Below are 53176 nucleotides of genomic sequence, written 5' to 3' on the forward strand. Positions count from 1 at the left end.
GTCGTTAGTTGGTACACGAGCGAACACCTCAGAATTACTTTGAGCGAAGTACGGTACAAATTGAATGCCATTACTTAAAGTGTTACCGACACGAACATAAAGGTTCATAGGTCTCATTTGGTCGATATTAAATTTGATGCCACTGTTATCAATAATGAACTGCTTATTGATAGTCACTGTATCCGCTTTTTTCCATCGAATGACGTTGTTTATGTTGTTTTCGACCTCTGCGATAGCAAGCATTTCAGGTGTCGTTGTTGAGTTAAAGTTTTCGTAGTAAATATCGAAGTTTTCAACGCTAAACGTTTTTCCTGCAGAGTTTGTTGCCGTTACTGAAAAGGTAATATCAGCATCGTTTTGGGTTTTGTAATTGCGCTCAGGAATACCGTGAACTTGCGCGAAATTACCACTCGCTTTTTGTGTATTACCATACTGAGTAATATCAATGTTCACGTTTTTGTCTGTACCCGCAGCAATCGATTTTACGCTGAATTGCAGTGAGTAATTACTTCCTAAGTTAACCACTGAGCTAGCGCTTGATGCGTCGATGACATTCTTTGATGCGTTGGTGTTATTACCGTCGTTGCTTCCGCCACAAGCGGTAAGCATCGCTGTAAAAACAAGAGTTGGAATAGTGAGTTTGTGTACCATAGGAGACCACGTTATCTGCAAGCTATAAAGCCTGCATGTTACAAGAAATGGCGTTTGCTCTTGGTAAGCTATTGTAAGTTGTGTATTGATTGTACTTACAAATGGTTGGGATGTTATTTCTTAGGGTTATCATTCGGCAGCTGCTCGATACTCGAATCACAGACAATAAAAAAGCCCGAGCATGGACTCGGGCTTTGAATGGTTTTTTTATAACTTATGAAGGAGCTAGATTGCCTGGCGAAGTTGGAAGTAACGTCCTTCTTCGTTTAACAGCTTCTCATGGGAGCCATGTTCAACAATCTCGCCTTGTTCAATCAGAACAATCGAATCCATAGATTCCAGACCAATCAAACGGTGCGTAATGAAGATAACCGTCTTGCCTTCAAAATGCTTCTCAAACAGTGCCATGATGCTCTGTTCAGTTTGCTTATCTAAGCCTTCTGTTGGCTCATCGAGAAGCAGAATAGGGGCATCATGAAGAATCGCACGTGCGATACCAATACGGCGCTTCTCACCACCAGACAGTTGACGACCACCGTCACCTAACCAACTATCAAGCGCGTTATTCTCAAGCAGCTTTTCTAGGCCAACGTCTTTAAGGATGTTAGCTAGGTGATCATCATTAGCGTCTGGTTTTGCAATCAACAAGTTGTCGCGTAACGTGCCGTTTAAGATGTCTACACGCTGGCTTACCACACTGATTGATTCACGCAGTTGTGACTCGTTCCATTGTGTCAGCTCAATGCCTGCGATAGAGATGTAACCCTTTTTAGGATCCCAGTAGCGAGTTAGCAGCTGAATCAGTGTCGACTTACCTGAACCCGTTTGACCGACAATCGCTACTTTGTTGGTTGCCGGAATCGTTAGGTCAACAGCGTTCAGAACGCTGCGCTCAGAGTCAGGATAGTTGAACGTCACGTTTGAGAACGTAATATCAAGCGGCTTGTTGATGTCCAGTTTCTCTTCCGCGAACTGAACTTCAGGCTCTGACAGAATGACTTCATTCAAGCGACGCGCTGAAGACAGAGTTTGACCTAAATGCTGGAATGCGCCTGCGATTGGCATTAACAATTCAAAACTTGCCATAGTTGCGAACGCCATTAGCGCGATGAACGGGTCTGGTGCATTGCCACCCACGCCATCAGCCGCAAGCCAAAGCATTAGAACCAGCGTTAAACCGTTGAACAGCATTAGCGCAGCTGAAGCCATACCGGTTAGGTTAGCGTTTACAAACTGGTTCGCCATCAGCTTGTGTTGGGTTTCTAGAATCGCATTACGGTAACGCTCTTCCGCACCAAACAGAGTCAGTTCGCTGTAGCCTTCAATCCAATCTAGTGTCGTTACACGAAGGTCTGCTTTGTTTTGTGTAAGCTCGCCACCGTTACGTTTACCCAGCTTGTAGAACAAGATAGGCCAAACCAACAGCATGATCAGAAGGATAGAACCTAAGATCAGGCCTAGCGAGGTATCAAACCACATCAAGAACAGCGTCAGGAAGAAGATACCCAATACACCAACCGTCACAGGGCTTACTAAGCGCAAGTAAACGTGGTCCATTGCGTCGACATCAGCAACCAAGCGGTTAAGTAGGTCAGCGTCACGAAGGTTTGAAATACGACCTGGGATCAGCGGAGCCAGCTTCTTGAAGAAGAAGATACGCAGATCAGTTAACAGTTTGAATGTTGCATTGTGGCTGACAACACGTTCACCCCAGCGACCCGCAGTACGGCTCATCGCCAAACCACGCACACCACCACCCGGTAGCATGTAGTTGAAGGTTTCACGCGCAATCGTAAGGCCAGCAACCGCAGAAGCTGAAATAAACCAGCCTGATAGCGTTAACAAGCCGATAGAAGCCGATAGAGTAGCAAAAGCCAATAGCATGCCTAGCGATAGGCCAAACCAATGCTTTTTATAGAGTTTCAGGTAAGGCAGTAAATCACGCATCTAAATTACCCTTATTATCTTGTTGAGCTAAGTTCGCGTTTAGCATCTCTTCGAATAAACCACCCGCAGTTGAAAGCTGAGAGTAATGACCTTGTTCCACAAGACCACCATCGCGCATAACCAGAATGTTATCGACCGATTGAAGAGGAGCAAGTTGGTGCGTCACAAGCAGGGCTGTGCGGCTTTCGATATTGCTATTAATGCCTTTCATCACTAACTGCTCACTGCGAGTATCTAGGCTGGCAGTGGGTTCATCGAGCAACCAGAATTGGCCGTCTTGAATCATTGCGCGAGCGAGTGCCAAACGTTGAGATTGACCAACAGACAGGCCACCTGAGCGATCAGAAATCATGTAATCTAAACCATGCTCGTTTACGAATTCGTTAGCAAATGATTGCTCAAGCGCGTTTTGGACAACTTGGTCAGTGATATCATGTTTACCTAGAGTGACGTTGTCACGAATGCTGCCGTGCAACAACAATGGGTTTTGACCAACCCAACTAATCGTTTTACGCCAAGAGGCTAAGTCGAGGTCACGTAATTCAACACCATTGATTTTCAAGCTTCCTTCATAAGGCATGAAACCAAGAATCGCATTGATCAAACTTGTTTTACCCGCACCACTTGGGCCAACTAACGCAGTTGACTGGCGAGTGTTCAGTGCAAACGAGATAGGGCCAACCAATTGAACACCTTCAGGGCTTAACACTTTGAGATCTTGAGCTTCAATATTGATGCCTTGAGCTGGATCGAGTTGAGTGTCGCCTGATTTAACCTTAGTGATGTCGGTTTCTAGAAACTCGACAATACTCTCAGCCGCGCCTACAGCTTGTTGCTTCGCGTGGTAGAACGTACCTAAGTCACGCAGAGGCTGGTAAAACTCTGGCGCTAAGATAAGGATAAACAAACCAGCGAATAGCGTAATGCCTGCACCGTAATGACCGAAGTTAAGCTCACCAATGTAGGTGAAACCAAAGTAAACTGCCGTCATCGCAATAGAGATAGACGTGAAGAATTCAAGCACAGCAGAAGACAAGAAAGCGATCTTCAATACATCCATAGTACGCGTTCTGAACACTTCAGATGCACCTTTAAGTACTTCTGTTTCAGCGCTAGTACGGTCGAAAAGACGGATGGTTGTCATTGATTGCAAACGGTCGTAAAAGTGACCTGAAAGACGCTGCAGCGCTTTGAAGTTTTTACGGTTTGCATCAGCCGCTTTCATACCAACAAGTGCCATGAACATCGGCACCAGTGGAGCAGTAATCAAGAAGATCAGTCCTGCTGCCCAGTTTACTGGGAACACCACAACCAAAATAATGAATGGAATCATTACCGACAGAGACATCTGAGGCAGGTAACGAGAGAAGAAATCTTGCATGTCTTCTACTTGTTCTAACAACAGCGTTGCCCACGTACCGGCAGGTTTGCCTTTAATGTAAGCAGGGCCTAACTCGCGTAACTTATCAAGGATGAGTTGCCTGATGTAGACACGGATCTGTTCACCACAGCGATAACCTGCGATTTCACGTCCCCATGTACAGCCCGCACGGCCAACGACCGATAATGCCAAGCCTGCGAAATGACCAACCAGTTCAGATTTATCGACATTCTCGATGATCAGTTGGTGAAGAATAGAGGCGAGAAGAGCTGCTTGAGCAATTAAAAACACGCTTGAAAGTACGCCAAGGCTAATCGCAATCATAAGCCAGCGTTTCGCTAACTTACTCTGTTGCTTAAGCCACTTGTTCAAGCTGCGTTGTTTTTTCTTATCCATTATGAAGGCTTAATGATAATTATTATTTGTTGAGGGCGGCTAGTATACAAAAGAAAGCCCAGTGGATATACCACTGGGCTCTAGGGATTTACAACAAAATGTGATGACGCCCTGCATCTACTAAGGCGAGAGCACCGATAATCAAATCCGCAATCTCAGATTTACTTATCGTTAAGGCCATCTAGGAAGCGTTCAGCATCCAGAGCAGCCATACAACCCGTGCCAGCAGAAGTGATTGCTTGGCGGTAGTTGTGGTCCATTACATCACCTGCAGCGAATACGCCTGGGATGCTGGTTTGTGTCGCGTTACCTTCAAGACCAGACTGAACGATGATGTAATCGTCTTTCATATCCACTTGGCCTTTGAAGATTTCAGTGTTCGGTTGGTGACCGATAGCGATGAACGCGCCCATTACGTCGATATCTTCTGTCTTGTCAGACTGAGTATCTTTAATACGAACGCCCGTTACGCCCATATCGTCACCTAGAACTTCGTCTAGCGTGCGATCAGTGTGAAGAACAATGTTGCCGTTCTCTACTTTGTCCATTAAACGTTTCACAAGAATCTTTTCAGCGCGGAACGTATCACGACGGTGAATTAGGTGAACTTCAGACGCGATGTTCGATAGGTAAAGTGCTTCTTCAACCGCTGTGTTACCACCACCCACAACCGCTACTTTCTGGTTGCGGTAGAAGAAACCATCACATGTAGCACAAGCAGAAACGCCGCGGCCTTTGAATGCTTCTTCAGACTCTAAACCTAGGTATTTAGCTGATGCACCTGTTGAGATGATCAACGCATCACACGTGTACTCGCCAGAATCGCCTTTAAGACGGAAAGGGCGGTTTGATAGGTCGACTTCGTTAATGTGGTCGAACAGGATCTCTGTTTCAAAGCGCTCTGCGTGCTCTTTCATGCGATCCATTAGAGCTGGGCCCGTTAAACCTTCAGCATCACCCGGCCAGTTTTCCACTTCTGTAGTGGTTGTAAGCTGACCACCTTGCTGCATACCCGTAACAAGTACTGGGTTTAGGTTTGCACGAGCAGCGTAAACTGCAGCTGTATAGCCAGCAGGGCCAGAACCAAGAATCAATAAATTACAGTGCTTTACGTCGCTCATGAGGACTCCGAAATTGAAATTGTTTTTATTTATAATCGCTTAGGATTGTATGGAAAATATGGAGGCAATAAAAGTGTAAACAAGGGCTGAAGTGTAATTAATCGTTATAGGTTAGAACTTAATCGAGACAAACGTTTTCGTGGCTTAAAGATCGGCGAAACCATCATCTTCTTCAAGGATTGTTGCTGCCGACTTTTTGGTTTCTAACGACCATATCAAAATACGCTAAAATAACTGTATATAAAAACAGTATTTAATTATAAGATTACACGCAACGTTTGGTAGGCAAAGTTAGAAAGATGAGGAACGAGCAATGAACTTACTCCCAACAGGCACACAGCTAGGTAAATTGGAACTACTGGAAGTATATCAAGACGTCTTAGGGCCGAAGTGTTTCTCGGTTAAGAATGAAAATACCCAAAGGTTTATGGTGTATTGGAGTGGGGACTCCGACAACGGCCAGTGCATTAAGTGGGCTTACATTCCGGTAACCAAACCATTGCTGGCCAGTTTGCTGAACAAAGAAGTGAGCTTTCACGATGCGTTCCACCGTTCAGACAAGCTTTACCTAGCGACTATCTATACAAACGAAGTAGGGAAGCCCGCGAAAGTCGAACTGCTAAACACAACAAACAAGCACTTAGTCAACCTACCGCCCGTTGATTTTGAAATCGACCTTGAAGAAGCTTGTGTGTTTTAGTGGGTGCAAGAGGGGGGTAAGTTCTGATGAGCTAAATGGACATAAATGTGTTTGTGGCTTTGCTAAATTAGCTAAAAGAAGCTTAGGGAAAGTCAGGGAAACCTTATCAAGAAGCGACCTCATTCTTCAAAGTTGTCCATCGAGCTTAATGAAACATGCTCTTGTAGGCTATAGGTATACCTTTTTAAAAGGTATACCATCTAAAGTTACTAGCTAGTTAACTATATATCGATATATTTACTGACCTCAAATTGAATGAGATCATCTTGTTTTACAAGATAATCTCTAAATTTTTGGTTGTGTTCTATAATACCAAACTCGTTTATTGTTAGATTGACAATTTGATTGTCCCTATCCAATTTATTAATCAATGAACCACTCAATCCAATTTTTATAAATTCAGAATTGGACTTTTTTGTAGTCCCATAAATGTGCAACTCGTATTCTTTCTCATTTATTAGATCTAATTCAAATAGAATATTTACATACTCATTTAGAGTGTATGAAACAAAGTCACTCTCAATTTTTATTTTAACTAACGCAATATTTACCAACTCTTTATGACTTTTCTGTGAAAGGTCTATATAGACATTATTGCCATAAGAATCATATTCACTACTTTTAGGTATTTCTCCATAAGAGCTGCCTATAAAAAACTCTTTCCCTGTTTTAGAACGTCGAATTGAATAAAAATATTTAACAGTATCCGATATATGCTCTTTTAATGTTAGTCTATGGAGATTTTCGGTAAACATCTTATAGAATGATCTAGCTTTTGGGTGTTTTAATCGAGAAAATTCCGCGTTGGAAATGTAAGATTCAAAGCCATCAATGAAAAATAAATATATTTTATCTATCACCGAAGTTTCAAGCCAGTTTTTGTTTTTGACTATTTCATTGATTCTATTTTCTAGTTTTTCAAATATTGAGTCAGAGTCATAATATGCAGATGAAAGTGCAGATTCCATTAATACTCTTCTAACTTTTGAACTTTCATCATCTTCATTGAAAACTAGGAAATCTTCTCTTTCTATTATTTCTTCCATAGTTTTTATTTTTGACTCAATCTTGTTAACATTATGAATGTCTGATTTGTTTTGAGCCCTATGCAATTCGTTTTTTATATTGTCAAAACTAAAATTAAGTAATAGCGGGTTCTTTACTACATCTTTAAAAAATCCACTTTTGAGAAGCTGTATCTTATTTACCATATTGCCTTTCTTTCCGTTAAATTCAATTGAGTTAACAAAATGAACAGAAGGCAATAACTTCCTTAAAGACTTGTTTTCTTTGTCAAATACTTCATTAAGTCTGTTAACTCTACCAATTAAATTGGTTAATGACTTAGCATCCAAGTTATATGTGTTTAATATGAATAAGTTATCTACTGGGAGGTTAACTCCTTCCAGTATAACCGAGTTAGCAACAATGTAATTTATCTCTTTTGTATGAGTGAATTTATATTCCAAATATTCTTTTATCAGATCAGGTAATTTACCATGTAAATAAACTAATCCTTTTTTCACATAATCAACACAATAGAAATCATTATGCACATTTTTGGAAATAACATCTGAAAGATCTAGGAGTTCTTCAGAGTTGATAGTTTCCAGTTTACTGTCAAGGTATACTGCTAACTGCTCTACCTTTTTTGGGGCTCTAAGATAAATAAAGTTCTTTTCTTTTTTATTTTCAATAATATAATCAATAAAGCTATTACTACTTCCAGAGCGGTAGAATTGGTTCAAGAAACGATTATACTTATGTATCTCTCCATTGTTTTTATACTCACTAATATCAGCTTCTTTAATGTTGTTTATAATTCTTCTTTCAAAAATATCTTGTTTATTTGAAACTTTTAAATTTCCAATTTCAGAGATTAAGGGAGACAAATAATAGTTTCTAGATTTAGGGTTTCTTTGTCTGTTTCGTCTAATTAGCCTCGTTAATAGTAAGCTTCTTCCATCCATCTCAAATAAGTTATGGGCTTCATCAACGATTAAAATATCGAATGACATATTTTTGTCTTTTAATAGACGAAGAGCTCTCTCTTGAGTGAAAATAGAAATAAAACTATCAGATCCATCATACATTTCATCATGAAATATTATATTCTCGAAAGGAAAGTTTGACTTCATTAACTTATAAGTTTGTATAAGTAAAGACTTAGTAGGAACTATTATAGCAACCTTACTAATTTTCTCTTTATTTATAATCTCAACAATAAGTGAGCTTTTACCAAAAGATGTAGGTGCCACATAGCAATTTTCTTGTTCATAGCTACTAACAATTTCTTCTCTAGATTGTCTTTGTTCATACGTTTCAAAAACATTACCATGTTTAAATTTGTCTAACTGATAGTCTAGAGAGAACTTATTAAAATTTTGTTCTTCAGATAAAATATTATTCAATATATACTTTGAAATGGGATATAAGCCAAAGTTTGCACTAGCATCTAATAACGGTTCATAATTGTTATTATTTATTGCACATTTTAGCGTGATGTAGTATGCCAATTGAAAGTAAGGAGATTTTCTGTTGTCTCCTGCATACTCATTAAAAAACAAAATGGCACACGACAAGACAAATTCAAGCTCCTCACTACTTAGATCTATATTTAAGGACATTTTCCTCATTGATTCTGAAAATATTCCAACATCCTTCAACCAACTAAAACTTGATGCCATTCTATTTACCTAAATAATCAAAAAATATTTCTATACTTTCTTTAGTAACACAGACCGCTTTTACTGTATTACCGGAAAATTTTGATATGAATTCATAATCAACTAATATTTCACTTGTCATTCCATTGTCCCACGCCCCATCTAAAAATATTGTAGAACATGGGATGATATTAAAATCTTTAATATTAGAATAATCACCTAAGTCAAAGTTATCCTGCAATTTTTTAATCTTTTTTCTTATTGATTTTTCTGTGCCCACATCTACATGAGATGCATGGTTATATGCGTTCTTCCAAGGATTATTTTTACCTTTTTCACTTTTACCTGATACATAGTTTTCTAGGTCTGAATAAGCCGATTTTAATTTATCTTTATGTGATATTTTTTTACTTTTAATTGAACCTGATTTACTTTCTAACAAAAATGTATTTGAATCCTTGGAGAAAAAACCATCAAACCCTTTTTTTATGGACCCTTCCTCTAAATTAAAAAATAAAAACTCCTGCTTATACCCATTCTCTTGCAGATACAAGTGAACAAAGAATTCCGCAATAGCTCCCATTTTCGTATTTTTTCTTTTATCTTCAAAAAAATTTCTAAGTCTAAGTTTAACTAAACTCAGTTCACTATCCGAATCACCTTCACATATGGCTACCAAAAACTTATCGAGAAGTTTTTCAAGGTTCCCATCTATTGTAGGTATGTCAATAACATGAAGTTCACATTGAGGAGATAGTGTTTTTATTTCTGACGGAAGCATTTTCAATCCTACAGTAGGGGTTAATTTACTTTTCTATCAATAAGTTATGGTTAAAGTATGACAACTAAAAATACATTAAAGAGGATTGGTAAACAATGATATCGCTGCTTAAATGAGAAACATATTTCGGAATGACGAGGGCGGGTTTTATGTTTGTCTTGACTAGTTAAAGTATCGTAAATATTGATATTGAAAAATTAAATTTAGGTTACATTAACTCGCTTTATTGCATTGTCGTATTATCTAAGAACATTAAACATTTGTGAACACCTACTGATGCTCTGGGCTGTCAAAAATACTAAGTAAATTCTCTTTGCAATATTCCACTTCAAGCAATCCACATCAACAGCAACATCAATTCGAATTAGGTGTACACCTTTTAAAGCTGAGTGTTTTCGTGACCAAAAGATCAGTAGAACCGCTGTGTGAAAGAAAATTGAATTGAGGGCGGCCGAGTTCCCCCCGAACTCGACCTGTTCCAGACGCGCAAGCAAAGGCGTGTGGATTCTGGCGTACTCATAAATTAACCAATTTCAGTTTGTTGTGTAAATAATCAATAGCTTGGCAACTGATAGGTAGGTCGTATTTCGTTGTGCAAAAGCATAGAAATGAATGATGACGAGTGTGATGCCTGAACTCATGCAAGGAGGCTGGCGTATTGAAGCGAAAGGGCTGACACAATATGAAATATCACTTGCCAGTTAATAATATCGTTAAATTTAAATTTTTAGGGATTTATAACTAGCTAGTGGAGTGTGCTAGTTTTAAGAGTTGGTCATCTTTTATTCTGGTGTTATACACTGCTTTTGATTTTAAAGTTTGTTTTACTATCTGAATTTTTATTTCTGACGGGATAAATGATTGTTTATTGTTGATTTGGCAAGATCTTCAAGTATCCTTTATGTAAACAAAACGTTAAATATCGAAAGTTAATTAACAATCATTAAGGAGTCGATGATGTTACATGCTCACGAAAATACCCTACATATTACCCACCTCAGTAACCACGCAATTGAGGAGTTGTCACCGTCATTCTCTAAGCTTCCAAGTACAGAGCACGCGGATGGTCAGTTTCGATTGAGAAGGTACTCGGTGGTTCAATTCAGTAATGGACAAGTCGTAGAGCTAGACAAACATAACTTTGTTCAGTCTGAAGACATTAATCACTTTCAAGGTGACGTTGTTCGCCAATTCGAGCCAATTGAAGCACCAATTCTAAGCAGCGAAGGCATGCAAGAGATGTGTGAACTGTTTATTGAAACCAATGGGCTTGAAGACGGACAAGAAATCGAAATCCACCAAATTCGTATCGCTGCCATTTTTGAAGAGACGCAGGTTGCACCAGAAGGTGTTCACCAAGATGGCTTCGACCACATCGCTTTAATTGGCGTTAACCGTCATAACATTGTGGGTGGCGAAATCATGCTGTACCAAGACTCACATGAAGCACCGTTCTTTAGAAAAGTGCTGGAAGACGGTGAAGTCGCAATGCTGGCCGACAGCAAGCTTTGGCACAACGCACAACCGATTCGTACCATAGACCACGATGAAATGGGCTACATGGATGTGTTTGTTCTAACGGCTAAGGATGCGCGCAATGTCCTTCACTCTTAATGATGTGCGCCAGCAGTTTAGCGCGCTAGGCCAGTACCATAACGGTAAGCCGGTGACCTTTTTTGATGGGCCGGGTGGCTCTCAGGTTCCTGAAAATGTTTTAGCATCCATGACGGAATACCTTGGGCACTTTAATTCAAACCTCGGCGGTCACTACTTTTCTAGCCAAAAGACGACAAGCTTAATGCAGCAAGCGCGAGAAGCGGCGCAAGCACTGCTTAATGCGGAGTCTTCTGGCAACGTTGTGTTCGGCGCGAACATGACATCGCTGACCTTCCAATTGAGCCGAGCGATTAGCCGCGATTGGCAAGTTGGCGACGAAGTGATTGTTACTGCACTAGACCACTACTCGAATGTATCGAGCTGGCAACAAGCAGCAGACGACAAAGGCGCGATTGTCCGCCAAGTTCGTGTAGACGAGTCGGATTGCAGCCTAGACATGGCACACTTTGAGTCTCTGTTAAATGAGAAGACCAAGCTGGTTGCTGTGACCTTTGCTTCGAATACCACAGGCTCGATTGTCGACATGGCGAAAGTTATTGAGCTTGCACATCAGCACGGTGCGCAGGTTTATGTCGATGCGGTTCACTACGCTCCTCATCACTTGATCGATGTTCAACAACTCAATTGTGATTTCTTAGCGTGCTCGGCTTATAAGTTCTTCGGCCCGCATGTTGGCATTGTATACATTGCACCTCAATGGCTGCATACGTTAAAGCCATACAAGGTTGAGCCTGCAACTAACATTGGCCCAGGCCGATTTGAAACTGGAACACAAAGTTTTGAAGGCCTTGCTGGTGTGATTGCGGCGGTGGATTATTTAGCGCAGTTTGGTGAGCCAACAGATTCATTGCGTTCTCGTTTAGAGCAAAGCTACGCGCTGTATAATAAGCATGAAAGCCAGTTGAGCGAGTACTTCCTAAAACGCTTGGCCGATCTGGAAGGGGCAAAACTCTATGGTAAGACGGAGTTTGATTCGAACCTAAGAACACCAACGTTTGCCATCACCTTTGATAACCACTCTCCAGAGTTCATCGCTAAGAAGTTGGGTGAGCATAATATCTGTGTGTGGAACGGACACTTCTACGCGCTAGGTTTGGTGAAGCAGTTGGGTATTGAAGAGCAGGGCGTGGTGCGTATTGGTTGTATGCATTACAACTCGATTGAAGAGATCGACTTGCTGTTCAATGTGCTTGAAGGGATCATACGAAGCCACTAGCAGAAGTAATTAGCAAGAAGTCGCTAGCACTTAATCGCGACAGAATTAGAAAAGAGCATACTTCTCTCAAAAATATTGAGTAGGAAGTATGCTCTTTTTCGTTTCACCGTACTTATTTGGTTAGCGCCAGTGCTCTAATCAAGACAGCTACTCGACTAAGAAAGCTGCTCAACAATCGCTACACCCACTGCGTGTGCGCTAGTTGGGTTCTGGCCTGTAATTACTCGCTCATCAACAATCACAAGCTCTTGCCAAGGTTGAACCTTGTTGAAACGTGCTGCGCCACGAGCAAGCGATTCTTCTAGTAGAAACGGAATGTCATTGATGGTACCAAAGTCGATCTCTTCTTCACGTGTAAAGCCAGTCACCGATTTAGAGCTTAGTAGCTTCTCGCCGTTGCTCAGTACGATAGGAAGTAGGGCAGCAGGGCCGTGACATACTGCAGCGACAATGCCACCCTCTTCATAATGCTTTGCTGCGATGCTAGCGAACTGTTCATTGGTTGCTAAGTCTGAAAGTAGACCAAAACCACCTGGGTAGAAGATAGCGTCGTAGCTTTCTGCATTAATTTGGCTTACTGGAATCGTGTTGTTGATGCGGTTTTGGAAATCATCATCCGCCAAGATATCAGCATTAACCGTATCTCCCTCAATATCCGTTCCGTAGAGTGGGGCTTTGCCACCATTGATAGAAGCGATATCGTATTCGAATCCAGCAGCCATGATCTCTTTAAGAGCGTGGGTAAGTTCTGGAGCGTAAGTACCGTTAGCTTGGTCTGTATCGCCAAGTGTTGCGTGGTTAGTTACTGGAATTAGTATTTTTTTCATGATTCATCCCTTTGAGCTGCTGTTTTTATTTAGGTGCTGACGCTTTTCGTTAAGCGCTGACGCTTAGTGCTAGGTATCGTGTTGTTACTTAGCTATCGCCGTCTTGTTGTATCTAATACTAGTTCCAAACCAATTAAGTGATAATATGCAAAATAGGCAAAACATTGTTGCTATATAGCAAAGATAAAATACGAGTAGATTAAGTATGGATAGCTTTGAAGGGATTAATGAATTTGTTGCGGTTGCTGAGTGTCACGGCTTTTCAGCAGCCGCCAAGCAGTTAGGTTGCAGTACCAGCCATGTGAGTCGGCAGGTTTCAAGGTTGGAAGAGAGAGTGGGAGTGGCTCTGCTTGCGCGTTCAACAAGGTTGGTTAGCCTGACTGAGTCTGGCCACACTTATTATCAACAGTGCAAAGACTTAGTGATTGGGTTGCAACAAGCGAATGAACAAGTTACGTCTCAGCAAGCTCAGCTTAGCGGTACTTTGCGTGTCAGTGCTGCAGGTGCATTTGCAGAAAACCATGTCGCGGCAGCACTGATGGAATTTGCGAAAGATCACCCCGATCTGACCATTGAAATGAACTTCAACACCAAGATGGTTAACTTCATCGAAGATGGTATCGACTTCGCCATTCGTTACGGACGGTTGGATGATTCCGGTTTGGTGGCAAGAAAGCTTGTCGATCGCCCAATGGCGGCTGCAGCCAGTAAAGACTATATAGAGCAATTTGGTACGCCAACTCATCCAGAACAGCTAAAAATGCACAGCTGTATTATCGCCAACAGTGACCAATGGTTATTCGAGAAAGAGGGAAAACCGTTAAATGCAGTACGAGTTCATGGGCGCTGGCGCAGCAACAATTCGAGCGCAGTACTGAAAGCATGTGAAGAGGGGCTTGGTGTTGTCTACCTTCCCAAAAGCAGTTTCAATGGCGGTCTGACTAATGGAAAGCTTGTCCCAGTACTTGAAGAATATTGGGGAGCAGGAACCAGCAGTTGGGTCGTATATCAAAACCGCCGTTTTTTACCCCAGAGAGCACGACTGGCGATCGACTTCTTAATCTCCTATTTTTCGGATTGGAATGAATAGCGAACAAGTTTTAGTCGGTGAATACTAGCTCAGTAACTTAGATTTAAGCCGAAAGCAGAAAAGGTAATGCTTACATAGATATACATTATCTTTTTTTGTTTTTTGACGCGCGTAATCAGATTGAGATGCTTGTCTACTTTTGGTGACTCGTGTAAGCGATTGAATTGTAGAGAAGCCACCAACAGTACGATATACTAGATATTATATTAATGTCCCTAGCGCGTAATAGATTATGTGGAAGCGTTGGCAGGATGTGTTCTTATGCTCCAGTGATGAAGTGTAGCTAGAGTACGGAGTTGGCAATGTCTTCAATAAATTTCGAATCCACGTACGGTGTAATAACTATTCAAGATATGAATGTAGTTAGTGTTGATGCTAATTATGCTCGTATTTATGGATATCAATCACCAGAAGAACTACTTTCCAATATAGATAGCTTTCTCGATCTCATACCTGAAGAGTTTCACGTTCTCGCTTACCAAAATTACCTTGAAACCGTCAGTGGTCAACGCGACCCTCAGGTCCACACTTATACCAATGTTGATCGCAATGGTAGAGAGTTCACCGTGTTTTCTATCGACCATGTAACGGAGTGGCAGGGAAGACCGGCACTTCAAGTCACGGTTATCGATCTTTCCCCAGCTATTCAGCTACAAAATGCAGTGCGTGAACAAGACAAGATGTATCAAGATATGATTATGCAATCAGGACAGGGCATTTTGGTTCATCGAGATTTCAAACCTCTGATGGTCAATCAATCGTGGGTCAAATTACAAGGTGGCACTTCCATAGAGCAAGTATTAGCGCTGGATTCGATCCTCGGATTGGTGCCACAGCAGAATACAGACGGTATCAGTAAACATTATCACGCGATTGTGTCGGGGGAGTTGTCGGGGACCAGCACGGTGGTCGAAAACATTGGCTTCGACGGTGTTCATCGATTCTTCAATATTTACGACAATGCCATTATATGGAAAGGTCAGCCCGCGGTTCAGGTTGTGCTTGAAGATGTGACGCAAAAGGTGATGTTGGAAAAGCAGTTGGTTCACCAAGCGAACTACGATGAAATGACGGATCTGCTCAATCGTAGGGCGATTTACGAATGGCTAAGAGAGCATATTATCTCTGAAAATTACCTCGTTTGTATGCTGTTGGATATCGATGATTTTAAGTCGATTAATGATACTTTCGGTCACATGGTGGGCGATGAGGTGATTTGTGCTTTGGCTAACATCACCAAGCGCAATGCCGAGAAAGTCGGAGGAGTGGCGGGCCGTTGGGGTGGTGAAGAATTCATTATATTTATCCCACATGCCTCTCTTGAAACTGCGCGCGAGGTTTCAGAACAAATTCGTCAAGAGTTCAATCAAGCCGAGTTCAAAATCGATGAGAAGGTTCGATTTAATGTGAGTGTCAGTATAGGAATAAGTGATAGCCGAGCCTGTGAAGACGGTGTCACTATTGACGCACTCGTGAACTTAACCGATCAATCTCTCTATCGCGCGAAAGCAAACGGCAAGAACTGTGTCGATGGAGATGTGGTCGCGCTCTAGTCTTTGTACGTTACTTTATTAAAGCTGATCGTCTCATCTGAAATGAAAAATGCCCTGAAGCAGAAGCCTCAGGGCATTTTTGTATCTCACTTGTGATGGCGCTCTGCTGATTAAGCAGAAACCTCAACTTCGTAAGAACCGAATTTACGGATGTTAATCACACCAGTATCCAAGATAAGGTATTGACCTTTAATGCCTTGAAGTACACCAGTCACTTCAGGGTTCTTATCAAAGTTGTGCGATACAATCTTCACTGGGTGCTGTTCAACGGGGTAGCTCAGTGAAGTGATGTTTTCGCTCAGAATCTCGATAGCATCGTCGCCAAACTTTGCTCTGATCTCTTGGATTTTATCCTCAGCCAATGGCAATAGTTCTTTGGCTTTTTCTACCAATTCCATATCGTCACCGTCGCCTTTTAGTAGCGTGCGCCAGTTGGTTTTGTCAGCAATGTGCTTTGCTAATTCAACTTCGATCAGGCCAGAAATCTGACGTGTTTTTACCTTCAAGATAGGTAAACCTTGAGTCGCGCCCTGGTCAATCCAACGGGTAGGGATTTGAGTATGGCGAGTGATACCTACCTTTAGGCTTGATGTGTTCGATAAGTAAACGAAGTGATCAACCATGCAGTTCTCTTCGCCCCATTGAGGCTCACGACAAGTGCCTTCATCGTAGTGGCAAGTCTCTGGTTTCATGATGCACATGTCGCAGCTTGCTAGCTTTTTCATGCACACAAAGCAGTGGCCTTGAGAGTAGCTTTTCTTGGTTTTCTTACCACACGAGCAGCAAAAAATATTGCCAGTGTGAGTGAGGTTGATGGTTTTACCAATCAGAGGGTTTAGCTCTACAAACTCTTCGCCTACAGGCAAACGGTAGGTAACCGCGCCATCAAGGGAAGCACTCATCTTTTTGAGTGTTCCTTTTGCTAATAAAGACATGACATTACTCGTTGTATTTTGATTATTATTTCGTCGACTCGATTGCGCTGTGAGCAGGCAGTACGGTTAACGATGATTATGCGATGAGTATAACAAATGGTACCTGTTTTTATACGCAATATTACTTGATTCTCGATGTAAATAATCTGAATGAAATATAGGCATAAAAATATAGTATGACATTTTGTTCAGCCGTGATATAACGTTTTTTAGTGATTTATTGGCATCAAGATCACTAATTTATCTGACTTGTTTTTTATCGTGAAATCCCAACTATAGGGATCTTAAGCCGGAAGCTTAGACGTGAAGTGGATCCATAAGATTGTTATCTTTCTCGTTATCGCAACGCTTGCCATTGTGCAGTATTACCGTGTGAGCGGAAATCGTGTGATAACAGCAATAACCCCTGATAAATATGAATTTATCGCGACTAGCGATCGAGTTGATAAGGGCGTTAGTACATCCCAATTATCCTACGAAAATGGGCAGTATATTCTCGACTGTGAACTTAAAGAGTCGGAATATCCTTGGCCTTATTGCGGCCTGTCGATTCGTATCAATCCAGACATTACCGAAGGCCTTGATCTCTCTCAGTATCACACCTTTAGAGTCAATATTGATTACCATGCGGAGGCTGACTCAAGCGGCCGTTTGAGAACCTACCTACGTAACTACAACCCTGCTTATTCAGTTCCGGATAACGAGTACACACATAAGTACAACGGAATGGAGTTTTCTCCAGGAATCGATGGTGGTGTGATTGAGATTCCGATTAAAAACCTGCAAGTGATGACATGGTGGTTGGCGGATAACGACATTGCGTTAGAGCACTCAGCACCTGAGTTTTCGAATGTGAATATGGTTGAATTTGCTACTGCATCTGGTGCAAAGCTTGGCCACCATCGAATTGTTATCCGTAGTATTGAGTTCGAGGGATCTTATATTTCAGGCGAAAGCTTGTTCCTTATTTTACTGTTTGTTTGGGTTGGAACAGGCAGCGTATTTTTGGTATCAGAATTACATACTTCCAGAAAGCGCATGGTGATCGCAGAGAAAAGACATCATCACTTAAAGAACGTCAATCGAGCATTGAGAGAACAGAATTTCGAATTCTCGGAAATGGCTCATCGAGACGAATTAACTGGAGTTTTAAATCGTCACGCTATTCGTGATTGGCTAAAAATGCAGTCTCAGCAGGTTAAGCAGGGGCATGGAAAGCTAAGTATGTTATATCTTGATATCGACTATTTCAAGAGCGTGAATGACAAGTACGGACACCAAATGGGCGACGATATTTTACGAGAGTTCAGTATGGTGGTCGGCAGTTCGATCAGCGCTTCCGATAAGTTGGTGAGGTGGGGTGGTGAAGAGTTTATTGTTTTTTGTCCGGAGACTGATCTTGGCGAAGCACAACGAAAGGCTGAGAAAATCCGACTCTTAGTCAGCCAGCACCTTTGGATTCATGGCGATCCCCTGACATGCAGTATTGGTGTTGCTGAGATGAAACAAGAGCGAGTGACAGAGACCATTGCTCGCGCTGATGAAGCTTTATATCAAGCGAAGCATTCAGGTCGAAATCAGGTGATCTTGAGTCACTAATCTGAAAATTGTTTTGATTAGTTTATAAGCCACGCGTGCATATGTGACGTGTGGCGTTTTTATGGCTGATAGATGAGTTTACCCTCTAGAGCCTTTGTTTGTTTGGAAAATGTACAAAAATGATTTCTCTGTTCTTTAAATGCTTGCTGGGTGCAGCTGCGGTTTTGTTGATTGCGCTATTGTCGAAGAGTAAGAGCTTCTACATCTCTGGTTTAGTGCCGCTGTTTCCGACCTTTGCTCTGATTGCTCACTACATTGTCGGCACGGAACAAACCATGGTGGAGTTACGTACCACAGCGCTGTTTGGTCTGTTTTCGCTTGTGCCGTACGCCGCTTATCTTGGCGCAGTGTATGTGTTCAGTTATCGTTATAACTTGGTGTCGACTCTCTCGTTAGCGACCGTAGTGTGGGTATTGTGTGCTTCGATGTTGCTGCTAGGTTGGACGCGTTTAGTGCCAAGTGCGATTTAATGCTGTTGTTCTGAAGAGCGGTGAGCGGTTTGATTTAGCCAATAAATAGCCAAAACAAAAAAGTGGCGCGGAGCCACCAAAAGGGAAAAGCGTTTCTTTTTTTATGTGCTCGTTCAGTGGTGACTTCATACTAAGTGATAGTTTCAAACTGAGCGGGCATTTTTGTACTGGTTGAGCTGGGGGAAACTCAACCAGTTTAGGGGAGCATTCCCTAAAAGTACTTGTCTATAAACATAAGTCTATTGGACGTTAGTGCTTACCAGAAAATCCAAGCGAACAGAGTCAGAACTAGGATACAAACTAGGTTCAACACCATACCGATTCGCATCATCTCTTTCTGCTTGATGTGACCCGAGCCAAACACGATTGCGTTAGGTGGTGTGGCTACTGGTAGCATGAAGGCACAAGATGCAGCAACCGCAATCAGTGCAGACAAGATAACTGGAGACATCCCCAGCGCTTCAGCAATAGTCGCAAATACAGGGACAAGCAATGCCGCACTCGCCGTGTTACTCGCAAATTCCGTTAGGAATACCACGAACGCTACCACGGCTAGAATCGTAAGCAGTACGCCAGCTGTTTCTAAAAATCCGCTTAGTGAGTGTGCTAGGAATACACTGGTTCCTGTCGCTTTCAGAATATTACTTAAACAGATACCGCCACCGAACAGGATAAGCACACCCCAGTCTGTTGTTTTCTCTACATCTTTCCATTCCACCGCTCTAGAAGCGCCAAGCAGTACAATTGCGCCAATCGCTACCAAGCTATCAAATTTAGAGAATCCGCCAATCATTGCGTTGATTGGTTTACCGAATATCCAAAGCGTTACCGTTAAAAGGAAGATAGACAGTGTGATTTTCTTGCTGTTTGTCCACTCAACTGGGGCATGGTCTAGCTCGAATTTGTGGTCAAGCTTTGGCTTAGTCATCACGTAAAGAATAATCATCGCGATTGGCAGTAAGATCATTGAGATAGGTAAGCCAAGCGCCATCCACTCTGTGAAGCTCAAGCCAACTTCTGCCGCTGCAATTGCGTTTGGTGGGCTACCAACCAAGGTTGCGATGCCACCGATTGATGCACAGTAAGCGATACCCAATAGCACGAACACGTAGGTGTTGCGGTCTTCACTTTGGTCGACTTTGTTCATGATGCCAAGAACAAGAGGAAGCATCATTGCAGTGGTGGCTGTGTTTGAGATCCACATTGATAGACCGGCACTAACACCGAACAACATGAACACAGCGACCGACATTCTGCCTTTTGCAATCAGCAGTACTTTGTCAGCAATCGCTTTATCTAGCTCTTGTTTGTTCAGTGCGGCTGCTAATGCGAAGCCACCCATGAACAAGAAGATGATTGGGTTTGAAAAGTTAGCCAGCGCTGCGGGCGTGTTGAATACACCAAACAAGACAGCCAATAGGGGAACGAGCAAAGCGGTGATGCTGACGTGAATAGCTTCTGTTAACCATAGAATGGCAACGAATACGAGAATACTCAAACCTGTATTCACTTGCGCTTCGAATGGCAGGGTATTAAGCAAAACTGCAAATAGCGTGAAATTACCAATTAATATCATGCTGTTGCGGGTAAACAACCAGTGTTTCAGTGTAGTAACAAGTGCCGTCATAAGACGCTCCTTTTGTTTATCCTCGTTTTATTGGTACACGACTTCATTGAGTCGTGCTTATTATTTTCGAGGTATATAGCTTGATGTAGGGTCAGACTTTGTTGGAAGAATGTTACTCAAGTTAATAAAGGAGTGTTGGTGTGTTTTTGCTTAACAATGGGGAAGTGTGAGGCAACAAATTCAAAATGTGTAGTTTTCTACACATCGGTCTCTTCAGGGGCTGCAATCGGGCTTGTTGTAGGGTCGACAACAGGGTTTACAGTGGGGTCAGTAATAGGGTTTGGAATCGGAAATGATTCCGGTTTTGGACTCGGTTGAATAGGCTCTTTAGGTCCAAGAAACTTTGGCGTTGTCCCCATAATATACAGATCAAGGAATGCTTTGGTACGCGCAAACACTTCACGTAAACGTATCGTGGTTCCGGAATGGTGGGTTGGTCCTGAAACGGCTAAACACTGCGCGTGAATATCGTAAGAATTGGCGATGAATAGCGCTCTTTCACAGTGGAATTTTTGAGTGATGATCAGGAAGTTATCGGTATCGAATATCTTTTTGGCGCGAACAATCGAGTCTAAGGTTCTGAACCCCGCGTAGTCGAGATTGATACGTTCATCGGGGACGCCTGCTTTCAACAAGTCGCGCTTCATCGTCCACGGCTCATTGTAAGAGCGATGAGCGTTATCGCCACTCAGTAGAAATTGGTCCACTTTTTCACGATCGAACAGCTCAATCGCCGCTTCAATTCGGTGCTTATAATAGTCGTTGAGTGTTCTACCCAAATATTTGCTTGTGCCAAGCACAACTGCAACCTCAAGCTCGGGCACTTCATCAATATCGTAGATGATGCGATCTTCCGCTTGCCATGAAACCCAATAATCGATCGCAATAACCGCAGCGCTGCCTACCAAGAACACAATAAATGAGCCATACAGAAAACCTTGCAGTTTTTTGTATGTTTTTAGTAAGTAGTTTCGGCAAATGTGAGAATTGAATTTCACTCTCGGCATAGTCCTTTGACTGAGCATTATTTTTTGAGTGCTCGATAATACCAAATAAAAATGAGAAAAATCAGTTAAAAAGACAAGACAGTGTAAAGAAAAAAGCCCCTGCAATAGCAGAGGCTCTTAGAAGAGGAATTAACGCTCTTTATTCCAAGCGCAGTACGCTTTATTCAAAGTACAGCACGCTTTATTAGAATGCCGTGCGCTTGTAGCGACGGTAAACTGGTTGCCAGAAGTGCTGGTCAATCGCTTGTTGTAATGCTTCTTCAGTGATCTCTAGAGCAACACCTTGCTCAATCGCTTTCTTACCAACAGCAAAAGCAATCTTCTTAGATACGGTGTGGATCTCTTCTAGTGGTGGAAGTAGAGCGCCCGAACCATTGATAGCGAGTGGAGAACACGTAGCAAGTGCACGGCTTGATTCCATTAGCATTTCGTCAGTGATACGTGAAGCATTCACAGCCAATACACCAAGGCCAATACCTGGGAAGATGTAGCTGTTGTTACACTGAGCAATTGGGTAAGTCGTGCCGTTGTGAACTACTGGCTCAAATGGGCTACCTGTCGCAACAAGTGCTTGGCCATCAGTCCAACGAATAATGTCGTTTGGTGTTGCTTCAACACGGCTTGTTGGGTTCGACAGTGGGAACACGATAGGGCGTTCACAGTGCAGGTTCATCTCTTTGATGACTTCTTTGCTGAATAGACCTGGAGCACCAGATACACCAACCAATACTGTTGGTTTCGCGTGGCGAACAACGTCTAGTAGAGAGAAACCAGTGCCGTCGCTTTCCCAGTCTTTGGTGTTTTCGTTGGTTTGAACCAGACGCTGTTGGAAATCAAGCAGGTTTTGCATGCCTTCCTGTAGCAGACCCCAACGGTCAACCATGTAAACTTGAGAGCGAGCTTGTGCATCGCTGATACCTTCAGACACCATTTGAGCAATGATAGCTTCAGCAATACCACAACCTGCAGAACCGGCACCTAAGAAGGTAATACGCTGATCTGACAGTTTGCTGTTTGCTGCTTTACATGCTGCAAGTAGAGAGCCAACCGTTACGGCAGCTGTGCCTTGGATGTCATCGTTGAAACAACAGATGCGATCTTTGTAACGCTCAAGCAGTGGCATTGCGTTCTTTTGTGCGAAATCTTCGAACTGAACTAATGCATCAGGCCAACGGCGTTGAACCGCTTGGATGAACTCTTCAACGAATGCATCGTAGTCAGCACCTGTGATACGAGGGTGACGCCAGCCCATGTACATTGGATCAGCAAGACGTTGCGGGTTGTTAGTACCCACATCGAGCACGATTGGTAGCATGTAAGCTGGGCTGATGCCGCCACACGCTGTGTAAAGTGCTAGCTTACCAATTGGAATACCCATGCCACCGATGCCTTGGTCTCCCAAACCAAGAATGCGCTCACCATCCGTAACCACGATAACTTTAACGTTGTGGTTTGTCGCATTATTCAGTAGATCATCGATACGATCGCGGTTCGGGTATGAAATAAACAGACCACGACCACGACGGTAAATATTTGAGAAGTTCTCACATGCTGCGCCAACCGTTGGCGTGTAAATGATAGGCATCATTTCAGAGATGTGGTTTTGAACTAAACGATAAAAAAGCGTTTCATTAGTGTCTTGGATGTTGCGAAGGTAGATATGCTTATCCATATCACTTTCGAAGTTACAATATTGTTTGTATGCACGTCCTACTTGCTCTTGGATTGTTTCGGTTGTTTCCGGTAACAAGCCTTCAAGGTTGAAAGAACTGCGTTCTTCAGCAGAGAATGCGCTGCCTTTGTTTAGAAGAGGTGTACTTAGTAGAGCAGGACCAGCATAAGGGATATATAGAGGGCGTTTATCGTTGTTCATTGGATGCCTAATATGGGAGAAAGGGTAACTGAAAAATGATAACGGTTTAGTTATTCAATTGTAAATAGTTTCTCCGCGATCTGAGCAAACAAAATGATATTCTTACCTCTGTCCCACACTTATCGAATTTCAACACGATAATTCGTTATACTTTGCTCACACTTTTTCGCGACGCTCCTTTTTTATGTCATTACTTCCCATCGATGCTTATCAAAATGTATTCCACGAACAAATCGTTAATTCTCACCTTGTCGTAGAGGCTGAAACCGGATCGGGTAAATCTACGCGATTGCCAATTTGGGCTTCCCAACATGGGCGAGTGTTGGTGGTGGAACCAAGACGCATCGCGTGTACATCACTGGCTAAATATCTCGCACAACAATCGGGCGAGAAGCTTGGGAGCAAAGTGGGCTATGCGATTAAGCTTGAGTCTGAGTACAACGAGCAAACTGACGTTGTTTTTGTGACGCCTGGTATCGCGCTGCGTTGGCTGTCAGAAGATGGGCTCGCTAGCTTTGACGTGATCGTGGTGGATGAGTTTCATGAGAGACGCTGGGACATCGACTTGCTGGTGGCGATTCTGAAACAAAAAGCGAGTCACCATTTGGTGATCACATCAGCAACCATTGAGGGTGAACGCCTTGCTTATTATTTGGATGCGAATCGAATCAGTTGTGAAGGCCGAACTTATCAAGTTGAGATTGAACACAGAGCGAATGAATCCAGAACTCTGCCTGATATCCGACATCTAGAGCAGCGCATCGCGGAAGAAGTGAATCATCAATTAATTGCGTCTTTCGGCGATATGTTGGTTTTTCTGCCGGGTAAAAAAGAGATTGTGCAATGCGAACAAGCCTTAGCGAAAAATCCAGATATCCAAGTCATTAAATTGCATGCGTCGGTCAGTGATAAAGAGCGAGATTTAGCGTTATCGGGTCGGAATATCGATACTGCAGGTAATGGTTTGAGAAAGGTCATTCTTGCGACCAACGTTGCAGAAACCTCATTAACCATTCCTGACATCGGTGTGGTGATAGATTCAGGATTAGAAAGGCGCACTGTTCAGCGTAATGGCAGAACAACTCTGATGCTTAAATCCATATCACGAGCCAGTGCCAAACAACGAGCTGGCCGCGCGGGTAGGGTCATGGACGGCGTTTGTGTGCGTCTATATGGTGAGCATGCGGCGTTAGAGTTAGTCACACCGCCTGAATTGCAGCGTGAAGAGCTGACCGAGCCTATGTTGGCCGCGGCATGTTGTGGATCTCCGCTTGAGAGTTTGTCTTTCCTCGATCCTATTCCTGAGAAGTCGCTAAATAGCGCAACTCAAACCTTGCTGACGATGGAAGCAATTAACGGCAACCATCAAATTACCGAGCATGGCAAAAAGCTGTATCCGTTGCCGATTGACGCTTTGTATGCCGATATCGTTACTCGAATCAAAACCAAAGCATTAAAAGAAGCGATGGTCGATCTTACAGCGGCGTTATCCGTTCCGGCTCGTTTGTATCAATTACCGAGCAATGCAGAACATCTGGAAGCGCTCGCGCAACAGGAGAAAGAAGGGTGTGATTTATGCCTGTTGATTCAGATTGTGCGTGGTCGCGAATATCCGCATCTAGAAATAGATCAACAAGCACTGAATGAAGCACAAGGATTGGCGAAGCAAATGCGTGAGGTGTTTGAACTTCCTCAGTTAGAAGTCGCGTCACGTTTCCAGCGCATTGAACTGCTTAAGACTATTGTAAATCTGCATCCTGAATTGGTGTTTGTGCGCCGACTGAAAAGGAAAGAAGCCTTTGCCAATGGAGCGTTAGAGGTAGTACTTGGTCGTCAGAACCGTTTCCCAGACAATGCACAAGCGATGTTGGTGCTTGATACCCACAGCTTGCCGGGAAGAGGTGTTAAGCAGACACTGACCTTAGCGACGGTCACGGCCCCCATTCCTCTTGAGCTTATAGTTGATGCTCAGCTAGGAGAGTGGGAGCAAGGCGAAACAATAGTAAATGACGATGGCGTTTTTACCGAGATGGCGTTGATGTATGCAGGCCGTACAATTACAACCAAGCTCGTCGTGGCTGAAGGGCAACTATCATTGAAGCCTATCGTCGACCTTGTGTTAAGTGGGGTTCAGCTTCCCGGTTTTGCAAAGGTTCGCACTCAAGAAATCAAACACTGGCAACTGTATGTGAAACTCGGTCTCGATGAGCAAACACAATACACACCAGAAATTGAGAACATTAACTTTGAGCTATGGTTTATAGAGCAGCTTGAAGTGTTAGGTGTTACTGATGTCAGCGAATTGGAAATGTTTGACCACGCAGACATACCGTTCGATGGCATTCCAACTTGGTTCTATTCAGAATTTTCGGAGAAATATCCGTTTGCATTGAGCCTTGCCGACTTGCAACTCGATGTAGAATACTTGCCTGCGAGAAAGCTGATTTACGTTCACTATCAATCGGGTAGTCGAAAGTTATCGCCAAAACGTTGGGAGCTGCCGACATGGTCAGGCTGGCGTATTCAGTACAAAAAAGCGAGCCGAATAATTGATATCAAATAGATGGATAAGTTTTATCTCTAAAATATTAATCAAATAGGTGCATATATGATTTTTCAGTGCTTATTTTGTTACAAGTTTGATTTTTATATGCCTTTTTAACCAATCAAAAGGTCATAAAAGACTATTCTTCTATATCCTATTGCTATAAAGAAAGAGTTGATAGATATTGAGTATATTGTGTTGCCAAAGTGTCGGGGGACATCATGGATAAACAGGAAGAGACGCGTGTAGAGTTCGATTACACAACATTTCTTGGCGCCTCATGCAGTAAAAAATGGACTTTTCTGGAAGCACTCACCACAATTGCGCCAGTGTTCAGTACCGTCTGGCGAGATAGCATTAAAGAGCTAGCAAGCCCTGAAGATCGTTTATGGCAGATGGCATTGAAATCGATGTCGACGCGTAAAAGTGATGAGTCAAACATTGTGACCTTACTCAAGCTCGCGAAGCTGGAAGGAATCAATGAGCTCAAAGTGGTGATGCCATATTCTCTTGAAGAAGAGCAGATCGAGTATATTGAATCGCGCAGTCATTTAGTGATTGCGGGTAATTCAGGAGAAGAGTTCACGATTAGGCTGTAACTTCAGTTCGCCGATAACCTCTCTCAGGAATAGTAAAACGTACACGTAAAAAGGGCCTCAATGTTGAGGCCCTTTTAGTATCTAAAATCTGTGTTTACGAGCTTATTAGCTTTCTAGCTTTTTATTTTGAGATTAAGCAATTAAGCAATTAAGCGACTAGTCGATTAGACCATAGTCAGCGCGCAGTACATCAATGATCTCTTGCTTAGGATTTTCGCTCAGTACGATCTCCGCACCTGTGATTTTCGCTGCGATATCAAGGTAAGTGCGAGACAGAGACATTAGCGAATCAAGAGGCAGTTCATTGTCACGAGCCAATGCTTCACGTTCTGGCATGCGTTCTTTGTTCAAAAGAATGTCGGCATCAGGGAAGTAGTTAAGCAAGAACTGACGGAAGCCTTCTTTTGAATTCTCAACGATGTTGCCGTTGTTGTATTCCTGAGTATCCCAAATGCGAGATGAATCTGGAGTGCCCACTTCATCCATGTAGATAAGTTTTTCTTTGCCTTGAGCATCGTTGACGTAACCGAACTCAAATTTGGTATCAACGAAGGTTTGGTCTACTTTTGCTAGCGCTTGGCTGATTACGTTGAAGCCTTCTTTAAGAAGTTTCTCGTAATGCGCGATGTCACTTGCTTGAGTAAAGTTGAAGGCTGCGAAGTTGTCTTCGATGTTGCTACGTGTGATGTTCACATCATCAGCTTCTGGAACGCCAGGAATGCCTTTCAAAATCCCTTTTGTTGAAGGCGTGATCAGTAGCTCAGGCAACTTTTTGTCTTTCTCAAGGCCTTCAGGCATCTCGATACCACAGAATTCACGCTCGCCATTTGCGTAAGCACGCCACATAGAACCTGTGATGTATTGACGACAAATCGCTTCAATCATCACTGGGCGAGCTTTTTGTACAATCCATACGAACGGGTGAGGGATATCAAGAATATGACTGTCAGCAAGTCCGTTGTCTTTAAACAATTTGAACCAGTGGTTAGAGATAGCGTTCAGAGCCGCTCCCTTACCTGGAACACCTTTCAGATTCCCTTCACCACGCCAGATACAATCAAATGCAGAGATACGGTCACTGATCACCATGATTGCTAAAGGTGCATCTGGTGCTACATCGTAGCCTTTCTCTTTAATTAGTCGTTGGCTATCTTCTTCAGTTAACCAGTAAACCGAACGAACCTTGCCACTGTGGACAGGTTTATCAGTGCGGATTGGGAGGTCATCATTTACGGCAAGAACTTGATCAGCGAGGCTCATTTAGACATTCCTATCTTTTATCAAACGTCATACAGAGAAGTGCAATGTGCACATGATTAGACGGGCATTATACTCAATCTACTATTTGCTTCCAGAGAAAAAGCAAACGATTGCTAAATCTATTGTTTAAATAAAAACCCCCGCCTAACAATCCGCTAAAAAATTGGCGAATTATAGGGCAGGGGAAGGCAGTATATTTGGACTGTGTTTTGGAGCTATGTTTTGTGAGCTCAAAGGTTAAGCTATGTTTGTTAGCTAAAAGGCTAAGCAAGGTAGCTTAGTGAATACGCTCTGAATTTGCATCCATAAAGAAGACTTCACATTGAAAACGTAACCCTAATGTTCTTAGGTACTGTTGGCTGAACTGATCAATCGATGCACTTGCAACAATCGCACTCGCATTCTTAGAGCGGATGGCTTTCTCGACCGTTTCAACTTCCGTCATCTGGTGAGAGGCTTTCATATGAATAACGCGGTCACAGCAAACATTATGTTGCTTAAGCTGCTTTGCCGATGGTCTTGGTGTTTGAGCTGTAAACAGTAACCACTGATGTTGATTGGACAGCAACGCCATTCTTGCAAACAACGCTTCCTCGTTTGAATTTTTGCTTTTACGAGAAACTGATGTAAATGCGCAGTGAACTAGCGGGCTAGAGTGTTGTGCTTTAACGTGTGCTTGAATCATTTTGCTGTCCTTATATACATGCTGTATGTGTATACAGTAGTTTTAGTTACTTATAAGATCAAGCGTTTTTTGCGGGATTATTGGACGATTTCGTCTGGGGTTATGAATGAAATGCAATTAAGTCATTGAAATAATTTGATAAATTAAATTTGAATGAATTTGCTATTTTGTCTCATAAGTTGAAAAAAATGTGAGCTTTATACAGGTGTATACAGTGGTTTTGACAGAAAAGTACAGTATACACCTGTATAGAGATAGAGATAGAGATAGAGATAGAGATAGAGATAGAGATAGAGATAGAAGATCTAAAACCACAGGCACAAAAAAAGCGCCTTAGGCGCTTTCTTATATTTCACGGTGTTGCTTATCTCAATGTCGCTTGGGAGAGTTTTGCTCTCATTTCCATTTCACCAATATTGAACTGGCGAACATCAATGGTTGCAATATCATTGCACTCTTTACATGCATGATGACACTTACCATCTAGGTAGTCGTGCTTTTTAACTAGGCTTGGCTTTTTGCACCAATCACAAACGCCTTCTATTGTGAACATATTCTCTCCTCACCTGTTTAAGTCAGGTGTATTTTCGGCGCAAATTATGACACAAGTAAGACCCATTAGTTAATAGTTTGTTACCCGTTTTTGAGAGGGGGATCGATTGCAACACCAATAAAATCGATATCTTTGAGATCTAGAAAAATGAAGATGTGTATTTGTTTACGGTTTTGTAACATTTTGTAAAATGGTTTTTAGCGCATTGTTCAAACGTTTCATTTCTTCGTCACATCCGTGACCATCTGGATGGTAGATCTTTGATAGCTGTTTGTATCGGATCTTGATGCTTTTTTGGTCAGGGATTGAGCTAGGTGTGTAGCCAAATAGCGCGCAGGCCACCTGCAAATTACTCAGACCTTTACTGTTTTTCTGCTTCTTCAATTCGTGGAACATAGTGTGCAGCTGGCGTTTCTGCTGCTTAATCGTATGGTCCTTCGAGCTAAGCTGCGCTTCAAGTGATTGTTGTTGCTGTCGCGAATCACCTGACTTTAGAGCGTGTCTTTTTCTTAAGATAACGAGAGTAGCAATGATGCTGATAATTGAAATCAACACGGTCAAGGCTGTGCCAATCAGATAGTCTGAATACGTTAGGTTGGAACGTGTCGCCTGCTCTTCGTATGGCAGAGGCGAAGGGAGAGTGCTTGCTCCCTTTTGATTAGATAGCCCTTGATTCGCGCTGGTTTCATTTTTGACGTTGTCGTTGAGCTTCTCAATCGAAGAGATCTGCTTTGCACGTTGCTGATTGAATTGCGCTTCCAAAATACGGTTGTACCCCACTTCTGCTTGTGGATTATTTTTTAAGGCTGCTTCATACCATAGCTGCGCTTCATCTAGCGGTTGAAGGAGGTCTTGTTCTAGCGAGGATTCGTAGATCTTTGCGACTTCGATAGGCGCGCGCTGGTTACCTTGCAATGCTGCTTTAATAAACCATTCCAAAGCAAGCTTATTACTTTGTTCAACACCAGTTCCTGCCAAGTACCATTCGCCCAGTCTAAATTGCGCGTTTGGGTTACCGCTTTCTGCTGATTGCGTGTACCAATATAATGCATCACTGGTGCTAAGAGGGACGTCAACACCCGATTCATAAGCTTGAGCTAATTGGTATTGAGAAATGGGATCTTGAGGTTGTGATTCTAGCGAAAGCTCGTCACTACTTGCAGCGTGCACTAAATGTGGTGTGGCCAACGGTATCGTGGAAAAGGTGATGGCTAGAAATAGAGTTCTAAGCAGTGACGATGACAAAAAGTTGGATAGGATAAGCAAAAGATAAGTCTCGTAAAAAAGCCCAGAGTCGATATGTCAGTATGAATACGCTTTATGGTTGTTGGTTATTAGTATTACATTAATTGAGTAACATAACTGATAAACAACTATATAGAGGTTAATTCAATAGATAAAGACGGACTGGGCTTTAATCGTGCTACTTAAGCGGCAAGATTTGAATTTCTACGCGACGGTTACAAGCACGACCTTGAGAGGTATTGTTGTCACATAGAGGGTAACGTTCACCGTTACCACGAGCAATAGCACGACCTGCTGCAACGTCTTGAGAGATCAAGAATGCGCGAACAGATTCAGCACGACGCTCAGAAAGGATTTGGTTCGTCGATTCGCTACCAGTGCTGTCAGTGTGACCTTCAATCACTAGGCTAGTGTCTGGGTATTCAACGAGGATGCGAGCAACGCCGCGAAGGGTGTTGTGAATGCTTGATTCCAAAGCGTAAGAGCCAGAATCAAAACCGATGCCGTTTTCTAGGCGAAGTAGAAGTTGGTTCTCACCGACGCGTTCAACTTGAACGCCTGAATTCATTAGCTCTTCACGAAGGGCTGCTTCTTGTCGGTCAAAGTAGTAACCAATACCACCACCAACAGCCGCACCACCTGCTGCGCCGATAAGTGCACGTTTACCACGGTCTTTAGAGTCACCAGTTGCAGCACCAGCAACGGCACCAGCGAGTGCACCAATTAGAGCGCCTTGAGTTGCAGAGTTAGTCTCAGATTCGCCAGTTGTCGCGTTTTGGCGTTGAGTTGCCTGACAACCCGTTAGAGCGACAGTAAGTGCTAGGGCTAGTGTGATTTTCTTCAACGTATTTTCTCCATCATGTACTTCTGTCAAACGAATGAATGTGAATGACAAACATAGTCCTGTAAATCTTATTGATGGTTTTTATCAATACGCTGAAGCAATGTAAAGTGGCTCTATGATTTAGTTATCTTTTTAGCTGCCTGGGTGCCGCCAACCGGTCGATTAACAGACAATTTACGACCTTTCTTCAAACCAACTTCATAATCAGCAGTAAGGTTTTTCATCGCTTCTTTGAGTTGTTGCTTGAACGTTTCGCGGTCTATATTTTTGAATTCTTTATCAATGTAGTTATTGATCTTGTTGTTTGATTCGTCGTCTGGAGTGATGGTTGGCAGCTTTTCAAGCGCACCTTCTACCCAACCTGAAACAAACGAGTTAACGCGACGTGTCACTTCTAAGGATCCTGTGCCTGAGCCAGCAAAGCTATTTCTGAATTGGCCAGTGTGCTCATTCAGTTCGCGATAAATAATATCGAACGCAAAGGCTGCGAAGATAGCGCGATCGGCTTCACCAATGAACTCAACACGCTTAAGGCCTTTGTGATTCAGTAACACGGCTTCTACGCCAAACTTGGTGTTGATACCGCGAATAACACGCAGCAGTGTAGAACTGATATTTGCAGGTAACAGGTGACTGGACTGAGTTTTCCCCATCTTGATAAATTCAATATCGTCTTTTTCGAGACCATATTTCAGCATCAAGTTATGCGCCATTTTTATCGCATTGGCAGCTTCATTGACGTTCGCAGAATTTCCAAGCTCAAGACACTTGGCAATTTTCTTTAGGGCTTTTTTCTTATCCATCGACAATTTAATCAGTACCGCAAATTTTTAAAAGTCCAACATTTTACATGTTTTCGCGGGTAACAGAAAGGCAAAACTGATTTGATGAATAAGTGAGGCGGTGAACATTGGACTGCATGATCCAACTTGGTTACACAAACAAAAACGCCATCAAGAGCATTGATGGCGTTAGTGACTTGATTTTTTAGAGTGACTAGAGCATTAGCACGCTAGATACCCAGTTCATCGAGTAGATCTGCTGCAGAATCGTTGCCTGAGCTTTGTGCTGGCTTGTTTGATTCTTGCATTTTTTTCTGAGTTGCTTCAAGAATGCTATCCGGGCATTCGTCTTCTGCGATTTCAAATTCTTCCAACTGGATGAACTCTGTCTTATCCATTGCAAGCTCAAGATAGAAGATGTTGTTATTTGCAGTAGAGAAGGTCACACGGCGAGCTTGTGGGCGATCTAGGTTGGTATCAACAGACAAGTTCACTTGCTTGTTCAGCGCAAGCATCTTCGGTTGGTTTTGTGTGATGTTAGTTTGTAGCTCTTTACGGATCTTATTGGTGAAGTCACCAACCAATTGGTTCATCAATTCACCTAATACATCACCTACTTCGTCTGAAGTATGAAGTACAGCGAGTTCGTTTTCAGGCATGCCCATATTGCGCATGTAATTGGTGTAGATCTCTAGCGCTGCTTTCGACGTAAAATTGATAACAACAAGACCAGAAAAACCGCCGTCAAACAGAACGAAGCAACCAAAGTCTGGCTTTAAGCTTGTCTTGTTGATCTTTTGAACCATGGCTGAATAGGACACCTGAGAAGCCGTCGCTGAAGTAAGTACGCTTGAGACTGATTGGCATAGTTTAAGAAGGATATCTTCAGTTGTGACTGTTTTGTTTTTTTTCATTGTGATGTGCTCGTGGAGATGTCTTAAACAAAATGTTATTCAGTATATTACTACTGAATTAAGACGAAAGTGACTATTTCTCCATTCTTGCACTGAGATTCTGATTTGATCACCTTTTTATATGATCTTAATAGTAGTAAAGTGACGAAATTCAAAGAAAATTATTAAAAATCTCAGATAACCCAATGCTGATAGGATCAGCGAAGTAGGGGCAGGAAGCAAATGTTACCAAGACTTCAACTCAATGCTGATGTCGATCCAGTTGTCGTACGCTTTTTAGATGAACTAAAAACAGCGGGCTTTACTGGCGACATTGAATCTCAATATTCTAGCCGTTTGGCTGTGGCGACTGATAACAGTGTCTATCAGCAATTGCCGCAGGCGGTCATCCTTCCTAAAACAACGCAAGACGTTGTGCTTATCGGTAAAGTGGTTTCTAAATCCGCTTACGAACGTGTGACTTTCTCCCCTCGCGGTGGTGGTACGGGAACCAACGGACAATCTTTAACAAAAGGTGTCGTGGTTGACCTATCAAGATACATGAATAAGGTTCTTGAGATTAACGAGAAAGAAGGCTGGGTAAGAGTTCAGTCTGGTGTCGTTAAAGATCAATTGAATGATGCAGTTCGCCCTTATGGTTACTTTTTCTCTCCAGACCTTTCTACCAGTAACCGAGCAACTTTAGGCGGCATGATCAATACCGATGCTTCGGGTCAAGGGTCATTGAAGTACGGTAAAACGTCAGACCATGTATTGTCGCTGCAAGCGGTGTTCGCAGATGGTTCATGTCTAGAATCTGATTTATCACATGGCTTACCCGTTGAGGGTGAATTCGCTCACCATGCACTTGCGGTGACTGAGGCGGTTTGTCGAGACAAGCGCGCTCAAATCTTAGATAAATTCCCTTCGCTGAACCGCTTCTTAACAGGCTATGACCTAAAGAACGCGATAAGTGAACAAGACGATAGCTTTGACCTGACTCGCGTTCTATGTGGCGCTGAAGGCTCGTTAGCATTCATTACAGAAGCAAAGTTAAACTTAACCAAGATTCCAAAAGCGCGCACACTGGTCAACGTCAAATACAACACGTTTGATTCTGCGCTGCGTAATGCGCCGTTCATGGTAGAAGCTAAAGCGCTGTCTGTTGAAACGGTGGATTCAAGAGTATTGAACTTAGCGAAGCAAGACATTGTTTGGCACACCGTGAGCGACCTGCTGACCGATGTACCGAACAAAGAGATGCTTGGCATCAACATGGTTGAGTTTGCAGGTCAAGATGAAGCGGAAGTTGAACAGCAAGTTCAAGCGCTGACTGCGCGCCTTGAAACCATGGTTGAAAGCGAAGAAGCGGGCGTGATTGGCTTCCAAGTGTGTAGCGACTTGGCGAGCATTGGCCGAATCTACAACATGCGTAAGAAAGCGGTGGGTTTATTAGGTGCGGCGAAAGGCCGAGCTAAGCCAGTCGCTTTTGCGGAAGATACTTGTGTCCCCCCTGAAAACTTGGCTGACTTCATCGCTGAGTTTAGAGTCCTGCTTGATTCAAAAAAGTTGAACTACGGCATGTTTGGTCACGTTGATGCTGGCGTTTTGCACGTTCGTCCAGCATTAGATTTGTGTGACCCGATGCAAGAAGCCTTGATGCATGAGGTCTCTGATGAAGTGGTTAAGTTGGTGGCGAAATATGGTGGCTTAATGTGGGGTGAACACGGTAAAGGCTTCCGTTCTGAGTATGGACCAGACTTCTTTGGTGAAGAGCTATTTACCGAATTAAGACGTGTTAAAGCGGCATTCGACCCGCACAACAAAATGAACCCTGGCAAGATCTGTACGCCCTTAGAAAGTGACGCTGAATTGGTGAAGGTCACTGATACTAAGCGTGGTTTCTACGATCGTCAGATCGACGTACAAGTTCGTGACAGCTTCAAGCAAGCGATGGAATGTAACGGTAACGGCTTGTGTTTCAATTACGATACGAGCTCGCCAATGTGTCCTTCAATGAAAGTTACGGCTGACCGACGTCATTCACCGAAAGGCCGCGCAGGCTTGGTTCGAGAATGGTTGCGCCAACTGACTGAACAGGGTGTAGATATTCTCGACCTTGAACAAGAAGCGTTGAAAGACAACACACCCGTTAAAACCATGGTTGAGCGTGTTCGCAACACGATGAACAAACGCCATGAGTACGATTTCTCGCATGAAGTCCATGAAGCGATGAACGGTTGTCTTGCATGTAAAGCATGTGCGAGCCAGTGTCCGATCAAAGTTGATGTGCCGAGTTTCCGTTCACGATTCTTAAATATCTATTACTCACGCTACCAACGTCCTGCGAAAGATTACTTGGTGGCTAATATCGAGACCATGCTGCCATTGATGGCGAAAGCGCCGAAAGTGGTGAACGCAGCATTGGGTCAAAAGTGGATCCAAACCGCAACGGCTAAAACGATTGGTTATGTTGATGCACCACTGATGTCGGTGCCGACGCTAAAAAATCGTCTGTCAAGTAAAGAGCTGCAACTCTTCGACTTACAGTATTTAGAAGGCTTGTCTTCTGAACAGAAGAAACAGCATGTGTTGATCGTTCAAGACCCGTTTACCAGCTTCTATGATGCAGAGGTGATTGAAGACTTCGTCACTCTGGCTCAAAAGCTTGGCAAAACACCAGTACTACTGCCGTTCAAACCGAATGGTAAAGCGCTGCACATCAAGGGTTTCTTAAATCGTTTTGCACGTGAGGCGAAATCGACTTCTGATTTCTTGTCGATGGTAGCTGACATCGGCATTCCTTTAGTGGGTGTTGATCCGGCGTTAGTACTTTGTTATCGCGATGAATATGTCGAGATCTTAGGTGACAAACGTGGCGACTTTGATGTGCTCACGGTGCATGAATGGTTAATGCCATCGTTGGGTGAATTCGAAGCGCGCTCATCAAGTGAAGAGATGTGGTACTTGTTCGCTCACTGTACTGAGAAGACCAAGATGCCAAACGCTGAAAAAGAGTGGGGCGCAATCTTTAAACACTTTGGTGCTGCGTTAACCAGTGTTCCTGTCGGCTGTTGTGGTATGGCGGGTACTTTTGGTCACGAAGTCGATAAGCTACAAATGTCGAAAGACATATACGGTCTAAGTTGGAAGCCAAGGATGCAAGACTTACCGAAAGAGCGTTGCTTAGTGACAGGATATTCATGCCGAAGCCAAGTGAAGCGTTTTGAGGGTGAGAAGCTTGCCCACCCATTACAGGCGCTAGCCAAAATTCTTTAATACATTTAGCCCAGCAATTGCTGGGCTTTTTTCTAAACTAACAATGGAATTGTTAATAAGGAAAGCTATGAGATTTCTTGAATTAAAAGTCCCCCCGGTTGCTCTTTTTATATTGGTCTTAGTCGCCTCTTACTTCAGCGCTCAACAGTTGAATACAGGGGCAGTAGGATTGCCGTTTAAGTTCATCATTCTTGGTGTCGGAATAGTTTTGAGCGGCGTTATTGGATTGGCTGGTGTTTGGGAATTTCGAAAACAGAAAACTACCGTTAATCCTATTAAGGTCGAGACAGCTTCTACCGTCGTCGATAGCGGGATTTTTGGCTACACGCGAAACCCAATGTATCTAGGACTATTCATCCTACTGTTCAGCTTTGGTTACTTCTTCCAGAATATCTTCAGTGTACTACTCAGCTTTGGCTTCGTAATCTACATGAATTACTTCCAAATCAAACCAGAAGAGCGAGCACTAGAGCAATTGTTCGGTGCGGAATATGTTGATTACAAACAAAAGGTTAGACGTTGGGTGTGATTTTTTCTGTGGGGTAATGAGTTAACCAACCACTAATATCCGTTACGTTTTCAAGGTAAGCCATATTTTGGTGTGCTTACCTTTTATATTTATTTTTTATCAAATAACCTGCCCGTCATTATTAAAACAAATGAAAGGTTAGGTAATGAAAGTTATCCAGACAAAATGGTTGCCACTAAGTATTTATGCGGTTGGCCTCTCTTCAATGCCGGTGTTGGCAGATATCTCTCCTCAAATTATCAACGGTAACGAAGCGACAAAAGGTAGTTGGCCATTCATGGTCGCGCTTGTTTCAAAAAATATGGACGCCTACGAAGGGCAGTTCTGCGGCGCAAGTTTCATTGGTGAGCGATATGTACTTACAGCAGCACACTGTATCGAAGCAAGCAGTAACCAAGATTTTGAGGTTGTCATTGGTGTCTCTGATCTTTCTTCGCCCGACGTAGAGCAGCACCGCTATTCTGTTGAGCAAATTTATACCCATGAAAATTATACTCAAGAGCCTGCGAGCAATGACATTGCCATTATTGAGCTTAGTGACAGGCCCACGAAGTCTGCGGTCAACCTTGTCGATGGTCATGTCCGTGATAATTTGAATGCAGGTCAGATGCTAACGGTCATAGGGTGGGGTGACCAGAATTCATCAGAAGAGCAATACTCATCGACGAGTAAGTTGAATCAAGTGAATGTTCCCTTGGTTAGTCAGCGTGAATGTAACCTTGGTCAAGGAGATGGATATTCAGATATTGGCTCTGATGCTTTTTGTGCTGGTTACAAAGAAGGTGGTCGTGACTCATGTAATGGAGATAGCGGTGGCCCAATCATGTTATACACCAATGGTAACTACGAACAGCTAGGTCTTGTGAGTTGGGGGGAAGGTTGTGCACAGCCAAATGCATTCGGCGTATACACCAACATAAGCCACTTTGCTGACTGGATTGATAAGAAGACGGCAGGTTTTAGTTACCAAACTAAAGTGATGTTAGGCGCTCAACCTTTGGGCCTACTTGAACACAAGTTTGAATTTACGAACAAATCAGATCAAGAGATTAATGTAACCAACGTATCTTTAGCTGTCGGTACAAACGATCCCATAACTTACAATGGCAGTGCAATCATAAAGAGCAATAGTTGTATGACGCTATCGCCGAATGAGAGTTGTGAAGTGGCTGTAAGCTACAACATAGACTCAGTGGGTAACCATGGTTTTGGTGTCAAGCTTTCGACCGACTCACTAGTCGATGTGGTGACGTCAAAGGCATATGCTATTGGCGCGAATGAGGTTTCTGACACGGTGAACGTGCTCGTCACTCTACCTAAAAATGGTGTATACAGCACCGAAGCTTGGGATGTTGAAGGGAATACGATAGCTTCACCGGATATCGGCAATGGTCAATCCACCGCATTCATTGTTGAAGGTATCCCAACTGGTACTGTGTCTTTGGATCTAACCGTATTTTCTGAAGAAGAACATGACTATATGGAGATCTATATTAACGGCTTTGAAGTCGGCGCGTTTGCGGGGCAACTATCTGGGACTGTTGAATTGCCAATGGCGAGAGCTAAAGACAATAGTTTTATGATTGCGTACAGCAAAGATGAGGTGGGGGCTGCAGGGCATGACAGAGTGACCATTAAGAACTTTGCTTATACCGATGAGATTAAAGAGTTAAGCTTAACGGAAGACCCAATCATCAAAAAGACAGGTGGTTCACTAGGTTGGTATTGGCTGGTGATGCTTTTAGGCGGCGCGATGAGACGTAAGTCATTTTCGTTATTTAAGAGGGAAGGTAGTCAGTAAAGACCTGTGACTGTCATTTAAACCATGGTCTATTGTTAAGAATGAAAAAGCCCAGCTTGAGGATATCAAGCTGGGCTTTATTGATCTTACTCTAGAGCTTATTTACATCGAGATGTGTAAATAAGGATGCTGATTAAGCGGCGGCTGCGAACTGAGCTAGAAACATCTCTTTACGCTCGTTGAAGCGGTTTACTAGGTCGTCTACAGAAGCTTGGTCGTATGGCTTAAGACCACTTGCTACCATGCGCTTCACGCCTTTACCGACTACTTCGCCGTCTTCTTTGAAGTCGAAGTTCAGAGTCACGATGCCACGCTTGCCTTCAACATCAAAAGTTGCGCCAGAGAATTCAACTTCTGGGTGAGACAGGTCTAGGCGAGTAAATTCAACTTCCATGCTCTCGTAAATCACAAGAGGACGTTGGCAGTTGATCATCATCTGTTGTTCTTCCATAAGAGGAACCATGATGTGTGGGAAGTTCATGCCAGAGAACTTAACGTAGTTTGTTACTACGTGCTCGATGAACGCTTGGTCGTGGCTCTTTTCACCTTCACAAGACATGTGTAGGTACTCTTTGCCTTTCTCGTCAACCAGTGAGCTTTCTTTCTCACATTTGTTGTCAACGCTTAGCGCAATACCGTTACCAACCATACCTGAAAAATCAAAACGCATTTTTTGGCTGATGCCTTCTTTCTGCAGAAGGACTGCAAACAAAAGGTCGCCAGGCACGCAGAAGCGCTTGTTGTCTTCATCGTGAATTGGGTTGAAGTCAGCGGCTACTTTTTTAGCAAAGTGGCTAGCCTGTTCACGAGTGAATTGAAATTGATTGTCTTCAGTAGAAAAGTAAGGTGTCAGAAACATAGTATCGCTATTAGTCATCAAATCTGGGGTGGATTATAGCTAACTAACTTCGCTCTAATGGTCTATCCAGTTAACTTTTCTTATATATCAACCGATTAGATAAATACGTTGGATGGTATGTGGGGGTTTTAAGGAGGATATGGTGATTAGCTCAATGCAACAAGGGCTAATCAATAGCCCTTGTTTATATAACACTCTAATGAGCGTTGTTCAGATTGTTTCTGCCTTAAAAGCTACACAGAGTCCCCTCAGGCATTAGGTGGTTATGCACTGATAACTTGAGTAATAGGTTAGCTTGTTCAATATCCGGAGCAAAATATCGGTCTTTATCGTAGAAGCTGACTTTTTCACGCAGAATCTGTTTCGCTTCTTCGACACGAGGGGACGATAGATTTGGTGCTCGGAAATCGAGTCCTTGTGCTGCTGCTAAGTATTCTACTGCCAATATTCCACGGGTGTTTTCAGCCATGTACCTAAGCCTACGAGCGGCAAAGGTGGCCATTGATACGTGGTCTTCTTGGTTTGCAGAAGTAGGTAGGCTGTCTATTGACGCAGGGTGCGCTAAGGTTTTGTTCTCACTCGCCAATGCTGCAGAGGTAACCTGAGCAATCATAAAACCTGAGTTCACGCCGCCGTTATCGACCAAGAAAGGTGGTAGCTTGCTTAGTGCACTATCAATCAGCAATGCCATTCTTCGTTCTGACAGGCTACCTATCTCGGCAATGGCCAACGCAAGGTTATCGGCTGCCATTGCGACGGGTTCTGCGTGGAAGTTACCCCCTGAAATAATATCGCCATCATCAGCGAAAACCAGCGGGTTGTCCGATACCGAGTTCGCTTCAACATTTAAAATTTCAGCTGAGTTACGAATCTGCTGTAAGCAGGCACCCATCACTTGAGGCTGACAACGCAGTGAGTAAGGATCTTGAACCTTTTCACAACAAGTGTGTGATTCACCAATCTCACTCTTTTGATCGAGCATATGGCGGTAAGCAAGCGCTGCATCCATTTGGCCACGATGACCACGAACGCGGTGAATACGAGGGTCAAATGGGCGGCGACTACCGAGTGCTGCTTCAACAGACATCGCGCCACACACTGTTGCAGATGCAAACAAGTCTTCCGCTGCGAACAGACCTTCTAATGCGAATGCAGTCGATGCTTGTGTGCCATTTAACAGCGCTAAGCCTTCTTTCGGCGCTAACGTGATTGGCTCAAGGCCTGCGATCTGCATTGCTTCTAAACCTGTGATGATCTTGCCGTTGTGACGTGCTTGACCTTCACCTAGCAGAACGGTACTCATGTGGGCAAGGGGAGCAAGATCTCCAGATGCACCTACTGAGCCTTTCTGTGGTACACATGGGTAAACCTGTGCGTTTACAAGATCAATAAGGGCATTAATCACTTTGAGGCGGATACCCGAGTAACCGCGAGACAAGCTGTTAATCTTCAATACCATCATCAAACGCACGGTTTCATCAGACATAAATTTGCCAATGCCCGCTGCGTGAGAAAGTACGATACTTTTCTGTAGAACTTCGAGATCTTCAGGGGCGATTTTGGTATTTGCTAGTAAGCCAAAACCTGTGTTGATGCCGTATACAGTGCGATCTTCAGCAATCACTTGTTCGACAACGTGCATGCTCGCTTCAATATCAGGGATAGCTGCAGGATCCAGTGACAGGTTCACAGGGCTACGGCTGATTTTACGAAGTTCAGATAGGCCTAGAAGTCCTGGCTTAAGTAATAAATTCAACATGTTATCTCCAGGTATTAAAGGCGACGAAGTTCTTCGTTTAGCATAGGTAAATCAAGCTTCTGTTCTTTAGCACACTGCTTGGCAATATCGTAACCCGCATCTGCATGACGCATCACGCCGGTTGCTGGATCATTGTGAAGTACGCGAGCAATACGTTGCGAAGCATCTTCACTGCCGTCACAACAAATCACCATACCCGAGTGTTGTGAGAAGCCCATACCAACGCCGCCACCGTGGTGCAAAGAAACCCAAGTTGCGCCACCAGCTGTGTTCAGAAGGGCATTCAATAGAGGCCAATCAGACACTGCATCTGAGCCATCCATCATGCCTTCAGTTTCGCGGTTCGGGCTCGCTACTGAACCTGAATCTAGGTGGTCACGACCGATAACAACTGGTGCTTTTAGTTCGCCATTTTTAACCATTTCATTGAATGCTTGGCCTAAACGTTCACGATCTTTCAATCCAACCCAACAAATACGCGCTGGTAGGCCTTGGAACTGAATGCGTTCACGCGCCATATCTAGCCAGTTATGTAGATGCGGGTTGTCTGGAATCAGTTCTTTTACTTTTTGGTCTGTTTTGTAGATGTCTTCCGGGTCACCAGATAGGGCAGCCCAACGGAAAGGACCAATACCTTCGCAGAATAAAGGTCGAATATAAGCAGGAACGAAGCCTGGGAAATCAAATGCGTTTTCCACGCCTTCTTCTAGTGCCATTTGGCGAATGTTGTTGCCGTAATCTACGGTTGCTGCGCCGCGGTATTGTAGGTCGAGCATCGCTTGAACTTGAATCGCCATCGATTGTTTCGCGGCTTTCACCACTTTTGCTTCATCAATGGTGCGCTCTTGCGCTGCTTTCTCCATTGTCCAACCTTGCGGTAAGTAACCGTTCAGTGGATCGTGGGCAGATGTTTGGTCAGTTACTACGTCAGGCGTGATGTTACGTTCAACTAACTCTGGGAATACGTCTGCGGCGTTACCTAATAGACCAACAGAGATAGGTGTGTCTGACTCTTTAATCATTGCCATTGCTTCATCTAAACTGGTGGCTTTTTTGTCTACATAGCCAGTACGTAAGCGGTAGTCGATTCGTGATTCATCACATTCAACCGCGATCATTGAGAAGCCAGCCATAGTTGCAGCAAGAGGCTGAGCGCCGCCCATACCGCCAAGGCCGCCAGTTAGAACCCACTTGCCATTCGCTTCACCTTGGAAGTGCTTCTTCGCGATAGCGACAAAGGTTTCGTAAGTACCTTGAACGATGCCTTGTGAGCCAATGTAAATCCAGCTACCTGCGGTCATTTGGCCGTACATCATCAAGCCTTCTTTATCGAGTTCGTTGAAGTGTTCCCAGTTTGCCCAGTGTGGAACAAGGTTCGAGTTAGCGATCAGTACGCGAGGTGCGTTTTTATGAGTCGGGAATACGCCTACAGGTTTACCTGATTGAACAAGTAACGTTTGATCGTCTTCTAAACGCTCTAATACTTCAACAATCTTGTCATAACATTTCCAATCACGTGCCGCGCGACCGATACTGCCATACACAACCAGTGCATGTGGGTGTTCTGCCACATCAGGGTCTAGGTTGTTCATCAGCATACGCAGTGGTGCTTCTGTTAACCAAGATTTAGCGCGCAAAGTGGTGCCATGAGGTGCGCGAATTTCGCGAGTCGTGTCGAGACGAGGGTCACTGTTGTGGTGTTCCGTCATTTTGGAATTCCTTCTGTTTCACGTTATATCGTTGTAGTTGTAGTTGTAGTTGTAGTTATCGGTATAGCTGGATTAGTCGCCTGCCATTGCACTGGCAATATCCCAACACAAACGTGCCGCCAATCGAGCCGTTTGGCCATCGATGTCGTAGTCTGGGTTATATTCCGCAATGTCCGCGATAATGAGTTTTTTACTGTGTTTAAAAATCTGTTCTAGAAAAGGAGCGAGTGCTTCATAGTTCACGCCTCTTGCTGCTGGTGCACTTACACCCGGTGCAGTCGCCGCAGGGAAGACATCGAGATCAATAGTGAGATAGAGGTAATCACAGTCAGCGATGAATTTTTGCAACTTAACCAGTTGAGCGACTTGGTTTACTTGGGTCATGTTGCGGTCGTGTTCATACCAAACGCCCAGTTGGTCGGCTTTGTTAAACAGCGCTTTGGTATTGCTAGCTGCACTCACACCAAGACAAGCGTAATGAAACGGCCATTGATACGTTTGGCAGTAGTCACTTATTTGGTTAAACGGTGTGCCTGAGCTTGGTTTGACGTCAGCGATGTCGCTTTCAAATTCACGAAGATCAAAGTGAGCATCAAAGTTAACGATGCCTATCTTAGGTTTGCGCTCTGGTTGAATATTATTTAGATGCTCAGCGAGGCCTTGGAACGATGCCCAAGCCACTTCGTGACCGCCGCCAAGGGTAATCACTTTGTTGGTTGATAAAGCATTAGCAATAACAGAAGCACACTGTTTTTGGCTGACTTCGAGCTGGCCATCATTGCACTCGATATCACCAAGATCCGCGATGTGTGCGTCACTGTGCCAAGCCATATTAGCCAACGCTTGGCGAATCAGGTTGGGTGCTTGTTTCGCGCCCACGCGTCCTTTATTTCTTGCGACACCGGCATCGCTGGCAAAGCCAACCAAGGCGACAGCGCTGTCAGTCAGATCGTCACTTAAATCACTACTTTGCACTTGCTTGGTAATGTGATGAACGCGAGTACCGAGTGCGCCATCTTCAAGATCATTACGCCCTGTCCACACAAAGTTATGTACGGTTTTTACGTTCTCTTGGATGCCGTTGGACTTAGATTGAGTCATGACACACCTCGCCATTAACAATACGTTTATGCAGATGAGGAACACCGACTTGATAGCTCAAGTCGGCAGAGTGCTCGATATTCCAGATAGCTAAATCTGCGGCATAACCCACTTCGACTTTGCCTTTGGTTTGTGAGTCGCCAATGGCAGCCGCAGCATGACAAGTCACACCGCGCAACGCCTCTTCAGGCGTCGTGCCAAACAGGGTGCAGCTCATGTTCATCATTAACGTTAGGTCAGCAAAAGGAGAAGTACCGGGGTTTAAGTCGGTCGCTATCGCCATTGGAATGTTGTGTTCGCGAAGTAGGGCAATAGGTGGCTGTTGAGTCTCTTTTAGGAAATAGAAAGCGCCGGGTAATAAGGTTGCAACTGTGCCTGATTCTGCCAGCGCTTTGACTCCGGTTTCATCAAGGTATTCAACATGGTCAACAGAGAGTGCACCGTATTTTGCTGCAAGCGCGCTGCCACCCATATTCGAAAGTTGTTCAGTGTGGCCTTTAATCGCGAGGCCATGCTGTTTAGCCGCTGCAAATACGCGTTCGGTTTGTTCTAGGTTGAAGCCGATAGATTCGCAAAACACGTCAACTGCATCAGCTAACCCTTGCTCTGCAGCTTTAGGGATAATCTCTTGGCAAACCAGATCAATGTAACGATCGGGCTGCTCTTTATACTCTGGTGGTACAGCATGGGCAGCGAGGAGAGTAGTGGTGATCTTAATACGACGATGATTTTCTAACGCTTTAGCCGCGCGTAACATCTTGAGTTCATCATCAAGCGTTAAACCATAGCCAGATTTTACTTCGATGCTGGTTACGCCACTTCTTAGCAGGCCATCGAGTCTCGGCAAAGCCATTTCAACCAGTTCGGATTCTTGTGCTGCGCGTGTTGCCGTGACTGTTGCTAGAATCCCACCGCCTTGTTTGGCGATGTCCGTGTAAGAGACACCATTCAAACGCTGTTCAAATTCGTTGGCGCGATTACCTGCAAATACGAGATGAGTGTGGCAATCAATTAACCCTGGTGTTACTAGCTTGTTCTTGCAGTCATAGGTGACGTAATCCAAAGAACCATCAATGCTCGGTTGCTCTAACTCAGAAGCAAGGGCCTCGTGGTTTGAACAAGAGATGGACACGATCTTACCGTTTTCGATAACGATATCTTGAGGGGAAGAGGGCTGATAACCATCGGCTCCCGAACTCATGGAGACCACTCGTGCGTTTTTGAGGATCAAATTCATAATCACCTAGATCTTTGCTAAACATTAAATGTATATACAAATAAATAGGCTAAACGCTGAACCGAATCAAGTTGATGTTGCAAAAATGTGATCGGCGATCAGGATGATGTTCTTTAATCTAGAAGTATCTTGGAGCTTAATTTGTACTTAGAGCCAGGATGGTAGAGTAATGCAAAGCTGATGAGACGTTCTTTACTCCATGTTCTTCTATTCAAAAGAAGGCAAGGCTCTGATTCAGAAAGCTTTAGTGACGTTCTAATTTGAGAGTCCGGAATAATAGCTTCAACCGTGTGTTCGATCGCACTCAACGGGCAGCTTTTTGAAAGGTATTCGTTGGGTGTAGAGGTTGAAAAATCTTGCTCTAGGTATTTTGGAGCGGCTTGAGAGTTCACCCAGCGCGCTTCCAGTTGTATCGGCGTGTTGTCGGCAAAGTGTATGATTTCACTATAGAACACCTCTGCGTTAATCATCACACCTAACCGTGTAGCCGTGCTTTCATCAGCCTTGATGCTATCGTGCTTGATAACTTCGCTAGTATACGTTTGGCCTCGGTCTTTGATTTCTTGCGCGATGTTGTTGATATCAAGCAGTGGAGATTGCGCTTTTTCGTCTGGTTCACAAACAAAAGTACCTAGTCTTGGTTTCCTGATTAGCTTGCCTTCAGACACAAGATCTCGAATGGCTTTGTTGACCGTCATTCTACTCACATTGAACTGCTCTGTGAGTTCGAGTTCGGTGGTGATTTGATAACCCACCGGCCAGTGACCATTGGTGATTTTGTCGTCTATGAACTGTTTTATCTGAAGGTAGAGCGGCGCTTTCGACATAATGAAACCTTATTTGACTATACAAATAGAGTAACGGATTTTTTCATGATTTCAACATTTCCTCGGGCAATGTGACCTTATTCAACATAGATGGGGCAAATTGCTTGATTCTGTGAGGCAAGTGTCGCAAATTGTCACGCAATAACTATTCGTAAATCAAATAATTAGAAAGGGAAATAATATGTTTAAGAAATTGAAGGCCTCGTTGGGCATTGGTGCAGCAAAGGTTGATACCGTCTTAGATAATATTGACGTTTTCCAAGGTGGCGAGTTGTCTGGTAACGTTCACATCATTGGTGGCGATGTTGAGCAACAAATCGATATGATTAACTTGGTTCTCAACACAGAAGTGAAAGTGGAAACAGAAGACAGCACCAGTTACGAAACTTTTTCACTGGGTCGTATTCAAGCCGTAGAGCCTTTCGTGATCCAACCGGGCGAAACCAAACTGGTTCCATTCCGTCTTAAACTTAATGATGAAACGCCGGTCACAGCATTGAATGCACAAATGAACCAGTGTCATGTGTGGGTTGAAACCAACCTAGATATCGGCTTCGCGATTGACCCTAAAGACCGTGACTTTATCTCTGTTCATCCACTGCCAACAGTCGCTAAAATCATCCAAGGTGTGGAAGCATCGGGCATGGCAATGGTGAAGGCAGACGTAGAGAAGGGCTTCTTAAAAGGCAATAGCTTTGCTTCTCGCTCAGGCTGTTACCAAGAGATTGAGTTTCGCAGCGGCGGCTTTATGAATAACAAAGAGATTGAACTGTCATTCATAGTAGATGGTTCTATGGTTCACTGCTTAGCCGAAATTGACCGCTCACTGAGCTTCCGCGGTGACCAATACATTTCATTTAGCTTACCTGCTAATGCTGCTGATTCAGATATTCGCAATGCAGTTTCAAGAATCATGAGTGCGTAGTTTCCTCTCTGTTAGTAGTCTCTCTATTAATAGGTTCAATATGATTTCTAAAGCCGAACTTAAACGTTCGGCTTTTTTGTATTGTAGATAAAGCCAACGAATTAATGATTGAGCTATGGGTAAGGCGTTAGAAGGATCTATATAGAAGAGACATTTCAGTCATATAGTTTTTGTGGTGCTACGGGACTAACATTGTCATTTCATATTATTTCGTTACAATGTTCGGCTACTCACAAATGTGGCATCTGTATTTGCTTCTATGTGGGTATATTTATTATGCATATATCCCCAATCAACGTACTAGTTGATTGAAAGACATATATTAAACATTTTCATGTGTTGCTTGGTGTGCCTCAAGACGTGAATTTCCCTTCTTATTGCACTTCCTATTTACCATTCATAAATCTTGTTATAATTCTTTTAATACAATCACTTAACCAAAATAACATCATTCAAATCATTTGCTGGATCATAGCTCATAATGATTAGAAGACACTTGCATTCATATGAGATTTGTACCAAATTTGTACCAAATATTTTTGGTACAAACGAATGGCAATCACAGATGCTTGGCTAAGAGCTACACAAGGTAAGCCTTACAAAGGGCAACCCGAAGTCACCCATAGAGATGGCTTAGGCGTGCGTGTGAGTCCTAAAGGTAAAGTGACCTGGGTTTACCGCGTTACCTACCTAGGTAAAGCCATAAAAATGAAACTTGGCGAATACCCAGCTATGAAGATGCGCGATGCATTACGCGAGCGTGAAAAGAAAGCTGAGTTAGTTACCTTAGGCATCGACCCAAGAACAGGCATCAACCCTTCAGACAAAGCCCTACCAAGTACTGTAGACGACTTAATCGACTATTGGGTTGAACACCACGGCAAAGACAACGTAAAGCAGTGGCAAGCACTTGAGAAGATGTTTAGAACAGACATCAGCCCATATTTAGGTCAGCGCCAAGCCAAACACCTAGAACTGACTGACTACATGCCAGTGTTTCAAAAGGCTAAGAATCGCGTGAGTGCAAAACATTCAGCAAATCTTATGTCACGCTTTAAACAAGTGCTCTCTTATGCTGTTCGTCACGGTTTACTTAAATACAACATGCTTGCAGAAGTAAAGAAAGCCGATGTAGGTGCACCAACAGACACCAAAAAGAGTAAGCAGACAGAAGCAGGCATTAAAGCACTATGGAAAGCCATTGACGACATCGGTGTGCATGAGAGCAACAAAAACTTCTTACGCCTTATGATGATATTCGCGAACCGCAGTAATGAGCTGCGCTTAGCGAAGAAGCAAGATTTTGATTTAGAAGCACTAGTGTGGACAGTACCAGCAGAGAACAACAAGATCAGAAAAAAGCAGGGCGGGGCAATTCGACGCGCGATTCCGCCATTGGCAGAAGAAGTGATTCGAAACCAGTTTGCCATTTATCCTGATCTTGAAATCATGTTCCCACCAGTGAAAGTGGAAGCCGATAGGCCAATGTCCGAGAACGTGCCCGTAGAGTTTGGCCGTAAACTGGCTGATGCGATAGAGACGGCGGGTTTCCCTAGAACGACCAATCATGACATGCGAAGAACGGCTCGTAATATGTGGGAAGCGATGGGTGTTCCATTTCATGTGGCAGAAACTATGCTCGGTCACAAAGTGCACCGTGGCGTACAGAGCCACTATTTGGATTACGATTATTTAGATGAGCAGAGAGAATCTTATAGTTTATGGGCTGCTTTTATTAAGTGTGAAAATGAATAGTTGTAGTAACTCACAATTGGACAAAAATCATTTTTGTAAAGTCGAAAATTAGCAATTCATAAAGAACTAAAAGTAAGGTAAATAGCTGAACTTGACGTCCAGCGAAGATAAGGAGAAGCGCTACCTAATACAGCCTATATAAGACAATTCACTCATTCATAAGGTGGAACTCTCTGCCTTGAGATGACTGCGCTCGCCTTACAAAAAACGCTAAGGTAGCCATCCTTCTAGAGCAGATCGCACAATTTACTTATATAGACACTTCGGATGTATTCAACTCCCGGAATTTAACGCTCGCTACGCAGCGCTTAATCCTTATTTGTTAGCAATCTTCGTCCAAAGCGAACCAAGTAAATCATTTGACCATTCGTAGATATATGAATCATCATCAAGTGCTTTTAATACTAAATATTCCAAGTCACAGAAATTATTTTTATACTGTTTTACACATGATATATGAAAAATTTCCATTGAAGGAAGTGCCAAGCCATTACCATGGTTAAAGTAGTCATCAAACTCACCTTCCATAACAGAAATAATAGAAGGAGGTCGGTATATATTGATTTCAGATATGTCTTTAAATTCTTCTAAGTAAAACTTGGCTTTTTTATACGTACTTGAAAGTTCCAAGGCAGCACTAATATGAAGCAAATAAATTGCTGTGTTTAAGCCAGCCCAACAAATACCAACTTTATCTAAGCTTTTTTCAAGCGCTTCGATCTGGTTAACTTGGAACTCACCTTTATTGGAAGATAAAACAATACACAAACAAATTAGCTGAGGGGCACAACCAAGGATGAATTCATCGTAATCTCTAGACATCCCAAATGATGGTGTAATCATTGGCATATAGGCATTATTGCGCTGCCACTCAACTAGCATTGATGACCAATGAGCTGATTTATCACTATCTTCGCTCATCCCACAAAGCATCGAGCAAAGTATGGGAACATGCCATTGACTGCCAAGGTATGAATCTAACATTGTATTCGTAAATTCATGCTTAGAGTCATCCGTTATCAATTGAATGAAATCGGGGAACAAATCTGAATCAGTCCTACTCATTCGTATATATGATGAAATAACTTCCTCTTTCGATAATCCAAGCTTTACTGAGTGCATTAGCAATTCTGAGTAAGTTACTTTATTGGCCCAAAGTTTTGATGAAAGCAATTGATGTAGAGATAAATAATCAACATCGTTTTTAACCCTTGAATGCTGATTAAGGATATCTTTAATTAGATTATTGGCGCTATCACTTCCGACCAAATATATACGGTAATTATATTTACCATATTGGGCTTCTAAGTTCCTTGGTCGACTTGAATGCACACCACCTTGAGCTACAATATGAAAGAAGAAAAGAGGTTTTTCAAATGCTCTATTTTCTTGTGCGTATACTTTTAATGGATTATTTGTCATCCCGTTAGTGGCTTTACTTTCAACTTCAAAGATAAATAAAGGAAATCGATTGCCCTTTTTTGAAAACCAAGCAACGTCAACTGCTGGAGATTCACCATATATTGCTTCATCTACAGGAAACTCTTCCTCAACATGATAACCAAGGACACGGCCTAAATAGGCAATCCCCTCAATTAACTCTTTCCCTAACACAAGTTTATGGTCTGCCATGAGGGTTCAAATTCTCCTGATTAGCTACTAACACAACTCAAAGAAAACGCTCAATAATCTGATCTACACACTCTTGGTTAAACTCTTCAAAATCAACAGCTTTACCCATTTCAAGAAGTTGGTCTCTGGTTGGGTAACGTAATGTTCTCAGATCCGTAGCGTTTACTTGGGTATGACCATTCATTTGACGGAAATACTTATCTACTAGCGAGCTATTCAAAAATACCCAAAGACCTTTAGCAAGACCATCATGCAATGGTTTGCCTAATGCGTGAAAGTAGTTAGTTTTATTTTCAAAACCAACGACTTCAACGTCTGCTACATCAGCCGTATAGACTGAAGCTACGATTCTACGTTTTTCTTCTTTAGCTGTTAATCTGCGTGTGAGAACATAAGTACCATTCTGAACCATCAGGTTAGCGGTACTTTCATTGTTCAGTAATGCATTAGGCTTTTTAGCATTTTCAACTGGCCATTTAATCGCACATTTTTGTAGGTGTTGAGGAAAAATCAAAGGAACTGAATCATCAACAAAGTCAGTACTTAAATTTTCTCTAGTTCGGAAGTCTACAACTTTACCTGTACTTGCCTGAATCTCAAGATCTTCAAGTGAACACGGTAAACCACCTGCTCTAGTCGCTACATTCTGTTCTTCTTCATCAGTGATAATGTGAATAAACCTATCAGGATTGTTTTCACTTACTACTTTGTCAAAAGGCACTTCATAAACAAATGGATTAGGATCTTCTGCACAAGAGCTAGAACTAACCATTACAGTGTCTCGTTGTGGTTCACCTTTCGTTAAGTGATACACAACATTCTCTTGAAGAACTTTATCTGCTTTGAATGCTGATTTACGACTATTAAAAACGTGTATTTTGTTTATCGAACAAGTGTCTAGTAGCAGCTTACGGAAGTCATTGAAGTAAGGACCATTACAGAATGAGCGTGGTGTGATTGCGACAAGCTCACCACCATCTTCTAGTAACTTAACCGCTAGTCCTACGAATGCTGAATATAAATTACCTGTTTCAAAAGCAACTTGTCTGAGGGTTTTACGCTCTTCACCTTTAGCTGCGATTTTTAAATAAGGTGGATTCAGAATAGCTTTATTGTAGCTCGGAGTGAAATCCTCAGTAAGAAGCGTTTGAACAGAATGTTGGATAAAATCTTCTTCAACTACAGTTTGATCCCATTGAACGTTATTCGCTTCACAAGTATTTGAACATTGGGATAAAGTATCAGCCAAGTAATGATTCATTACGCTTGATAGTTCAAAACAAGTAGACTCAATACTTGTAGCATTGCCTTTAACTCGTTCTACAAAAGCAGCCGTTAACGATCCAACACCAGCACCAGCATCTAATAAACGATGCTCACCCTCAACATTTTCAAACATATCTGCAAGAAGCAAAGATACAGAAGAAGAAGACATAAATTGTCCTAACTTACCTCTAAGTTTTTCATCGAGTTTTCCATTTGCTTCAATTCGATTTACATCTGCAATGTCATTCAGATTAAGGGGGATACTTTGAGCCAATTCCGTCATACTTGATCATTTATACAGTAATTTATTGTTCAAAAAGTATCGCAAAAAACCTGCACAAAAGGAAGAAAAAAACCTGCACATAGGTTACATTGTGGGACCTGTTAGATTATTAGCTGATAAATCAAGAAAATGAGAGATAAAAAACTAGAACAAGCTAAAGAAATTCTCAAAGCTCTAGGCTTGCCAAAACAGCAGTATAATGACAGATCCGCTTGGGTCTTTCTGGCTCTTGCTAATGTAAAACCAAATGACGATTGGAGTGTAGCAAATGCGCCACTTCTACCGACCGTTAATATTATGGACTTTATTCGTTCAGAGTATGGTAAAGATTACAAACCAAACTCTCGTGAAACGATTAGAAGACAAACGTTGCACCAATTTGATCAAGCTCAGATTGTCGATAGAAATCGAGATAACCCTGCTAGAGCTACGAATAGTAAGGATAACAACTACTCATTAAATCAGCCTATCATCGAAATCCTACATGCTTACCCTAATAGTAATTGGGAAGAATTGGTTAAAAAATTCCTTGATGAAGTTCCTACTCTACAAGCTATGTACGAGCGAACGATTAATAAAGAAAAGATTCCTGTTCATTTACCTAATGGTAATGAGATAAAATTATCTCCGGGCGCTCACAACCAACTTCATGCTGATATTGTTCACGAGTTTTGCCCTAGATTTGTTGGTGAAGGTGGTAAGGTTCTCTATATCGGTGATACTGCAAGTAGTCGTAATGAGGGTGGTAAACATATGGTTTTAGAAACTGAGTATCTAGAATCACTTAAAGTGCCTCCAATGTCTCACGACAAACTACCAGACGTTGTTGTGTATGATGAAAAACGTCAATGGTTGTTTTTAATTGAAGCTGTAACAAGTCACGGACCTGTAAGCCCCAAACGATGGATTGAATTAGAAGAGGTTCTTGAGGGTTGTTCTGTTGGGCGTGTGTATGTCACCGCTTTTCCTCATAGAGCTGAGTTTCGGAAAAACGCTGCTGATATTGCGTGGGAGACTGAAGTTTGGATTGCTGATAATCCAGATCATATGATTCACTTCAATGGCGATCGATTTCTTGGCCCACACAATAACAAGCCTGAGATTAGCTAACATAAGCCCTGAAATTTTCAGGGCTTATGTTTGTTAAATACCGGATGACTTTTATTAAGGGAAATGTAAATGAATAGCTTGTTAATGAGTAATTACTCTGTCTGATAAAGGGGCAAAGGTGTGTTAACTGAAATCAAGCTAATGTGTGATCACCAAGCGATTCTGTCGTACCTTAACTACCAAGCGACTTTGTCGTTAGCTTAATTACCGAGGGAAATTGACGGTCCTACTTTTTACGTAA

General features: G+C 43.0%; 41 protein-coding genes (1 of these 41 running past the window's edge). 15 read left to right on the top strand and 26 right to left on the bottom strand.

The features are described 5' to 3' along the window. The 4 genes from QQ041_RS11325 to trxB all read right to left on the bottom strand — a co-directional run. Positions 1-651 carry the beginning of a hypothetical protein gene (locus QQ041_RS11325; RefSeq protein WP_146489883.1) on the bottom strand. The gene continues 759 nt to the left of window position 1, outside the view, so 651 of the gene's 1410 nt are visible here — the first part of the coding sequence; it begins with the start codon at positions 649-651; its stop codon lies beyond the left edge, outside the window. Between the two features lie 225 nt (positions 652-876). Next, positions 877-2598: a cysteine/glutathione ABC transporter ATP-binding protein/permease CydC gene (cydC, locus tag QQ041_RS11330; RefSeq protein ID WP_285953962.1), complete on the bottom strand. Its 1722-nt coding sequence runs from the start codon at positions 2596-2598 to the stop codon at positions 877-879. Then, a complete protein-coding gene (gene cydD / locus QQ041_RS11335; protein ID WP_285953963.1) occupies positions 2591-4375 on the bottom strand; it encodes a cysteine/glutathione ABC transporter permease/ATP-binding protein CydD in 1785 nt (594 codons plus the stop codon). The genes cydC and cydD overlap by 8 nt, the downstream gene beginning before the upstream one ends. Positions 4376-4536: 161 nt before the next feature. Next, positions 4537-5496, bottom strand: coding sequence for a thioredoxin-disulfide reductase (gene trxB, locus QQ041_RS11340; RefSeq protein WP_008223323.1), 960 nt, complete (start codon positions 5494-5496; stop codon positions 4537-4539). A 313-nt stretch (positions 5497-5809) separates the two neighbouring features. Here trxB and QQ041_RS11345 point away from each other — a divergent pair, with 313 nt between their 5' ends. Further along, complete coding sequence (locus QQ041_RS11345; RefSeq protein WP_285953964.1) at positions 5810-6196, top strand: DUF6575 domain-containing protein; 387 nt, start codon at positions 5810-5812, stop codon at positions 6194-6196. 221 nt (positions 6197-6417) lie between these two features. Here QQ041_RS11345 and QQ041_RS11350 read toward each other — a convergent pair whose 3' ends face one another. After that, a complete protein-coding gene (locus QQ041_RS11350; protein ID WP_285953965.1) occupies positions 6418-8883 on the bottom strand; it encodes a DEAD/DEAH box helicase in 2466 nt (821 codons plus the stop codon). Between the two features lies 1 nt (position 8884). Beyond that, entirely contained in the window at positions 8885-9643 is a 759-nt protein-coding gene (locus QQ041_RS11355; protein WP_285953966.1) for a hypothetical protein, read from the bottom strand. 957 nt (positions 9644-10600) lie between these two features. Here QQ041_RS11355 and QQ041_RS11360 point away from each other — a divergent pair. Continuing rightward, a complete protein-coding gene (locus tag QQ041_RS11360; protein ID WP_186728011.1) occupies positions 10601-11257 on the top strand; it encodes a 2OG-Fe dioxygenase family protein in 657 nt (218 codons plus the stop codon). Next, a complete protein-coding gene (locus tag QQ041_RS11365; protein ID WP_285953967.1) occupies positions 11241-12476 on the top strand; it encodes a cysteine desulfurase-like protein in 1236 nt (411 codons plus the stop codon). Before QQ041_RS11360 ends, QQ041_RS11365 begins: the two co-directional genes overlap by 17 nt. A 155-nt stretch (positions 12477-12631) precedes the next feature. On the opposite strand, the gene QQ041_RS11370 is transcribed toward QQ041_RS11365, so the two are convergent. Continuing rightward, a complete protein-coding gene (locus QQ041_RS11370) occupies positions 12632-13303 on the bottom strand; it encodes a type 1 glutamine amidotransferase domain-containing protein (protein WP_285953968.1) in 672 nt (223 codons plus the stop codon). A 205-nt stretch (positions 13304-13508) separates the two neighbouring features. Here QQ041_RS11370 and QQ041_RS11375 point away from each other — a divergent pair, with 205 nt between their 5' ends. Both QQ041_RS11375 and QQ041_RS11380 read left to right on the top strand, forming a co-directional pair. Next, complete coding sequence (locus QQ041_RS11375) at positions 13509-14393, top strand: LysR family transcriptional regulator (RefSeq protein ID WP_146489889.1); 885 nt, start codon at positions 13509-13511, stop codon at positions 14391-14393. Between the two features lie 302 nt (positions 14394-14695). After that, positions 14696-15946, top strand: a complete 1251-nt coding sequence (locus QQ041_RS11380; protein WP_285953969.1) for a sensor domain-containing diguanylate cyclase — start codon at positions 14696-14698, stop codon at positions 15944-15946. A 110-nt stretch (positions 15947-16056) separates the two neighbouring features. On the opposite strand, the gene QQ041_RS11385 is transcribed toward QQ041_RS11380, so the two are convergent. Further along, on the bottom strand, positions 16057-16881 hold the full coding sequence (locus QQ041_RS11385; protein WP_285953970.1) for a DUF2797 domain-containing protein: 825 nt from the start codon (positions 16879-16881) through the stop codon (positions 16057-16059). 303 nt (positions 16882-17184) lie between these two features. On the opposite strand from QQ041_RS11385, the gene QQ041_RS11390 reads away from it, so the two are divergent. Together QQ041_RS11390 and QQ041_RS11395 are read left to right on the top strand one after the other, a co-directional pair. After that, entirely contained in the window at positions 17185-18480 is a 1296-nt protein-coding gene (locus QQ041_RS11390; protein WP_285953971.1) for a GGDEF domain-containing protein, read from the top strand. Positions 18481-18599: 119 nt separating this feature from the next. Next, positions 18600-18950 (top strand): GlpM family protein, encoded by a 351-nt coding sequence (locus QQ041_RS11395; RefSeq protein WP_017631289.1) that lies wholly within the window; start codon positions 18600-18602, stop codon positions 18948-18950. Between the two features lie 256 nt (positions 18951-19206). Here QQ041_RS11395 and QQ041_RS11400 read toward each other — a convergent pair whose 3' ends face one another. The 3 genes from QQ041_RS11400 to QQ041_RS11410 all read right to left on the bottom strand — a co-directional run bounded on the left by QQ041_RS11400 (position 19207) and on the right by QQ041_RS11410 (position 23457). Next, the gene (locus tag QQ041_RS11400) at positions 19207-20577 is read right to left on the bottom strand and encodes a DASS family sodium-coupled anion symporter (RefSeq protein ID WP_048607137.1); all 1371 of its coding nucleotides are present in this window, start codon (positions 20575-20577) and stop codon (positions 19207-19209) included. Between the two features lie 197 nt (positions 20578-20774). Continuing rightward, the gene (locus tag QQ041_RS11405; RefSeq protein ID WP_029405420.1) at positions 20775-21575 is read right to left on the bottom strand and encodes a vancomycin high temperature exclusion protein; all 801 of its coding nucleotides are present in this window, start codon (positions 21573-21575) and stop codon (positions 20775-20777) included. 193 nt (positions 21576-21768) lie between these two features. Beyond that, a complete protein-coding gene (locus QQ041_RS11410) occupies positions 21769-23457 on the bottom strand; it encodes an NAD-dependent malic enzyme (RefSeq protein WP_060982468.1) in 1689 nt (562 codons plus the stop codon). A 184-nt stretch (positions 23458-23641) separates the two neighbouring features. Between QQ041_RS11410 and QQ041_RS11415 the strand changes: the two genes are divergently transcribed. After that, positions 23642-26020, top strand: coding sequence for a helicase-related protein (locus QQ041_RS11415; protein WP_285953972.1), 2379 nt, complete (start codon positions 23642-23644; stop codon positions 26018-26020). Positions 26021-26223: 203 nt separating this feature from the next. After that, positions 26224-26601: a hypothetical protein gene (locus QQ041_RS11420; RefSeq protein ID WP_019821854.1), complete on the top strand. Its 378-nt coding sequence runs from the start codon at positions 26224-26226 to the stop codon at positions 26599-26601. A 156-nt stretch (positions 26602-26757) separates the two neighbouring features. Here the strand turns inward: QQ041_RS11420 and QQ041_RS11425 are convergent, their stop codons facing one another. The 7 genes from QQ041_RS11425 to QQ041_RS11455 form a co-directional block, all read right to left on the bottom strand. Next, positions 26758-27861 carry a phosphoribosylaminoimidazolesuccinocarboxamide synthase gene (locus QQ041_RS11425; RefSeq protein ID WP_061018304.1) on the bottom strand — a complete coding sequence of 368 codons (1104 nt, stop codon included), beginning with the start codon at positions 27859-27861 and terminating at the stop codon, positions 26758-26760. A 277-nt stretch (positions 27862-28138) separates the two neighbouring features. Further along, positions 28139-28546: a SulA-like leucine-rich domain-containing protein gene (locus QQ041_RS11430; RefSeq protein WP_017055178.1), complete on the bottom strand. Its 408-nt coding sequence runs from the start codon at positions 28544-28546 to the stop codon at positions 28139-28141. Between the two features lie 364 nt (positions 28547-28910). Beyond that, positions 28911-29099 (bottom strand): hypothetical protein, encoded by a 189-nt coding sequence (locus QQ041_RS11435; RefSeq protein ID WP_004733419.1) that lies wholly within the window; start codon positions 29097-29099, stop codon positions 28911-28913. Positions 29100-29264: 165 nt separating this feature from the next. Next, positions 29265-30365 carry a tetratricopeptide repeat protein gene (locus QQ041_RS11440; RefSeq protein ID WP_285953973.1) on the bottom strand — a complete coding sequence of 367 codons (1101 nt, stop codon included), beginning with the start codon at positions 30363-30365 and terminating at the stop codon, positions 29265-29267. Positions 30366-30522: 157 nt separating this feature from the next. Next, the gene (locus QQ041_RS11445) at positions 30523-31188 is read right to left on the bottom strand and encodes an OmpA family protein (protein ID WP_019821864.1); all 666 of its coding nucleotides are present in this window, start codon (positions 31186-31188) and stop codon (positions 30523-30525) included. Positions 31189-31301: 113 nt separating this feature from the next. Further along, positions 31302-31991 carry a DUF2786 domain-containing protein gene (locus QQ041_RS11450; RefSeq protein WP_123961915.1) on the bottom strand — a complete coding sequence of 230 codons (690 nt, stop codon included), beginning with the start codon at positions 31989-31991 and terminating at the stop codon, positions 31302-31304. Between the two features lie 209 nt (positions 31992-32200). Further along, entirely contained in the window at positions 32201-32884 is a 684-nt protein-coding gene (locus QQ041_RS11455; protein ID WP_019821868.1) for a DUF3334 family protein, read from the bottom strand. Between the two features lie 222 nt (positions 32885-33106). Here QQ041_RS11455 and QQ041_RS11460 point away from each other — a divergent pair, with 222 nt between their 5' ends. From QQ041_RS11460 to QQ041_RS11470, 3 genes are all read left to right on the top strand, one after another. Beyond that, positions 33107-36142, top strand: coding sequence for an FAD-binding and (Fe-S)-binding domain-containing protein (locus QQ041_RS11460; protein WP_146489897.1), 3036 nt, complete (start codon positions 33107-33109; stop codon positions 36140-36142). 67 nt (positions 36143-36209) lie between these two features. Further along, positions 36210-36671, top strand: coding sequence for an isoprenylcysteine carboxylmethyltransferase family protein (locus tag QQ041_RS11465; protein ID WP_146489898.1), 462 nt, complete (start codon positions 36210-36212; stop codon positions 36669-36671). Positions 36672-36816: 145 nt separating this feature from the next. Next, positions 36817-38472 carry a trypsin-like serine protease gene (locus QQ041_RS11470; RefSeq protein WP_146489899.1) on the top strand — a complete coding sequence of 552 codons (1656 nt, stop codon included), beginning with the start codon at positions 36817-36819 and terminating at the stop codon, positions 38470-38472. A gap of 133 nt (positions 38473-38605) precedes the next feature. On the opposite strand, the gene QQ041_RS11475 is transcribed toward QQ041_RS11470, so the two are convergent. From QQ041_RS11475 to hutC, 6 genes are all read right to left on the bottom strand, one after another. Next, the gene (locus tag QQ041_RS11475) at positions 38606-39331 is read right to left on the bottom strand and encodes a DUF3581 domain-containing protein (protein ID WP_010438254.1); all 726 of its coding nucleotides are present in this window, start codon (positions 39329-39331) and stop codon (positions 38606-38608) included. Between the two features lie 226 nt (positions 39332-39557). Next, entirely contained in the window at positions 39558-41090 is a 1533-nt protein-coding gene (hutH, locus tag QQ041_RS11480; RefSeq protein ID WP_048663594.1) for a histidine ammonia-lyase, read from the bottom strand. A 14-nt stretch (positions 41091-41104) separates the two neighbouring features. After that, on the bottom strand, positions 41105-42799 hold the full coding sequence (hutU, locus tag QQ041_RS11485; RefSeq protein WP_285953974.1) for a urocanate hydratase: 1695 nt from the start codon (positions 42797-42799) through the stop codon (positions 41105-41107). A 72-nt stretch (positions 42800-42871) separates the two neighbouring features. Then, on the bottom strand, positions 42872-43900 hold the full coding sequence (gene hutG / locus QQ041_RS11490; protein ID WP_285953975.1) for a formimidoylglutamase: 1029 nt from the start codon (positions 43898-43900) through the stop codon (positions 42872-42874). Next, on the bottom strand, positions 43887-45137 hold the full coding sequence (gene hutI / locus QQ041_RS11495; protein ID WP_285953976.1) for an imidazolonepropionase: 1251 nt from the start codon (positions 45135-45137) through the stop codon (positions 43887-43889). The genes hutG and hutI overlap by 14 nt, the downstream gene beginning before the upstream one ends. A 113-nt stretch (positions 45138-45250) precedes the next feature. Further along, positions 45251-45964: a histidine utilization repressor gene (gene hutC / locus QQ041_RS11500; protein ID WP_102393422.1), complete on the bottom strand. Its 714-nt coding sequence runs from the start codon at positions 45962-45964 to the stop codon at positions 45251-45253. Between the two features lie 181 nt (positions 45965-46145). On the opposite strand from hutC, the gene QQ041_RS11505 reads away from it, so the two are divergent. Next, complete coding sequence (locus tag QQ041_RS11505) at positions 46146-46889, top strand: sporulation protein (protein ID WP_285953977.1); 744 nt, start codon at positions 46146-46148, stop codon at positions 46887-46889. A gap of 552 nt (positions 46890-47441) precedes the next feature. Further along, positions 47442-48644 (top strand): site-specific integrase, encoded by a 1203-nt coding sequence (locus tag QQ041_RS11510; RefSeq protein WP_285953978.1) that lies wholly within the window; start codon positions 47442-47444, stop codon positions 48642-48644. 315 nt (positions 48645-48959) lie between these two features. Here QQ041_RS11510 and QQ041_RS11515 read toward each other — a convergent pair whose 3' ends face one another. Continuing rightward, positions 48960-50276, bottom strand: coding sequence for a hypothetical protein (locus QQ041_RS11515; RefSeq protein WP_285953979.1), 1317 nt, complete (start codon positions 50274-50276; stop codon positions 48960-48962). 37 nt (positions 50277-50313) lie between these two features. Continuing rightward, positions 50314-51825, bottom strand: coding sequence for an Eco57I restriction-modification methylase domain-containing protein (locus QQ041_RS11520; protein WP_285953980.1), 1512 nt, complete (start codon positions 51823-51825; stop codon positions 50314-50316). A 129-nt stretch (positions 51826-51954) separates the two neighbouring features. Between QQ041_RS11520 and QQ041_RS11525 the strand changes: the two genes are divergently transcribed. Next, positions 51955-52935, top strand: a complete 981-nt coding sequence (locus tag QQ041_RS11525) for a BsuBI/PstI family type II restriction endonuclease (RefSeq protein WP_285953981.1) — start codon at positions 51955-51957, stop codon at positions 52933-52935. Positions 52936-53176 lie beyond the last annotated feature (241 nt).

This window comes from Vibrio sp. TMPB1044 (assembly GCF_030442075.1).
Lineage (GTDB): Bacteria > Pseudomonadota > Gammaproteobacteria > Enterobacterales > Vibrionaceae > Vibrio > Vibrio satsumensis.

Excerpts from the sequence above, each read along its gene's own strand:
- QQ041_RS11520 (WP_285953980.1), bottom strand. The coding sequence starts at position 51,825 with ATGACGGAATTGGCTCAAAGTATCCCCCTTAATCTGAATGACATTGCA.
- QQ041_RS11435 (WP_004733419.1), bottom strand. The coding sequence starts at position 29,099 with ATGTTCACAATAGAAGGCGTTTGTGATTGGTGCAAAAAGCCAAGCCTA.
- QQ041_RS11455 (WP_019821868.1), bottom strand. The coding sequence starts at position 32,884 with ATGAAAAAAAACAAAACAGTCACAACTGAAGATATCCTTCTTAAACTA.
- hutG (WP_285953975.1), bottom strand. The coding sequence starts at position 43,900 with ATGACTCAATCTAAGTCCAACGGCATCCAAGAGAACGTAAAAACCGTA.
- QQ041_RS11460 (WP_146489897.1), top strand. The coding sequence starts at position 33,107 with ATGTTACCAAGACTTCAACTCAATGCTGATGTCGATCCAGTTGTCGTA.
- QQ041_RS11375 (WP_146489889.1), top strand. The coding sequence starts at position 13,509 with ATGGATAGCTTTGAAGGGATTAATGAATTTGTTGCGGTTGCTGAGTGT.
- QQ041_RS11395 (WP_017631289.1), top strand. The coding sequence starts at position 18,600 with ATGATTTCTCTGTTCTTTAAATGCTTGCTGGGTGCAGCTGCGGTTTTG.
- QQ041_RS11410 (WP_060982468.1), bottom strand. The coding sequence starts at position 23,457 with ATGAACAACGATAAACGCCCTCTATATATCCCTTATGCTGGTCCTGCT.
- hutC (WP_102393422.1), bottom strand. The coding sequence starts at position 45,964 with ATGTCGAAAGCGCCGCTCTACCTTCAGATAAAACAGTTCATAGACGAC.
- QQ041_RS11510 (WP_285953978.1), top strand. The coding sequence starts at position 47,442 with ATGGCAATCACAGATGCTTGGCTAAGAGCTACACAAGGTAAGCCTTAC.
- QQ041_RS11415 (WP_285953972.1), top strand. The coding sequence starts at position 23,642 with ATGTCATTACTTCCCATCGATGCTTATCAAAATGTATTCCACGAACAA.
- QQ041_RS11360 (WP_186728011.1), top strand. The coding sequence starts at position 10,601 with ATGTTACATGCTCACGAAAATACCCTACATATTACCCACCTCAGTAAC.
- QQ041_RS11420 (WP_019821854.1), top strand. The coding sequence starts at position 26,224 with ATGGATAAACAGGAAGAGACGCGTGTAGAGTTCGATTACACAACATTT.
- hutU (WP_285953974.1), bottom strand. The coding sequence starts at position 42,799 with ATGACGGAACACCACAACAGTGACCCTCGTCTCGACACGACTCGCGAA.
- QQ041_RS11365 (WP_285953967.1), top strand. The coding sequence starts at position 11,241 with ATGTCCTTCACTCTTAATGATGTGCGCCAGCAGTTTAGCGCGCTAGGC.
- QQ041_RS11355 (WP_285953966.1), bottom strand. The coding sequence starts at position 9,643 with ATGCTTCCGTCAGAAATAAAAACACTATCTCCTCAATGTGAACTTCAT.
- QQ041_RS11350 (WP_285953965.1), bottom strand. The coding sequence starts at position 8,883 with ATGGCATCAAGTTTTAGTTGGTTGAAGGATGTTGGAATATTTTCAGAA.
- QQ041_RS11465 (WP_146489898.1), top strand. The coding sequence starts at position 36,210 with ATGAGATTTCTTGAATTAAAAGTCCCCCCGGTTGCTCTTTTTATATTG.
- hutI (WP_285953976.1), bottom strand. The coding sequence starts at position 45,137 with ATGAATTTGATCCTCAAAAACGCACGAGTGGTCTCCATGAGTTCGGGA.
- QQ041_RS11470 (WP_146489899.1), top strand. The coding sequence starts at position 36,817 with ATGAAAGTTATCCAGACAAAATGGTTGCCACTAAGTATTTATGCGGTT.
- QQ041_RS11475 (WP_010438254.1), bottom strand. The coding sequence starts at position 39,331 with ATGTTTCTGACACCTTACTTTTCTACTGAAGACAATCAATTTCAATTC.
- QQ041_RS11430 (WP_017055178.1), bottom strand. The coding sequence starts at position 28,546 with ATGATTCAAGCACACGTTAAAGCACAACACTCTAGCCCGCTAGTTCAC.
- QQ041_RS11425 (WP_061018304.1), bottom strand. The coding sequence starts at position 27,861 with ATGAGCCTCGCTGATCAAGTTCTTGCCGTAAATGATGACCTCCCAATC.
- cydD (WP_285953963.1), bottom strand. The coding sequence starts at position 4,375 with ATGGATAAGAAAAAACAACGCAGCTTGAACAAGTGGCTTAAGCAACAG.
- QQ041_RS11345 (WP_285953964.1), top strand. The coding sequence starts at position 5,810 with ATGAACTTACTCCCAACAGGCACACAGCTAGGTAAATTGGAACTACTG.
- trxB (WP_008223323.1), bottom strand. The coding sequence starts at position 5,496 with ATGAGCGACGTAAAGCACTGTAATTTATTGATTCTTGGTTCTGGCCCT.
- QQ041_RS11400 (WP_048607137.1), bottom strand. The coding sequence starts at position 20,577 with ATGACGGCACTTGTTACTACACTGAAACACTGGTTGTTTACCCGCAAC.
- cydC (WP_285953962.1), bottom strand. The coding sequence starts at position 2,598 with ATGCGTGATTTACTGCCTTACCTGAAACTCTATAAAAAGCATTGGTTT.
- QQ041_RS11515 (WP_285953979.1), bottom strand. The coding sequence starts at position 50,276 with ATGGCAGACCATAAACTTGTGTTAGGGAAAGAGTTAATTGAGGGGATT.
- QQ041_RS11525 (WP_285953981.1), top strand. The coding sequence starts at position 51,955 with ATGAGAGATAAAAAACTAGAACAAGCTAAAGAAATTCTCAAAGCTCTA.
- QQ041_RS11505 (WP_285953977.1), top strand. The coding sequence starts at position 46,146 with ATGTTTAAGAAATTGAAGGCCTCGTTGGGCATTGGTGCAGCAAAGGTT.
- hutH (WP_048663594.1), bottom strand. The coding sequence starts at position 41,090 with ATGTTGAATTTATTACTTAAGCCAGGACTTCTAGGCCTATCTGAACTT.
- QQ041_RS11450 (WP_123961915.1), bottom strand. The coding sequence starts at position 31,991 with ATGGATAAGAAAAAAGCCCTAAAGAAAATTGCCAAGTGTCTTGAGCTT.
- QQ041_RS11370 (WP_285953968.1), bottom strand. The coding sequence starts at position 13,303 with ATGAAAAAAATACTAATTCCAGTAACTAACCACGCAACACTTGGCGAT.
- QQ041_RS11385 (WP_285953970.1), bottom strand. The coding sequence starts at position 16,881 with ATGTCTTTATTAGCAAAAGGAACACTCAAAAAGATGAGTGCTTCCCTT.
- QQ041_RS11380 (WP_285953969.1), top strand. The coding sequence starts at position 14,696 with ATGTCTTCAATAAATTTCGAATCCACGTACGGTGTAATAACTATTCAA.